The sequence below is a fragment of the Tessaracoccus lubricantis genome (assembly GCF_039544535.1).
In the GTDB taxonomy this organism is placed as follows: domain Bacteria; phylum Actinomycetota; class Actinomycetes; order Propionibacteriales; family Propionibacteriaceae; genus Arachnia; species Arachnia lubricantis.
In genome coordinates, this window is record NZ_BAABLV010000027.1 from 56,470 (window position 1) to 97,301 (window position 40,832).

Annotated in this window: 43 protein-coding genes, 3 tRNA genes and 1 pseudogene (1 of these 47 running past the window's edge); 17 read left to right on the plus strand and 30 right to left on the minus strand. The window is 69.0% G+C overall.

Annotation, left to right across the window (positions count from 1 at the left end):
- From ABEA30_RS08975 to ABEA30_RS09010, 8 genes are all read left to right on the plus strand, one after another.
- Nucleotides 1-776 carry the 3' portion of a tetratricopeptide repeat protein gene (locus tag ABEA30_RS08975; RefSeq protein WP_345582039.1) on the plus strand. It extends 136 nt beyond the left edge of the window, so the window shows 776 of its 912 coding nt (coding positions 137-912); its start codon lies off the left edge, out of view; it ends in the stop codon at nt 774-776.
- A 14-nt stretch (nt 777-790) separates the two neighbouring features.
- Entirely contained in the window at nt 791-2,416 is a 1,626-nt protein-coding gene (gene pgm / locus ABEA30_RS08980; protein ID WP_345582041.1) for a phosphoglucomutase (alpha-D-glucose-1,6-bisphosphate-dependent), read from the plus strand.
- Nucleotides 2,417-2,467: 51 nt separating this feature from the next.
- Nucleotides 2,468-2,917: a methylmalonyl-CoA epimerase gene (gene mce / locus ABEA30_RS08985; RefSeq protein WP_345582043.1), complete on the plus strand. Its 450-nt coding sequence runs from the start codon at nt 2,468-2,470 to the stop codon at nt 2,915-2,917.
- Nucleotides 2,918-3,041: 124 nt separating this feature from the next.
- Entirely contained in the window at nt 3,042-4,145 is a 1,104-nt protein-coding gene (locus ABEA30_RS08990) for a DivIVA domain-containing protein (RefSeq protein WP_345582045.1), read from the plus strand.
- Entirely contained in the window at nt 4,142-5,326 is a 1,185-nt protein-coding gene (locus ABEA30_RS08995) for an AI-2E family transporter (RefSeq protein WP_345582046.1), read from the plus strand. Before ABEA30_RS08990 ends, ABEA30_RS08995 begins: the two co-directional genes overlap by 4 nt.
- A gap of 30 nt (nt 5,327-5,356) precedes the next feature.
- Nucleotides 5,357-6,049 carry an endonuclease NucS gene (gene nucS, locus ABEA30_RS09000; protein WP_345582047.1) on the plus strand — a complete coding sequence of 231 codons (693 nt, stop codon included), beginning with the start codon at nt 5,357-5,359 and terminating at the stop codon, nt 6,047-6,049.
- Nucleotides 6,049-6,321 carry a hypothetical protein gene (locus ABEA30_RS09005; protein WP_345582048.1) on the plus strand — a complete coding sequence of 91 codons (273 nt, stop codon included), beginning with the start codon at nt 6,049-6,051 and terminating at the stop codon, nt 6,319-6,321. Before nucS ends, ABEA30_RS09005 begins: the two co-directional genes overlap by 1 nt.
- Nucleotides 6,318-7,097 (plus strand): alpha/beta fold hydrolase, encoded by a 780-nt coding sequence (locus ABEA30_RS09010; RefSeq protein WP_345582050.1) that lies wholly within the window; start codon nt 6,318-6,320, stop codon nt 7,095-7,097. Before ABEA30_RS09005 ends, ABEA30_RS09010 begins: the two co-directional genes overlap by 4 nt.
- 3 nt (nt 7,098-7,100) lie before the next feature.
- Here ABEA30_RS09010 and ABEA30_RS09015 read toward each other — a convergent pair whose 3' ends face one another.
- Nucleotides 7,101-7,772 carry a peptidylprolyl isomerase gene (locus ABEA30_RS09015; protein ID WP_345582052.1) on the minus strand — a complete coding sequence of 224 codons (672 nt, stop codon included), beginning with the start codon at nt 7,770-7,772 and terminating at the stop codon, nt 7,101-7,103.
- Nucleotides 7,773-7,799: 27 nt separating this feature from the next.
- Between ABEA30_RS09015 and ABEA30_RS09020 the strand changes: the two genes are divergently transcribed.
- Nucleotides 7,800-8,423 carry a cob(I)yrinic acid a,c-diamide adenosyltransferase gene (locus tag ABEA30_RS09020; RefSeq protein WP_345582054.1) on the plus strand — a complete coding sequence of 208 codons (624 nt, stop codon included), beginning with the start codon at nt 7,800-7,802 and terminating at the stop codon, nt 8,421-8,423.
- On the opposite strand, the gene ABEA30_RS09025 is transcribed toward ABEA30_RS09020, so the two are convergent.
- The 20 genes and pseudogenes from ABEA30_RS09025 to ABEA30_RS09120 all read right to left on the minus strand — a co-directional run bounded on the left by ABEA30_RS09025 (nt 8,390) and on the right by ABEA30_RS09120 (nt 26,714).
- Complete coding sequence (locus tag ABEA30_RS09025) at nt 8,390-8,848, minus strand: DUF2550 domain-containing protein (protein WP_345582056.1); 459 nt, start codon at nt 8,846-8,848, stop codon at nt 8,390-8,392. The two genes, ABEA30_RS09020 and ABEA30_RS09025, sit on opposite strands and share 34 nt — an antisense overlap.
- Before the next feature lie 92 nt (nt 8,849-8,940).
- Nucleotides 8,941-9,351 (minus strand): F0F1 ATP synthase subunit epsilon, encoded by a 411-nt coding sequence (locus tag ABEA30_RS09030; protein WP_345582058.1) that lies wholly within the window; start codon nt 9,349-9,351, stop codon nt 8,941-8,943.
- A gap of 4 nt (nt 9,352-9,355) precedes the next feature.
- Nucleotides 9,356-10,807 carry a F0F1 ATP synthase subunit beta gene (gene atpD, locus ABEA30_RS09035; RefSeq protein WP_345582060.1) on the minus strand — a complete coding sequence of 484 codons (1,452 nt, stop codon included), beginning with the start codon at nt 10,805-10,807 and terminating at the stop codon, nt 9,356-9,358.
- Between the two features lie 8 nt (nt 10,808-10,815).
- The gene (locus ABEA30_RS09040; RefSeq protein ID WP_345582062.1) at nt 10,816-11,730 is read right to left on the minus strand and encodes a F0F1 ATP synthase subunit gamma; all 915 of its coding nucleotides are present in this window, start codon (nt 11,728-11,730) and stop codon (nt 10,816-10,818) included.
- Nucleotides 11,731-11,736: 6 nt separating this feature from the next.
- Nucleotides 11,737-13,374 carry a F0F1 ATP synthase subunit alpha gene (atpA, locus tag ABEA30_RS09045; protein WP_345582063.1) on the minus strand — a complete coding sequence of 546 codons (1,638 nt, stop codon included), beginning with the start codon at nt 13,372-13,374 and terminating at the stop codon, nt 11,737-11,739.
- Between the two features lie 26 nt (nt 13,375-13,400).
- The gene (locus ABEA30_RS09050) at nt 13,401-14,198 is read right to left on the minus strand and encodes a F0F1 ATP synthase subunit delta (protein WP_345582065.1); all 798 of its coding nucleotides are present in this window, start codon (nt 14,196-14,198) and stop codon (nt 13,401-13,403) included.
- Nucleotides 14,195-14,725, minus strand: a complete 531-nt coding sequence (locus tag ABEA30_RS09055) for a F0F1 ATP synthase subunit B (protein WP_345582066.1) — start codon at nt 14,723-14,725, stop codon at nt 14,195-14,197. The genes ABEA30_RS09050 and ABEA30_RS09055 overlap by 4 nt, the downstream gene beginning before the upstream one ends.
- 17 nt (nt 14,726-14,742) lie before the next feature.
- On the minus strand, nt 14,743-14,961 hold the full coding sequence (atpE, locus tag ABEA30_RS09060) for an ATP synthase F0 subunit C (RefSeq protein WP_076058514.1): 219 nt from the start codon (nt 14,959-14,961) through the stop codon (nt 14,743-14,745).
- Nucleotides 14,962-15,014: 53 nt separating this feature from the next.
- Nucleotides 15,015-15,815, minus strand: coding sequence for a F0F1 ATP synthase subunit A (gene atpB / locus ABEA30_RS09065; protein WP_345582071.1), 801 nt, complete (start codon nt 15,813-15,815; stop codon nt 15,015-15,017).
- A gap of 297 nt (nt 15,816-16,112) precedes the next feature.
- A complete protein-coding gene (locus ABEA30_RS09070) occupies nt 16,113-16,571 on the minus strand; it encodes a hypothetical protein (protein ID WP_345582075.1) in 459 nt (152 codons plus the stop codon).
- A complete protein-coding gene (locus ABEA30_RS09075; protein ID WP_345582077.1) occupies nt 16,564-17,709 on the minus strand; it encodes an MraY family glycosyltransferase in 1,146 nt (381 codons plus the stop codon). The genes ABEA30_RS09070 and ABEA30_RS09075 overlap by 8 nt, the downstream gene beginning before the upstream one ends.
- A 5-nt stretch (nt 17,710-17,714) precedes the next feature.
- Nucleotides 17,715-18,317: pseudogene (locus ABEA30_RS09080) on the minus strand (L-threonylcarbamoyladenylate synthase); the annotation flags it as partial.
- Between the two features lie 38 nt (nt 18,318-18,355).
- Entirely contained in the window at nt 18,356-19,213 is an 858-nt protein-coding gene (prmC, locus tag ABEA30_RS09085) for a peptide chain release factor N(5)-glutamine methyltransferase (protein WP_345582079.1), read from the minus strand.
- Complete coding sequence (gene prfA / locus ABEA30_RS09090; protein ID WP_345582081.1) at nt 19,210-20,274, minus strand: peptide chain release factor 1; 1,065 nt, start codon at nt 20,272-20,274, stop codon at nt 19,210-19,212. Before prfA ends, prmC begins: the two co-directional genes overlap by 4 nt.
- 90 nt (nt 20,275-20,364) lie before the next feature.
- Entirely contained in the window at nt 20,365-20,565 is a 201-nt protein-coding gene (gene rpmE / locus ABEA30_RS09095; protein ID WP_345582083.1) for a 50S ribosomal protein L31, read from the minus strand.
- 105 nt (nt 20,566-20,670) lie between these two features.
- Complete coding sequence (gene rho, locus ABEA30_RS09100; protein ID WP_386085784.1) at nt 20,671-22,371, minus strand: transcription termination factor Rho; 1,701 nt, start codon at nt 22,369-22,371, stop codon at nt 20,671-20,673.
- 205 nt (nt 22,372-22,576) lie between these two features.
- Nucleotides 22,577-23,461 (minus strand): homoserine kinase, encoded by an 885-nt coding sequence (gene thrB / locus ABEA30_RS09105; protein ID WP_345582086.1) that lies wholly within the window; start codon nt 23,459-23,461, stop codon nt 22,577-22,579.
- 1 nt (nt 23,462) lies between these two features.
- Nucleotides 23,463-24,767 (minus strand): homoserine dehydrogenase, encoded by a 1,305-nt coding sequence (locus ABEA30_RS09110; protein ID WP_345582088.1) that lies wholly within the window; start codon nt 24,765-24,767, stop codon nt 23,463-23,465.
- Nucleotides 24,764-26,167 carry a diaminopimelate decarboxylase gene (gene lysA, locus ABEA30_RS09115; RefSeq protein WP_345582089.1) on the minus strand — a complete coding sequence of 468 codons (1,404 nt, stop codon included), beginning with the start codon at nt 26,165-26,167 and terminating at the stop codon, nt 24,764-24,766. Before lysA ends, ABEA30_RS09110 begins: the two co-directional genes overlap by 4 nt.
- Before the next feature lie 43 nt (nt 26,168-26,210).
- On the minus strand, nt 26,211-26,714 hold the full coding sequence (locus ABEA30_RS09120; protein WP_345582090.1) for a hypothetical protein: 504 nt from the start codon (nt 26,712-26,714) through the stop codon (nt 26,211-26,213).
- 82 nt (nt 26,715-26,796) lie between these two features.
- On the opposite strand from ABEA30_RS09120, the gene ABEA30_RS09125 reads away from it, so the two are divergent.
- The 5 genes from ABEA30_RS09125 (at nt 26,797) to galK (ending at nt 33,453) form a co-directional block, all read left to right on the plus strand.
- A tRNA-Arg gene (locus ABEA30_RS09125) sits at nt 26,797-26,871 on the plus strand.
- Between the two features lie 20 nt (nt 26,872-26,891).
- A complete protein-coding gene (locus tag ABEA30_RS09130) occupies nt 26,892-28,160 on the plus strand; it encodes a glycosyltransferase 87 family protein (protein WP_345582091.1) in 1,269 nt (422 codons plus the stop codon).
- A 107-nt stretch (nt 28,161-28,267) separates the two neighbouring features.
- Nucleotides 28,268-32,110, plus strand: a complete 3,843-nt coding sequence (locus ABEA30_RS09135; RefSeq protein WP_345582092.1) for a multifunctional oxoglutarate decarboxylase/oxoglutarate dehydrogenase thiamine pyrophosphate-binding subunit/dihydrolipoyllysine-residue succinyltransferase subunit — start codon at nt 28,268-28,270, stop codon at nt 32,108-32,110.
- An 18-nt stretch (nt 32,111-32,128) separates the two neighbouring features.
- On the plus strand, nt 32,129-32,311 hold the full coding sequence (locus ABEA30_RS09140) for a DUF6104 family protein (protein ID WP_345582093.1): 183 nt from the start codon (nt 32,129-32,131) through the stop codon (nt 32,309-32,311).
- Complete coding sequence (gene galK / locus ABEA30_RS09145) at nt 32,311-33,453, plus strand: galactokinase (protein WP_345582094.1); 1,143 nt, start codon at nt 32,311-32,313, stop codon at nt 33,451-33,453. The genes ABEA30_RS09140 and galK overlap by 1 nt, the downstream gene beginning before the upstream one ends.
- Here galK and ABEA30_RS09150 read toward each other — a convergent pair.
- Nucleotides 33,450-33,824 carry a hypothetical protein gene (locus ABEA30_RS09150; RefSeq protein ID WP_345582095.1) on the minus strand — a complete coding sequence of 125 codons (375 nt, stop codon included), beginning with the start codon at nt 33,822-33,824 and terminating at the stop codon, nt 33,450-33,452. The genes galK and ABEA30_RS09150 overlap by 4 nt on opposite strands.
- A gap of 169 nt (nt 33,825-33,993) precedes the next feature.
- Here ABEA30_RS09150 and ABEA30_RS09155 point away from each other — a divergent pair, with 169 nt between their 5' ends.
- Nucleotides 33,994-34,245: a WhiB family transcriptional regulator gene (locus tag ABEA30_RS09155; protein ID WP_076058478.1), complete on the plus strand. Its 252-nt coding sequence runs from the start codon at nt 33,994-33,996 to the stop codon at nt 34,243-34,245.
- Nucleotides 34,246-34,272: 27 nt separating this feature from the next.
- On the opposite strand, the gene ABEA30_RS09160 is transcribed toward ABEA30_RS09155, so the two are convergent.
- Nucleotides 34,273-35,685, minus strand: coding sequence for a sensor histidine kinase (locus ABEA30_RS09160; protein WP_345582105.1), 1,413 nt, complete (start codon nt 35,683-35,685; stop codon nt 34,273-34,275).
- Between the two features lie 114 nt (nt 35,686-35,799).
- On the opposite strand from ABEA30_RS09160, the gene ABEA30_RS15945 reads away from it, so the two are divergent.
- A complete protein-coding gene (locus tag ABEA30_RS15945; RefSeq protein WP_369819251.1) occupies nt 35,800-35,874 on the plus strand; it encodes a 50S ribosomal protein bL37 in 75 nt (24 codons plus the stop codon).
- A gap of 55 nt (nt 35,875-35,929) precedes the next feature.
- On the opposite strand, the gene ABEA30_RS09165 is transcribed toward ABEA30_RS15945, so the two are convergent.
- The 5 genes from ABEA30_RS09165 to leuC all read right to left on the minus strand — a co-directional run bounded on the left by ABEA30_RS09165 (nt 35,930) and on the right by leuC (nt 39,609).
- On the minus strand, nt 35,930-36,202 hold the full coding sequence (locus ABEA30_RS09165) for a zf-HC2 domain-containing protein (protein ID WP_345582096.1): 273 nt from the start codon (nt 36,200-36,202) through the stop codon (nt 35,930-35,932).
- Entirely contained in the window at nt 36,202-36,816 is a 615-nt protein-coding gene (locus ABEA30_RS09170; protein WP_345582107.1) for a sigma-70 family RNA polymerase sigma factor, read from the minus strand. The genes ABEA30_RS09165 and ABEA30_RS09170 overlap by 1 nt, the downstream gene beginning before the upstream one ends.
- Nucleotides 36,817-37,037: 221 nt before the next feature.
- Nucleotides 37,038-37,508: a DoxX family protein gene (locus ABEA30_RS09175; protein ID WP_345582097.1), complete on the minus strand. Its 471-nt coding sequence runs from the start codon at nt 37,506-37,508 to the stop codon at nt 37,038-37,040.
- An 85-nt stretch (nt 37,509-37,593) separates the two neighbouring features.
- Nucleotides 37,594-38,199, minus strand: a complete 606-nt coding sequence (gene leuD / locus ABEA30_RS09180; RefSeq protein ID WP_345582099.1) for a 3-isopropylmalate dehydratase small subunit — start codon at nt 38,197-38,199, stop codon at nt 37,594-37,596.
- Between the two features lie 3 nt (nt 38,200-38,202).
- Nucleotides 38,203-39,609, minus strand: a complete 1,407-nt coding sequence (leuC, locus tag ABEA30_RS09185; protein WP_345582101.1) for a 3-isopropylmalate dehydratase large subunit — start codon at nt 39,607-39,609, stop codon at nt 38,203-38,205.
- A gap of 110 nt (nt 39,610-39,719) precedes the next feature.
- Between leuC and ABEA30_RS09190 the strand changes: the two genes are divergently transcribed.
- Nucleotides 39,720-40,445 carry an IclR family transcriptional regulator gene (locus ABEA30_RS09190; protein ID WP_345582103.1) on the plus strand — a complete coding sequence of 242 codons (726 nt, stop codon included), beginning with the start codon at nt 39,720-39,722 and terminating at the stop codon, nt 40,443-40,445.
- A 58-nt stretch (nt 40,446-40,503) separates the two neighbouring features.
- On the opposite strand, the gene ABEA30_RS09195 is transcribed toward ABEA30_RS09190, so the two are convergent.
- Together ABEA30_RS09195 and ABEA30_RS09200 are read right to left on the minus strand one after the other, a co-directional pair.
- A tRNA-Glu gene (locus ABEA30_RS09195) sits at nt 40,504-40,576 on the minus strand.
- Between the two features lie 56 nt (nt 40,577-40,632).
- Nucleotides 40,633-40,704 (minus strand) — tRNA-Gln (locus tag ABEA30_RS09200).
- Nucleotides 40,705-40,832 lie beyond the last annotated feature (128 nt).

Genomic DNA, 40,832 nt, shown 5'->3' on the forward strand with positions numbered 1-40,832 from the left:
AGCACCCGGTCATCGTCGAGTTCTTCTCGCCGCGCGACCCCAATGGCCAGGCGGTCTCGTCCGCCCTCGCGGACCTCGTGAACGCGGCGCAGGGCCGGTTCCTGTTGGCCCGCGTGGACGTCGACGCCGAGCCGCGCCTGGCGCAGGCGCTCGGCGTGCAGGCCGTGCCCACCGTCGTGGCGCTCATCGGCGGCCAGATGGCGCCGCTGTTCCAGGGCACGAAGTCGCGCGGGGAGATCTCCGCCGTGCTCGACCAGATCGCCCAGCTCGCCGTCGCCAACGGCATGACGGGTCGCGCCCAGCCGGTCGGCGGCGCCGCGCCCGGCAATGGCAATGGCACGGATGAGGCGGCGGCCGCGGCTGCCAACCCGCGCTTCGCGAAGGCCGACGCCGCCCTTCAGGCCGGCGACTTCGCCCAGGCGGTCAAGGAGTTCGACGAACTCCTCAAGGAGACCCCGCACGACGCCGAGGTGATCGCCGGCCGCGCCCAGAGCGCGCTCCTGGAGCGGTCCTCCTCGTTCGACGCGCTGGAGATCGTCGAGCGCGCCGGCGCGGACCCCGACGACCTCGCCGCGCAGTTCGACGCGGCAGACCTCGAGGTCATCAACGGTCGCTACGAGGAGGCCTTCGACCGGCTCCTCGGGTTGGCCGCGGAGTCGGACGCGGACCAGCGCGACCAGATCCGCGTGCGGCTCCTGGAGCTGTTCGAGGTCGCGGGGCGCACCGAGCCGGTCGTGCTCAAGGCCCGCCGCCGGCTCGCCTCCGTGCTGTTCTGATTAGGATGACTGCCATGGCACACGAGCGCGCCGGCCAGCCGGCCCAGGAATCCGACCTCATCAACGTCGACGAGCTTCTCGCCGCCTACTACGACCGCACCCCGGACCCGTCGAACCCCGACCAGATGGTCGTCTTCGGCACCTCGGGCCACCGCGGCTCGTCGCTGGACACCGCCTTCAACGAGGCGCACATCGCGGCCACCACGCAGGCCATCGTCGAGTACCGCGCCGCGCAGGGCACCACCGGCCCGCTGTTCATCGGCAAGGACACCCACGCCCTGTCGCTCCCGGCGTGGAAGACCGCGCTCGAGGTGCTGCACGCCAACGGCGTCCAGGTTCTCGCGGAGCGCGAGGACGAGTACACCCCGACCCCCGCGGTGTCGCGCGCGATCATCCGCCACAACGACGCCCGCGGCGCGCAGGCCGACGGCATCGTCGTGACGCCGTCGCACAACCCGCCGCGCGACGGCGGCTTCAAGTACAACCCGCCGACGGGCGGGCCGGCGGACACCGACGCCACCAAGGTCATCGCGGCCCGGGCCAACGAACTGCTCTCTGACATGGGCGCCGTCAAGCGCACGCCGTACGAGCGGATCGCCGGCGACATCCAGCGCTACGACTACCGCACCCCGTACTGCGCAGAGCTCGCACAGGTGCTGAACTTCCCCGCCATCAAGTCGGCCGGGCTCACCCACGGTGCAGACCCCATGGGCGGCGCCTCCGTGCAGTACTGGCAGTACCTGGCCGAGCAGGGGCTGCCGATCGAGGTCGTCAACCCGACGGTGGACCCCACCTGGCGGTTCATGACGCTCGACACCGACGGCAAGATCCGCATGGACTGCTCCTCGCCCAACGCCATGGCGTCCCTGGTGTCGCAGCGCAGCAGGTACTCTGTCGCGACGGGCAACGACGCCGATTCGGACCGCCACGGCATCGTCACGCCCGACGCCGGGCTGATGAACCCCAACGCCTACCTCGCCGTCGCCATCAACTACCTGTTCGCGCACCGCCCCGGCTGGTCGTCGCAGGCCGGGATCGGCAAGACGCTCGTGTCGAGCTCGCTGATCGACAAGGTCGCCGCCAAGCTCGGCCGTCGGCTGGTCGAGGTGCCCGTGGGCTTCAAGTGGTTCGTCCCGGGCCTGACCGACGGCTCGCTCGGCTTCGGCGGCGAGGAGTCGGCCGGCGCCTCCTTCCTTACGCTCGACGGCCGCACCTGGACCACCGACAAGGACGGCATCCTGCTGGCACTGCTCGCCTCGGAGATCATCGCCGTGACCGGCAAGACGCCCAGCGAGCACTACGCCGAGCTCGAGGCGGAGTTCGGCAAGTCCTACTACGCCCGTGTCGACGCCGACGCCAACCGTGAGCAGAAGGCGCGCCTGGGCCAGCTCGGCCGCGCCGACGTCACCGTCGACGAACTGGCCGGTGAGCCCATCCGCACGGTCCTGTCGCACGCCCCCGGCAACGATGCGGCCATCGGCGGCATCAAGGTGACCACGGACCACGCCTGGTTCGCCGCGCGCCCCTCCGGCACCGAGGACAAGTACAAGATCTACGCGGAGTCGCTGAAGTCGGAGGCGCACCTCGCCGAGGTGCAGGTGGCGGCGAAGGCGCTGGTCGACGCGGCGCTGGCCAACTGACAGCGCCACCCCCGCCGTCAGTGGCCAGGGGCCCTGTGGGAAGCTGGGGCCATGGAAAACTCTGATCTGTTCATCTGCATCGATCACGTCGGCCTGGCCGTCCCGGACCTCGACGAGGCCGTCAAGTTCCACACCGAGACCTTCGGTTGGCGCGAGCTGCACCGCGAGGTCAACGAGGAGCAGGGTGTCGCCGAGGCCATGATGGGCACCGGCGCGCAGGGCGAGGAGAACGCCAAGATCCAGCTGCTCGCGCCGCTGAACGAGAACTCGACCATCGCCAAGTTCATCGACCGCAACGGCCCCGGCATGCAGCAGCTGGCCTACCGCGTGGCGGACCTCGACAAGGTCAGCGAGACCCTCAAGGAGCGCGGCATGCGGCTGCTGTTCCCCGAGGCCAAGCGCGGCACCGGCGGCTCCCGCATCAACTTCGTGCACCCCAAGGACGCCCGCGGCGTGCTGCTCGAGCTCGTCGAGCTCCCGAAGGAGCCCGCGGCGCACTGAGCCCGCACCGACGACCGACGAGGGGGCGGGACGGTGGATCCGTCCCGCCCCCCTCGTGTCGGTCCCGGTGGCTGGCCGTGTGGACCGACTACGCTCGTAGACAGTCAGACGGAAGGATGGCACGGTGACCGAACCCCAGGACCTCGAGACCGAGGAGACCGGACTCAACCTGTTCGACGACAGGGCCTCAGCGGTGGGCAGCTTCCCGAACTCGATGCTCGGCTACGACAAGCATTCTGTCGACAGCTACGTGCGGGAGCTGGAGAACAGGGTCGCCGAGCTCAAGATGCAGGTCCGTGAGCACGCCCGCGAGACACGCTACGTGCGCGACACCGTCGGCGACACCGACTTCACCCGCCTCGGCGCCCACGCCGCCGGGCTCCTCAAGGCCGCAGAGGCGCAGGCCGGGGACCTCGTCGACCGTGCCCAGCACGAGGCCGAGCGCATCAAGACCGAGGCGCGCCGCACGGCCGCGGCGCTGCGCGAATCCGCCCAGCAGGAGGCGGACGACGTGCGGCTCACCGGGCTCGCGGGCCTGCGCCAGCTGCGCCAGGAGCAGGCCGAGGCGGGCAAGGCCGTGCTGGAGACCGCACGGCGCGACAGCGACCTGATCCTCGGGGACGCCCGCATCCGCGCCAAGACGTTGGTCGACGGGGCCACCGCGCAGGCCCAGGGCATCGTCGAATCCGCCCGCGCAGACGCCAACCGCATCCTCAAGGAGGCCGAACGGCAGGCCATCGAGCTGAAGCTCGAGACCGAGCGGGCAGCGGAGCGGTCCGCCGCTGACCTGGCGGCCCATGCCAAGGCGGCCGACGACGCCATCGCCGAGCGGCTCGCGCAGGCGGACAAGGACGCCGCGGCCGCCGCAGAACGCGCGGCCGGCGCGCGTGAGGAGGCACAGGCCATCCGCGCAGAGGCCGTCAAGGCCGCCGAGGAGATCCGGCTGACCGCCACGCGGCAGAGTGAGGAGACGCTCACCGTCATGCGGGAACGGGTGCGGCTCGCCGAGGTCGAACTCGAGGAGAAGGTCGCCTGGCGCCGCGAGCAGCTGGAGCGCGAGATCGCCTCTCTCGAAGCCCGGCACGCCAACGCGCTGGCCCAGCTCGGCAACCTCCGCGCGCTCGCCGAGGAATCCGGCGAGCAGTACGCGGAGAACACCACCAGCGTCATCCCGACGGTGGACCCGGACAGCGAGACCACCGTGATCCGGGACAGCAGCCGGCCGTGACCCAACCCGACGACCCCCCGGCCGGTGGCCGGGCGCGCCTGCCCCGCGTCGTGGGCCGCTTCTTCGGCACCACCGCGCGCGGCGCCCGCCGCATGCTCACGCCGCTGCCGGAGACCGTCGTCGAGCCCGTGCCGCCGTCGGCGCCCGGTGACGACCACCGCTACTCGGCGTTCGGGATGGGATTCATGGGCGCGTTGGGCGTCCTGGTGGCGCTGGCCCTGGCGCAGGCGGTCCTCACGGTCCAGAGCGTCCTCATCCTCGTGGTGCTCGCGCTGTTCCTCGCCCTCGGCCTGAACCCCGCCGTCGACTTCCTGACCCGCAGGCGGGTGCCGCGCGGTGTCGCAGTCGCGCTGGTGACGCTTCTCTTGATCGGCGTCGTGGCGCTGGGCATCATCGCGCTCGTGCCGATCTTCACGGAGCAGACCACGGCACTCAGCGAACAGATCCCGCAGATCCTGCAGTCGCTGCTGAACCACCCCATCCTCGCCGACTGGGAGCAGCGCGACGAGGTGCTGGCCAAGGCGCAGGAGTTCATCACCTCCGGCGAGCTGCTGCAGAACCTCTTCGGCGGCCTCATGGGCGCCGGCCGGCTCGTGGCCAACGTCGTGTTCTCGATGATCGTGACGCTGGTGCTCACCGTCTACTTCCTGGCGTCGCTGCCGAGCATCAAGGAGACGATCTACGCCCTCGCCCCGGCCAGCCGCCGGCCGCGCGCCCGCTACCTGGCGGACGAGATCTTCCGTGGGGTGTCGGGCTACATCACCGGGATGTTCGTGATCGTCTCGGTGGCGTCGGTGTGCGCGCTGATCTTCATGACCATCGCCGGCCTGGGCGACTACTCGCTCGCCCTGGCCTTCGTCGTCGCCGTGTTCTGCTTCATCCCGCTGGTGGGCACCAGCCTGGCGATGATCTCCGTGGCCATCGTCGGCTTCACCGTGAGCCCCACCATCGGGATCGCCACGATCATCTACTTCGTCATCTACCAACAGTTCGACGCCTACGTCCTGTACCCCAACGTGATGAAGCGCACGGTCAAGGTGCCGGGCGCGCTCGTGGTGCTGTCGGCCATCATCGGCGGCATGCTGTTCGGGGTCATCGGCGCCGTCATCGCCATCCCCGCCACCGCCGCGGTGCTGCTCCTGTACCGCGAGATCATCCAGCCGGCGCTCGACGCTTCCTGAGTCCCCGCCCGGGGCTGGTAGGTTGGTCGGGTGCGTTTGGTCATTGCGAGGTGCCAGGTCGATTACGTGGGCCGGCTGACGGCCCACCTGCCGCTCGCCACCCGCCTCATCCTCGTCAAGGCGGACGGGTCGGTGTCGGTGCACGCCGATGACCGCGCCTACAAGCCACTCAACTGGATGAGCCCGCCCTGCACGCTGTCGGTGACCGAGCCGGACCCGGAGGCGGTCGAGCGGCTCGGCATCACCCAGGTCTGGCAGGTGAGGTCGAAGGACGGCGACACACTGCACATCTCGATCGCGGACGTGCTGCACGACTCCGCCCACGAACTCGGCGTCGACCCCGGCCTCCAGAAGGACGGCGTCGAGGAGAACCTCCAGGCGCTGCTGGCTGAGCACCCCGGCACGCTCGGGGACGGCCTCAAGCTCATCCAGCGCGAATACCTCACGCCCATCGGGCCGGTCGACCTCCTGCTGCGCGAGGGCACCGGCTACGTCGCCGTCGAGGTGAAGCGGCGCGGGGAGATCGACGGCGTGGAGCAGCTGACCCGCTACCTCGAGCTCATGAACCGCGACCCGCAGCTGACGCCGGTGCGCGGCATCTTCGCCGCGCAGCAGATCAAGCCGCAGGCGCGCACGCTGGCCACCGACCGCGGCATCGAGTGCCGCCTCATCGACTACGACGCCCTCCGTGGGCTCGACAACGCGGACGAGCGGCTGTTCTGATGGCCAAGCGTCCCTCCAAGCACACCCGCGCACCGCGGCCGCTCCTGTCGGGCGGGTCGCAGCGGAGGGTGACGAAACGGGGCGTGAGCTACATCGTGCGCGACGTGCCGGCGCACCGCGCGGAGAAGGAGTACCGCTGCCCGGGCTGCCAGCAGACGGTCGCCCCCGGCACCGCCCACGTGGTGGCATGGCCGGAGAACGGCGCCTACGGTCTCGACACGGGGCTGGACGCCCGACGACATTGGCACACACACTGCTGGGGGCAGGCATGACGGCTGAACTCAACCACCTGGTCATCGGGTCCGGGGAACACACGGTGGTCTTCCTGCACGGGCTGTTCGGCCAGGGCAAGAACTTCGGCACGATCGCCACGGCGCTGTCGGACGTGGCCACCAGCTACCTGGTGGACCTACCCAACCACGGCCGCTCCCCCTGGACCGAGACCTTCTCCCTGGACAACCAGGCCGCCGAGGTCGCGGAGTGGTTGCACCAGAGCTTCGACCACCCCGTGACCCTCATCGGGCACTCGTTGGGCGGCAAGATCGCCATGCGCATCGCGCTGCAGGCGCCGGAGCTCGTCGAGAGGCTGATGGTCGTCGACATCTCACCGGCCCGCAACGTCGAGGCCGCGCAGTTCGTCAACCTCGTCGCCGCCCTCCGCACGCTGGACCTGTCGGAGGTCCAGAGCCGGACCCAGGCTGACGAGGCCCTCCGGGAACTCATCCCCGACACCATGGTGCGGCGTTTCCTGCTGCAGAACCTCCAGCACAAGGGCGACGTGTGGTTCTGGCTGGCCAACCTCGACCTGCTGGCGGACTCGCTGCACGCCGTCGGTGGCTGGCCCGCGATCGACGGGGAGTTCGACGGCCCGGTGCTGTGGGTTGTCGGCGGCCGCTCCCCCTACTGCCTCCCGGAGCACGTGGAGCCCATGCAGGCGCTGTTCCCCCGGGTGCGGCAGGTGACGGTCAAGGACGCCGCCCACTGGGTCCACGCGGATGATCCCGAGACGTTCACCAGCATCACCCGCATGTTCCTCACGCAGGACTGAGCCTCAGCCCAGCGTCACCGCCGTGATGCTGGCCTCGGCGATGGGGCTGGTCTGGTCACCCGCGTCGACGCCCTGCGCGGCGATGCCACCCACCACGTCGACCCCGGCCTGATCCATGGTGCCGAAGACGGTGTAGTTGGGCTCGAGCTGCGAATCCGCGTAGACCAGGAAGAACTGCGACCCGTTGGTGTCCGGCCCCGCGTTGGCCATGGCGACGGTGCCCGTCGGGTAGGCCCCCAGCCCCAGGTCCTTGATGGGCTCCAGCTCGTCGGCGTAGCTGTAGCCGGGGCCGCCCATGCCGGTGGCGGAGGGGTCGCCGCACTGGAGGACGAAGATGCCGTAGTCGGTGAGTCGGTGGCACACGGTGTCGTCGAAGTAGCCCTGTTCCGCCAGTGAGACGAACGAGTTGACGGTGCACGGGGCCTTGGCGCGGTCCATGGTGATCTTCACGTCACCTGCGGTCAGCTCCAGCGTGGCGGTCACCTCGCCCTGCGTCGGAACCCCGGTGGTGGGGGGCGCGTCCGCCGCCTTCGCCGGCTCGCCCGCCGACGGGTAGTCGCAGGTGGTGGTGTTCTCCGCGGTCACGGGTTCCGCGTTGGACTGGTTCGCGTCACCACAGGCGGACAGGGAAACCAGGGTGGCGGCGCCCAACAGGGCAAGGGCTCGAATACGCACGGCATCACTCTGGCATAGATTGGGACCATGGTCACACTCTCGAAGATCTATACCCGCACCGGCGACGCCGGCACCACGCGCCTGTCCGACAACTCCGAGGTCCGCAAGACGGACCTGCGCGTCGAGGCCTACGGGCACACCGACGAGGCGAACTCCGCCATCGGCCTCGCCGTGGCGCTGGGCGGGTTGCCGGAGCGCGTCGTGGAGATGCTGGCGCTGGTCCGCAACGAGATCTTCGACGTCGGTGCCGACCTCTCCAACCCGCTGGACCCGAACCCCAAGTGGCCGCCGTTGCGCATCGAGCAGCCGTCGATCGACCGCCTCGAGGCGTACTGCGACGAACTGCAGGACGACCTCCCCGTCCTGCGCAGCTTCATCCTGCCGGGCGGCAACCCGTCCGGAGCCCAGCTCCACGTGGCCCGCACCATCGCCCGCCGCGCTGAACGGGCCGCCTGGGCCTGCGCCGAGCAGTACGGGCTGGACACCGACGGCGGCGTGAACTCGCTGGCGATCAAGTACCTCAACCGCCTCTCCGACCTGCTGTTCATCATGAGCCGCGTCGCCAACGGCACGGAGCACGAGGTGCTGTGGGTGCCGGGGACGGACCGCAGTGCGCCTCAGCCAGGCGTGTCGGCCGACGCGGGCAGGTAGTTCGAGCCAGGAGGCGCCGACTCGAGCCAGCTCATCAGGGCCAGCACCTCGTCGCGGGCCATGGACAGCGACGACGTCTCCCCCGTCAGGCGGTCCTGCAGCGTGACGATCATCGAGTCCTCGAACAGGGCGATCGCCTCCAGGCCGGCGGGCCGCCGCTGGTGCACGTACGCCGTGCCGACGCGCGGGAACACCCGCTTGGGCCTCAGGTCGAGGGAGAACGACCGGAACCATTCGAGGTGCTCGCCGCGATACCTCGCCATGCCGAGCACCCACCCCGACCCCGGCGTCGTCTCCTTGACCTGGTAGGCGCAATCAAAAAGGCCGCCCTGGCCGGTGAGCCAGCGGCGGCGCAGGTAGAGCAGCGCGAAGGGAAGCAGCACGAGACAGATCACGAGCACTGCCGCGATGATGATCTCCCACATGTGCCGACTGTTCCCTTCTCCCCGGTGGTACTGCCCCAGTATGCGCTCAGGGCAGCCCCCCGGTGGAGGGCCGCCCTGAGCGGTGTGTGTTCCTAGTTGGTGGCTGCCCGTTCGCCAGCGCGAACCTGGGCCTTCAACATCTTGATCCGGTGGATCTCGGCGTCGTCGGCCTGGCCCTGCTGCGCCTTGAGCACCAGCGGGGCCAACTCCTTGCGGGCCTCCTCGAGGCCCACCTCGCGGCCGAGCCCGGCGTACTGGGCCAGCAGCGACACGTGGCCGTGGGCCACCGAGATGAACCCACCGTCGACCATCAACGACTCGCTGGACCCGTCCGCCGTGACGATCTCGACCAGCGACGGCTCGAGGACCGCGAGCAGCGGCTCGTGGCCTGGCAGGATGCCGATGTCACCCTCGACGGTGCGCGCGATGATGTTGACGGCGTCGCCGGACCACACCACACGGTCGGCGGAGACGACTTCGACATGCAGCGGTGCGCGATCCATGGGCTCAGCTTTCCTTCTGGATGCGGTCCCAGTTGGCCATGACGTCATCCATGCCGCCGACGTTGAAGAACGCCTGCTCAGCGATGTGGTCGACGTCACCGTTGCAGATCATCTGGAACGATTCGATGGTGTCGGCCAGCGGCACCGTGGAGCCCGGGATGTTGGTGAACTTCTCGGCCATGTAGGTGTTCTGCGACAGGAACTGCTGGATGCGACGCGCCCGGTTCACGATGATCTTGTCCTCTTCGGACAGCTCGTCGATGCCGAGGATGGCGATGATGTCCTGCAGTTCCTTGTTGCGCTGCAGGATCTGCTTGACGCGCACCGCGGTGTCGTAGTGCTCCTGACCGATGTACTGGGGGTCGAGGATGCGCGACGACGAGGCCAGCGGGTCCACGGCCGGGTACAGGCCACGCGAGGCGATCTCACGGGAGAGCTCGGTGGTGGCGTCCAGGTGCGCGAACGTCGTGGCCGGGGCCGGGTCGGTGTAGTCGTCTGCCGGCACGTAGATGGCCTGCATCGACGTGATCGAGTGACCCTTCGTCGAGGTGATGCGCTCCTGGAGCTGACCCATCTCGTCTGCCAGGTTCGGCTGGTAACCCACGGCCGAGGGCATGCGGCCCAGCAGCGTGGAGACCTCGGAACCGGCCTGCGTGAAGCGGAAGATGTTGTCGATGAACAGCAGCACGTCCTGGTTCTGCACGTCGCGGAAGTACTCCGCCATGGTCAGGGCCGAGAGGGCGACGCGCAGACGCGTGCCCGGCGGCTCGTCCATCTGGCCGAAGACGAGCGCGGTGTCCTTGAGGACGCCCGCCTCCTCCATCTCGTTGATGAGGTCGTTGCCCTCACGGGTGCGCTCACCCACGCCGGCGAACACCGAGGTGCCACCGAAGTTGTGGGCGATGCGGTAGATCATCTCCTGGATGAGGACCGTCTTGCCGACGCCCGCACCACCGAAGAGGCCGATCTTGCCGCCCTTCACGTACGGGGTGAGGAGGTCGAGGACCTTGATGCCCGTCTCGAGCATCTCGGTGCGCGACTCCAGCGCGTCGAACTTGGGGGCCGGGCGGTGGATGGGCCAACGCTCGGTGATCTCGATCGACGACGGGTCGACATTGAGCACGTCACCGGTCACGTTCCAGACGTGGCCCTTGGTGACGTCGCCGACGGGCACCGTGATGGGCGCACCGGTGTCGGTGACCTCGGCACCACGGCGCATGCCGTCGGTGGGCTTCAGGGCGATGGCGCGCACGACGTTGTCGCCGACGTGCAGGGCCGTCTCCATGGTCATGGTGCGCTTCTCGCCCATGACCTCGGTCTCGACGGTCAGCGCGTTGCCGATCTCCGGGATCTGGTCAGCCGCGAACTCGACGTCCACGACGGGGCCGATGACGCGGGCAACGCGGCCGACACCACCGGTGGTGGCCGGCTGCGTGTCGCTCACAGTGGCAGTCATTTGTTACCTCATTCGTTTCCGGCTGATTCGGCCAGCGCAGAGGCGCCGCCGACGATTTCAGTGATTTCCTGTGTGATGCCCGCCTGGCGAGCCTGGTTTTCGGCGCGGGTGAGCTTCTCGATCAGATCCTGCGCGTTGTCGGTGGCCGACTTCATCGCGCTCTGGCGGCTGGCCAGCTCGGAGGCCGCCGACTGGAGCAGCGCGTTGTGCACCCGGTTGGCGACGAACAGCGGCAGGAGCCGGTCCAGCACCGTGCGGGCGTCGGGCTCGAACTCGTAGAACGGGTTCAGGTCGTCCGAGTCCGCCGCCTGGTCGTCAGGGGCGTCCTGGACCACGAGCGGAAGCAGGCGCACGGCGACGGCGGTCTGGGTCATCATCGAGATGAACCGGGTGCCCACGATGTGCAGTTCGTCGACGCCACCCTCCTCGTAGGGGCGCAGGAAGCGCTCGAGGAGCACGTCGGCGATCTCCTTGGCCTCCGCGTAGGAGGGGCGGTCGGAGAAACCGGTCCAGGACTGTTCGATGGTGCGCTGGCGGAACTCGAAGTACGCCACACCCTTGTTGCCGGTGATGTACTGGACGTTCTCCTGGCCCTCCTGGATGATCTTCGCGTGCAGCTGCTCTGCCGCCTTGATGGCGTTGGCCGAGTAGGCGCCGGCGAGACCACGGTCGGAGGTGATCAGCAGCATCGCGGAGCGGCGAGGCTTCTCCACCGCACGCAGCAGCGGGTGATCGAGGTCCGTCACGCTGGCCAGGGCGGAGACCGCCTTGGTCAGCTCCCGGGTGTAGGGGGCCGCGGAGCGCGCCGCCTGCTGCGCCTTGACGACGCGGGAGGCGGCGATGAGCTCCATGGCTCGGGTGATCTTCTTGGTCGTCGATACCGATCGGCGACGCTGGCGAAGCTCACGCAGACTGGATGCCATGGTCGATCAGCCCCGCTTCTGGCGCACGATCGTCGTCTGGGCGATGTCCTCGTCCTCGAGCGGCTTGTGCTCCTCACGGCCGACGAGCAGGGTGCCCTCGGACGTGCGGAAGACCTTCTTGAACTCACCGAGGGCCTGCACGACGGCGGCCTTGCGGTCGTCGCCGAACTGGAAGTCGCCGGCGATGTCGGTCAGCACCGAGGTGTTGTGCCGCAGGTAGTCCAGCAGTTCCTGCTCGAAGCGCAGCACGTCGTCGACGGGGACGTCGTCGAAGTGGCCCTCGATGCCGGCCCACACGGAGATGATCTGGTCCTCGACCGGGTACGGCGCGTACTGGCCCTGACGCAGCAGCTCGGTGAGGCGGGCGCCGCGGTCGAGCTGGCGGCGGGTGGCCGCGTCGAGGTCTGAGGCGAACATCGCGAAGGCCTGCATGTCGCGGTACTGGGCCAGGCTCAGCTTCAGCGAACCGGAGACCTGCTTCATGGCCTTCACCTGCGCGGCGCCGCCGACTCGCGACACCGACACGCCGACGTCGACGGCCGGGCGCTGGTTGGCGTTGAACAGGTCCGACTGAAGGAAGATCTGGCCGTCGGTGATGGAGATCACGTTGGTGGGGATGTAGGCCGACACGTCGTTGGCCTTGGTCTCGATGATCGGCAGGCCGGTCATCGAGCCGCCACCCAGCTCGTCGGAGAGCTTGGCGCAGCGCTCCAGCAGGCGGGAGTGGAGGTAGAAGACGTCACCGGGATACGCCTCGCGGCCCGGGGGGCGACGCAGCAGCAGAGACATGGCGCGGTACGCCTCCGCCTGCTTGGTGAGGTCGTCGAACACGATCAGCACGTGGTTGCCCTGGTACATCCAGTGCTGGCCGATGGCCGAGCCGGCGTAGGGGGCGATGTACTTGAAGCCTGCGGGGTCCGAGGCGGGGGCGTGCACGATGGTCGTGTACTCCATGGCGCCGGCCGCCTCGAGCGTGCCGCGCACCTCCGCGATGGTCGAGCCCTTCTGGCCGATGGCGACGTAGATGCAGCGGACCTGCTTCTTCTTGTCACCCGACTCCCAGTTGGCCTTCTGGTTGATGATCGTGTCGATCGCGATGGCGGTCTTGCCGGTCTTGCGGTCACCGATGATCAGCTGACGCTGGCCACGGCCGATCGGGATCATCGCGTCGATCGACTTCAGACCCGTCTGGAGCGGCTCGCGCACCTCCTGGCGGTCCATGACGCCCGCGGCCTGCAGTTCGAGAGCGCGGCGTCCCTCGATGCCGCTGATCTCGCCGAGACCGTCGATGGGGTTGCCCATGGCGTCGACGACGCGGCCGAGGTAGCCGTCGCCGACGGGGACCGAGAGGACGTCGCCGGTGCCGTGCACGGTCGAGCCCTCGTCGATGCCTTCGGAATCGCCGAGGACGACGACGCCGATCTCACGCTCGTCCAGGTTCAGGGCGATGCCCATGGTGCCGTTCTCGAACCGCAGCAGCTCGCTGGCCATGGCCGAGGGCAGGCCCTCGACACGGGCGATGCCGTCGCCCGATGAGACGACCGTGCCGACCTCGGTGCGGCCGGCGGCCTTGGGCTCGTACGCCTGGACGAAGTCGTCCAGTGCGTTGCGGATCTCGTCCGGACTGATGGTGAGTTCAGCCATGTCGTCCTACTTCTCTTTCTAGGGATTCAGAGGTGGGTGAGCTGCCGGCGGGCATCTTCGAGCCGCGCGGCAACGGTTGATTCGATTACGTCATCGCCGATGACCACGTTCATGCCTCCCAGCACGGCGGGGTCGACCTCGATCTGCAGGTTGACGGGGCCGCCCACCTGCTTCTCCAGGGCGGACTTCAGGCGTGCGACACGCTCGGCGTCCAGGGGGCGTGCGACGGTGACCTGGGCGATCTGTTCGCCCGCGAGCTCCGCGCCCATCTCCACGTACGACTTCGCCGTGAGGGCGAAGGTGCGCTTGCGGGCCTTCACCGCACGCGATGCGAGCATCGCGGTCACGGGGTGGACCTTGCCGGAGACCAGGCGGTTGAGCAGGTCACGCTTCGCTGCCACCGGGTACTGCGCGTTGCGCAGTGCCGCGGCCAGCTCGCGGTTGGCGTCGACGGTGCCCGCGAGCTGGTACAGCTCGCCGGTCACGTCGTCGATGCGGCCCTCGCGGTGCGCGCTCTGCAGCGCCAGGCGGATGCCCTGGCGCTCGAGCCCGGTGACCAGGCGGTTGGCGCTGCTCCACGGGGTCTGCACGACCGCCGTGACCACGGACAGCGCCGCCTGCGAGATCTTCCCGCCGAGCAGGCGCTCGGCGAGCCGTGCACGGTTCGCGTCTGCGGCCGAAGGATCCGACAGGCTACGACGCAGCGTCGGCTGACCGTCGAGCAGATCGACGACGGCGAACAACTCTTCCGCGGTCCGGGCATCGGTGGTGATGCCGTCGACCGTGGTGTCGAGCGCAGCGTAAGCGGCGTCGCGGGCCGTCATCGATCTGATCCTGCAGTCTCGAGCTCAGCGAGGAAGCGATCGATGGTGCGCATGGCACGCTCGTCGTCCGTGAGGGATTCGCCGACGATCTTGCCGGCGAGCGTGGTGGCCATGCCACCGACCTCTCCGCGCAGATCCTGGACCAGCTGGGAACGCTCCGCCTCGAGCTGCGCGCGGCCGGACTCGAGAATCCGCTGGGATTCCTTGCTGGCCTTGTCGCGAGCCTCGGCGAGGATCGTGGCGGACTGGTTCTTGGCGTCCTCGCGGATCCGGGCGGCTTCCTCACGCGCAGCGTTGAGCTGGTCGTTGTACTCAGCGAGCGCAGCAGCGGCCTTGGCCTCTGCGGCTGCGGCACGCTGCATGCCACCTTCGATCTTGTTCGAGCGCTCTTCGTACATCTTCTCGAAGGCCGGTACGACGACCTTCCACATGATGAGGAAGATGATCAGCATCAGGGCGATGCCAGCGAAGACCTCTGACCAGTAGTGGGGTGCAAGGGGTCCGAGGAGGTCTTGCGCCCCTTCCAAGGGGACCACAGGAGGCCTCAGAGGACGAACGCGAGGGCGATGGCGATGATGGCCAGCGCCTCAACCACGGCGAAGCCGATGAAGGCGGTGCTCATCATGGCGCCACGGGCCTCGGGCTGACGGGCGGTGCCGTTGATGACCGACGCGAAGATCCAGGCAACGCCGAGGGCCGGGGCGATCGTAGCGATCGCGTAGCCGATCATGTTCAGGTTGCCGGTGATTTCGAGGAGGGACATTGTTTTCCTTTCGGATGACTACCCAGGCGGTCGACCTGGGGAGATTCGGGTGCTTAGTGCGCCTCGGCGATCGAGGTCGACACGTACTGGGCGGTGAGGACCGTGAAGATGTAGGCCTGCAGGGCGCCGATGAACAGCTCCAGCAGCATGATGATGAGGCTGAAGAGGATCGAGACGCCGCCGGAGATGTTGTAGAACAGGTTGTCCTGCTGGCTCAGCAGCCAACCGCCGCCGACGACGAACACCATGACCACGAGGTGGCCGGCGAACAGGTTGGCGAAGAGACGCAGCGCCAGCGTGATGGGACGCGTGATGAACGTGGCCAGGAACTCCAGCGGGATGACCAGCGGCAGCAGGTAGCCGGGGACGCCCTCGGGCACGAGCGAACGCTTCAGGAAGCCGCCGAAGCCCCACTTCGCGAAGCCGGCCCCGACGTAGATGAGCCAGGACAGGACGGCCAGGCCGTACGCGAAGCCGACGTTCGAGAACGCCGGGTACATGAAGTAGAAGAACTGGCCGAACCAGTTGTTGACCAGCAGGAAGCTGAAGAGGCCGAGCAGGTACGGCAGGAACTTGCGGAAGTCGGCGTGCAGGATGTCCCGCGCGATGCCGTTGCGCACGAACTCGTAGAGGTACTCGGCGAAGAACTGGCCCTTGGTGGGCTGCACCTTCAGCTTCCGGGAGGCGACCACCCACAGGATGATCACGAGGAGGGCACCGATGACCGCCTGGATGAGCGGCTTGTTCACCCAATCGGGCAGGACGCCCGGCATGAGCGAGGGCCAGAGGAAGTCCTCGGTGCCAGGAGGGGTGTAATCGCCGCCGGTCTCCAGCGGAAGAAGGCCCAGAGTCACGTACCACTCCCGTATCGCTTGATGATCAGGTACAAGCTGCTGACGAGCCCCACGATGAGGCCGAGTGGCAACAGCCATGTTGTCTTGAGGAAATGGTCACCGACCCACCCGAGGCCCCCGTAGAAGATCAACCCTGCGAGGATGTAGGCGAGGACGGCCATCCCGTCCTCACGCCCGGAAGGACCAGAACGCTCTGACCCGTCGCCCGGCGTAGGTGAAGTGCCCATAACGTGGATGAGCCTAGCGGAAAGAACAGGTTGTTTCACATCGGCGACTTCCTGTCCCAAAAGTCCGCGGTCAGCCCGACGACGGCGGCTGGTACTCGGTGTCGTAGACGGGAACGCGCTGCCGGGAGGCGACGAACACGACGCCGAACACCCAGGCCAGCACGGTGCCCGCGACGCTGAGCAGCAGCCAGCCCTTGGACACGTGCGGCGCGATGGCCGGCAGGCCCAGCAGCCCCCACAAGCCTGCCGCGATGCCGACGACGCGCACCGCGTAGCTGACCAGCACCAGGCCCAGCCCCTGGAACGGTTCGAGCTCCGAGGCCACCACTTCGAGGGCCTGGCCGATCGAGTAGAAGATCACGACGGCGGCGAACCCGAGCGCGGCGGTGAGGGCGGCGCTGGGGCCGTCGATCGCCAGTGCCAGCCCCAGGACGGTGAGGCCGACGACGTGTCCCGCCACGAGGCCGCCGACCATCATCTCCCTGGCCCGCTTCGTGGCGGCGGTGACGGTGCGGCGCGGCTCAGCCATCGACCGGCTTCCTGTCGACCACCTCGGCCTCACGACCCCCGATGAAACTGGGTGCCGTGCGCACCGGCCACAGCGTCAGCACCAGCACCGTCACCAGGCTGCCCGCCACCAGCCACACGGCGGTGGAACGGTTGGTCAGCGCGATGAGGACGAGGCCCACGGAGACGACGGCGGACCAGCCGTACATCAGCAGTACCGCGCCCCAGTGCGAGTGCCCGCGCGCGAGCAGGCGGTGGTGGAGGTGCTGCTTGTCGGCTTGGAACGGGTGCTGACCGTTCCACGCCCGGCGCACCCACGCCAGCATCAGGTCGAGCAGCGGAAGCGCCAACGCGGCCACCGGCAGGAGGATGGGCAGCAGGGCGGGCAGGACGTCGCTGCCCTGCGCGAGCGCGCTGGGGTCCAGCTGGCCGGTGAACGAGATGGCGCTCATGGCCATCAGCATGCCCAGCAGCATGGCACCGGAGTCGCCCATGAACATCTTGGCGGGGTGCCAGTTGTGGAACAGGAAGCCCACCGCGATGCCGCAGGTGGCCACCGTGATGAGGCTGGCCGTGGTGGCACGGGCCAGTTCCTGCTCGTAGGCCAGCACGTAGGTGTAGCTGAAGAACGCTCCCGATCCGATGGCGACGATGCCCCCGGCCAGGCCGTCGAGCCCGTCGACGAAGTTCACGGCGTTGACGCACACGGCGATGATCAGGACGGTGACCATGATGCTGGTGGTGTCGTCGAGGCCGACGATGCGGTCCGGCAGCGGGATCCAGTAGATGCGCACCCCCTGCATCACGGCGACGCCCGCGGCCAGCACCTGGCCGCCGAGCTTCACCAGCGCCGGCATGTCGTACTTGTCGTCCAGCACGCCCACCACGCAGATGATCAGGCCGGCCCACAGCACCGCGGAGGCGTCGTGCTCGACGGTGGTGTAGCGCCCCAGGAACGGCATCTGCACGGCCAGGAGCAGGGCGATCACGAGGCCGCCGAACATCGCCACCCCGCCGAAGTACGGGATCGGGTGGGTGTGGACGTCACGGTTGCGGACCGTGGCGAGGGCTCCGGTGCGGACGGCGACGTTCCGGGCCAACCCCGACAGGAGGTAGGTGGCGCCGGCTGCGACGAACAGCACCAGGAGGTATTCGCGCACTACTGTCCGATCACGTCCGGGGCGACCTCGCGCACCTGGTCCAGGCTCAGCGCGCCCTCGCGGACGATGCGGCCCTCCGGGAAGGCCGCGAAGTCGATGATCGTGGAGGCGACCCCGCCTGCGGCCGGACCGGCGTCGAGGTAGACGGCCACGCGGTCCCCGAGCTGCTCGACCGCCTCGTCCGCGGTCACCGCGGCGGCCTGTCCGTGGACGTTGGCCGAGCTGACGGCCAGCGGGCCGGTGTGCCGCAGCAGTGCGCGGGCGCCGTCGTGGTCCGGCACGCGCACGGCGACCGTGCCGCCGGTCTCCCCCAGTTGCATGCCGGCGCGCGGCTGGGCCCTGAGGATCAGCGTCAACGCGCCGGGCCAGAAGGCCTTCGCCAGCGCCGCGGCAGCCTCGGGCACCTCGTCGGCGACGGCGCGCAGCATCGAGGGCTCGGCCACGAGGACGGGCGGTGGCATGTCGCGGCCACGTTCCTTGGCGTTGAGCAGGCGCTGCACCGCGTCGGCGTCGAACGCGTCGGCGCCGATCCCGTAGACGGTGTCGGTGGGCAGCACGATGCACTGGCCCTCCCGGACGGCGGCAGCGGCCTCGCGGAGGCCTTCCTCACCGTCGGTGGTCAGGTTGAAGACGCGGGGGGTTTGAGTCACAGGCCAATCCTGCCATCTCCGGGCGGTGCGGCGGCAGTCACGAACCGCGGGCGGCCGGTCAGGTCGGCGTGCGAGGCGACATCGCCGAAGCCCGCCCGTTCGAAGAGCGCCACGACGGCCGGCGCGTGCGAGTCGTCGTGCTCGGTGGCGAGCAGGCCGTCGGGCCGCAGCAGCCGCGCCGCCACCCGCGCCACGACGCGCATGGCGTCCAGCCCGTCGGGGCCGGAGAACAGCGCCATGACCGGGTCCTGCAGCACGTCGCTGGGGAGCACCTGGCGGTGCGCCTCCGGGATGTAGGGCGGGTTGACGATCACCAGGTCGACGGTGCCGTCGAGTTCGGCGAAGGCGTCGGCCATGTCGCCGAGCACGATGTCGACGCCCAGGCCGTCGAGGTTGCGCACCAGGTAGGCGTGGGCCTCGGGCGACAGTTCGACGGCGTGCAGTTCCACTCCCCCGAGCTCGCGTGCCAGTGCCGCCGTGATGGCGCCGGAGCCGGCGCACAGTTCGACGACGCGGCGCCGCTCGGCGGGCCGCTCGGCGAGGCGGCGCAGCGCCCAGCCGACCATCTCCTCGGTCTCCGGGCGGGGGATGAACACGCCCGGGCCCACGTCGAGGGTCTCGTGCCGGAAGTACGCCACCCCGGTGAGGTGCTGCAACGGCGCCCCCTCGGCGCGGAGTTCGACGAGGTGGTCGACGGCGGCCCGCTGCTGCGGCGTCACGCTGGCGAGCAGCAGTTGGGCCGGCTCGACGCCGAGCACGTGCGCCACCAGGATGCGGGCCTCCGGCCCCGGGCTGGGCGACCCGGACCTCGTCAGGCGTTCGGCGACCTCGTGGGCGAGCTCCTGGGCCCTCACCCGCCCACCCCGGCGAGGCGCTCGGCGAGGTCCTGCTCGGCCAGCGCGTCCAGCAGGGGCGTCAAGGCCCCCTGGAGCACGGCGTCGAGGTTGTGCGCCTTGTAGCCGATGCGGTGGTCCGTGATCCGGTTCTCCGGGAAGTTGTAGGTGCGGATCCGCTCCGAACGGTCCACCGTGCGCACCTGGGACTTGCGGGCATCGGAGGCGGCGGCGGCGGCCTGCACCTCCGCGATCTGCGTGAGCCGTGCGCGCAGCATGCGCATGGCGGACTCACGGTTCTGCAGTTGGGAGCGCTCGTTCTGGCAGCTCACCACCACGCCCGAGGGCAGGTGGGTGATGCGCACCGCGGAGTCCGTGGTGTTGACGCCCTGGCCGCCCGGCCCCGAGGACCGGAAGACGTCGATGCGCAGGTCGTCCTCGTTGATCTCGACCTCGTCGGCCTCGACGTCCGGCATCACCAACACGCCAGCCGCCGAGGTGTGGATGCGTCCCTGAGACTCGGTGACCGGCACGCGTTGCACGCGGTGCACGCCGCCCTCGAACTTCAGGCGTCCGTAGGGCCCGAACTCGTGCCCGCCGCCCTTCACGGCGACGGTGACGGACTTGTACCCGCCCAGGTCGGTGTCCTGGGAGTCGAGCACCTCGACCTTCCAGCCCAGGTCCTCCGCGTAGCGCGTGTACATGCGCAGCAGGTCCCCGGCGAACAGCGCAGATTCGTCCCCGCCTTCCCCCGACTTGATCTCGACGAGGGCGTCGGCGTCGTCGTTGGGGTCACGCGGGGCGAGCAGCCTCGTCAGCTTGGCCGTGGCCACCTCGAGCTGCGCGTCGAGGTCTGCCACCTCGTCGGCGAACGAGGGGTCATCGGCCGCCAGCTCGGCCGCCGCCTCGCGGTCCTCGGTCAGTCGTCGGAACGCGTCGATGCCCTCCACGATCGGCCGCAGCGCGGCGTACCGACGGCCCACCTTGCGCGAGCGCGCCATGTCGGAGTGCAGGTCGGGGTCGGCGAGCTGCTTCTCCAGGTCGCGGAATTCGTCGATCAGCGGCTGGGCGTTGTCGAACATGGGTGGCTCCTGGTGCGCGGGGTCCTACGAGGGCAAAAAGAAACGAACGCCGGACCGGGCATGCCCGGGTCTCGGCGTTCGTCTTGTCGGCTACTTCTTGGCGTAACGCTTCTCGAAGCGCGCCACGCGACCACCGGTGTCGAGGATCTTCTGCTTGCCGGTGTAGAACGGGTGGCACTCGGCGCACACGACTGCGTTCAGCGTGGCCTTGGTGCTGCGGGTGGTGTACGTGTTGCCGCAGGTGCAGGTCACCTGGGCCTCGACGTAGTCAGGGTGGATGCCCTGCTTCATGATGGTCTCCTTTTGATGTGGTTTCGACCGGGTCGCCTGGAGGCGGCGGGAACCGGCCCGACTCTCAAGTATGCCACGCGCGGCACAGGGGCCAAAACGCGCGACTCAGTTGTCCTGGGCCGGCGTGGTCTTCAGCACGCTGAGCAGGAAGTCGTGGTTGTTGGCCGTCTTGGTCATGCGCGACTTCAAGGTCTCCAGCGCGGCCTGGTCGTCGAGGCCGGACAGCGCGCGGCGCAGCTTCCAGATGATCTGGAGCTCGTCGCGGCCGAGCAGCAGGTCCTCGCGGCGCGTGCCGGAGGCGTCGACGTCGATGGCCGGGAAGATGCGCTTGTCGGCGAGCTCGCGACGCAGGCGCAACTCCATGTTGCCGGTGCCCTTGAACTCCTCGAAGATGACCTCGTCCATCTTCGAGCCGGTCTCGATCAGCGCGGTGGCGAGGATGGTCAGCGAGCCGCCGTTCTCGATGTTGCGGGCCGCACCGAAGAACTTCTTCGGCGGGTAGAGCGCTGCGGAGTCGACACCACCGGACAGGATGCGGCCCGATGCCGGGGCGGCCAGGTTGTAGGCCCGGCCCAGGCGGGTGATGCCGTCGAGCAGCACGACGACGTCGTGGCCCAGCTCCACGAGGCGCTTGGCGCGCTCGATGGCCAGCTCGGAGATCATCGTGTGGTCCTCGGCGGGGCGGTCGAACGTCGAGGCGATGACCTCGCCGGAGACCGTGCGCTGGAAGTCGGTGACCTCCTCGGGGCGCTCGTCGACGAGGACGACCATCAGGTGGACCTCGGGGTTGTTGGCGGCGATCGCGTTGGCGATGGCCTGCATGATCATCGTCTTGCCTGCCTTCGGCGGCGACACGATGAGGCCACGCTGGCCCTTGCCGATGGGCGAGACCATGTCGATGATGCGGCCGGTGAGGTTGTTCTGCACCGTCTCCAGGCGCAGGCGCGACTGCGGGTACAGCGGCGTCAGCTTCTGGAACTCGGGGCGTCCCTTGGCCTTCTCCGGGTCGTCGCCGTTGATCGAGTCGATGCGCACGAGCGGCTGGTACTTCTCCTTGCGCTCCCCCTCGCGGGCGACGCGGACGGCGCCGCTGATCACGTCGCCGCGGCGCAGGCCGTAGCGGCGCACCGTCGACATCGAGAGGTAGGCGTCCGCCGGGCCCGGGAGGTAACCGGTGGTGCGGACGAAGGCGTAGTTGTCGAGGATGTCGACGATGCCGGAGATGTTGGCCAGCACGTCGTCGTCAGCGACGGTGGGCTCGGCCTCCATGCGTTCCATGCCCTGCCCGCGGCCGCCGCCCTGACGGCGCTGGTTGCGATCACGGTTGCGGCGACGGCGGCTGCGGCGCGAGCCGCCCTGGTCGTCGTCGTAGCTGGCCGGCTCGACGTTGACGGACCGGTTCTGCGCCGGCTGCTCGCGCTGTTCGCGCTGCTGGCCACCCGCGGGCTGACCGCCCATCGCGGCCTCCAGGAGTTCGCCCACCTCTTCGATGGTCTCCTGGTTGGGCTGACGATCGCGATCACGGCCGCGACGGCGGCGGTTGCGGGTGCCGTCGCCCTGCTGCTGGTCGCGCTGTTCGCGCGGCTGCTGGTCGCGCTGTTCACGGGGCTGCTGCGGTGCGGCCTCCTCGGCCTTCGGCTGGGTCTCCGTGGGGAGTTCAGCCTGCGCGGCGCGCTCGGTGCGCTGCCGGGCCGGCTTGCCACCGCCCTGGCCCTGGATCGCGGAGACCAGATCGGCCTTCCGCATGGCGGAGACGCCCTTGATGCCCAGCCCTGCGGCGACCGACTTCAGGTCGACCAGCTTCATGCTGGACAGGTCAACGGATTCGCTCAACGAGATTCCTTCCCAAGAGCCGACGCGCCGAAAATGGATGGGTGGCGCCGCCGACGTCAGAATGATGGGGCCCACTCAGCAACAAGGAGAACTGCGGCAGAATCGCCACGCACAGCGCCTTCATCGGTGAGCCACTGATCAGGTTAGCAATTATCCGGCGCCAACACCAAAGATTGGCTCAGAGGAGTTCCACTCCCCCGGCCGGACGCAGCTTGCGCACGGTGAAACCCGTGACGTCCACGCCGTCGATGCCGGCCAACTGCTCGTCCAGGCCGACCGCGATGACCGTGGGGCCGGCACCCGAGATGGCCGCGGGTACCCCCGCCGCGCGCAGGCGGAGCATGAGATCGTGGCTCGACGGCATCAGCGGTGCGCGGTACTGCTGGTGCAGCCGGTCGGAGGTGGCGTCGAACAGCAGGTCGGGGCGCTTGGTCAGCGCCAACGGCAACGCCGCGGCGGCGATCGCCTGCGCGACCGCGTCGGAGCGCGAGACGGTGTCGGGCAGCACGGCGCGGGCGTCGTCAGTCTTCGACTCGAAGTCGGGCACGAAGGCGACTGCGCGGAAGTCGTCTGCCAGCGGCAACTGCACGAGCGAGACCTTCCCGTCCCTGGCCCAGGCGAGGATCGCGCCACCCCATACCGCGGCCCCCGCGTTGTCCGGGTGCCCCTCCGCCTCGTGCGCCAGCCGGGTGATGGCCGAACGGTCCACCGGTTCGTCGGGCCGGGCGATGCCCCAGGCCAGGGTGAGGCCGGCCACGATCGCGGCGGCCGACGACCCGAGGCCCCGCGAGTGCGGGATGGTGTTGTGCGCCGTGAGCCGCATCCCGGGCGTCGCCGCTCCCCAGGCCTCCAGGCCACGGAGGATGGACCTGACGACGAGGTGGCTGCCGTCGGTCGGCACGTCGCCGGAACCCTCGCCGGTGACGGCGATCTCCAGGCCGGGGTGGTCGAGCAGCTCGAGGCTCAGCTCGTCGTACCAGTCGAACGCCATGCCGACACAGTCGAAGCCGGAGCCGAGGTTCGCCGTCGTGGCCGGGACCCTGACCGTCAGGCGCCGGGTCACCTCAGAAGCCCTCGAGGCGCATCACGCGCACCTCGGAGCCGACGAAGTCGGACTCGCGCAGCTCGGCGACGACGTCGGCCAGCGCCGACTCCGTCGTCGTGTGCGTCATCACGCCCAGACGGGCCGGGAAGCCCTCCTCGTGCACCTCGTCCTCCAGGTAGGACTGCTGCACCACGCGCAGCGACACGTTGTGGTCGCCGAACACCGCGGCGCACTTGGCCAGCACGCCGGGGCGGTCCTCGACCTCGAAGCTCACGTAGAACTGTGCGCGCGACTCGCCGATGGGCGCCACCTGGCGCCGGGTGTAGCCGGAGCTCATGTGCGCCGCGGTGCCACGACGGCGGTTGCGGCCCACGGTGACGACGTCGCCCATGACGGCGCTCGCCGTCGGGCTGCCGCCGGCGCCGGCGCCGAGGAACATCAGCTCGCCGGCCTCGCGGGAGTTGACGAAGATGGCGTTGTAGGCGCCGCGGACGGCGGCCAGCGGGTGCTTCTTGGCCACCATCGCGGGGTGCACCTTGACGGTGATGCGGTCGTCGTCGGCCAGCTTGGCGACGGCCAGCAGCTTCACGGTGCAGTCCATCGACTCGGCGGCGGCGATGTCGGCCTCCGTCACGCCCGTGATGCCCTCGGTGAAGACGTCCTGGCCCTTGACCTCCGTGTGGAACGCCAGGCCCGCGAGGATCGCGGCCTTGGCTGCGGCATCGTGCCCACCGACGTCCGCGGTGGGGTCGGCCTCGGCATAGCCCAGCTGTTGGGCCTCCGCCAGTGCGGAGTCGAAGCTGACGCCGTCGGTGACCATCTTGTCCAGGATGAAGTTGGTGGTGCCGTTGACGATGCCCATCACCTCGGTGATGTCGTCGCCCACGAGCGACTCGCGCAGCGGCCGGATGATGGGGATCGCGCCGGCGACGGCGGCCTCGTAGTGGAGGTCGACGCCCTTCTCCTCGGCCAGGCGCGACAACTCGCCGAGGTCTTCGGCCAGGAGCGCCTTGTTGGCGGAGATGACGGAGGCGCCGTTGCTGATCGCGGTGCGCACCAGGCTGCGGGCGGGGTCGATGCCACCGATGAGTTCGATGACGATGTCGAGGTCGTCGCGCGCGACCAGCGACTCGAGGTCGGTGGTCAGCAGGGCGGGGTCGATGCCCGGGCGCTCGACGTCCATCCGGCGAACGCCGATGCCCACGAGCTCCAGGCGGCGGCCGATGCGCGCCTCCAGGGTGTCGCCCTCGTCGAGGATGATGCGTGCCACCTGGCTACCGACGACGCCGGCCCCCAACAGCACAACCTTCAGCGGCTTGCTCACTTACCCACGTCCAATCTCATGAGGTCGTCGAGCGTCTCGCGGCGCAGCATCACGTCGGTGACGCCGTCCTTGGCGCTGACGACCGGGGGCTTCGGGATCTGATTGTAGTTATTGGCCATGCTGCGGGCGTAGGCGCCCGAACCCGGCACGGCGATGAGGTCGCCGATGCGCACGTCGGACGGGAGGAAGACGTCGCGGATGAGGATGTCGCCACCCTCGCAGTGCTTGCCGACGACGCGGCACAGGACCGGATCGGCGCCCGACGTGCGGTTGGCGAGGGCCCCGGAGTACTCGGCCGCGTACAGGGCCGGACGGATGTTGTCGCTCATGCCACCGTCGACGCTGATGTAGGTGCGGGAGCGACCGCCCTCCAGCTCGACGACCTTGACGGTGCCGACCTCGTAGACCGCCACCCCCGACGGGCCGCAGATGGCGCGGCCCGGCTCGATGCTCAGGTGCGGGCGGCCGATGCCGAACGCGCGGCACTCGTGGTCGATCATCTCCTCGAACGACGCCGCGAGCTCCGCCGTGGTCGACGGCGTGTCGGCGGCCGTGTAGGCGATGCCGAAGCCGCCGCCCAGGTCGAGTTCGGGCAGTTCGACGCCCGTGGCGGTGCGGAACTGCGACGCGAGCTTCATCGTGCGGCGGATGGCCACCTCGAAGCCGTGCGTCTCGAAGATCTGCGAACCGATGTGGCTGTGGATGCCGCGGAGTTGGAGGTACTGCGACGAGTGGCAGCGCACCAGCGCCGTCAGGGCCTGGCCGCCCATGATGCTGAGGCCGAACTTCTGGTCCTCGTGCGCGGTGGCGATGTACTCGTGCGTGTGGGCCTCGACGCCGGTGGTGACGCGCACCAGCACGTTGGCCGTGTGGCCGCCGTCCGCGCAGGCCCGCTCGAGGCGGTTGATCTCGTCGAAGGAGTCGACGATGATGCGCCCCACGCCCTGCTCGAGCGCGAACGCGATCTCCGCGTCGGACTTGTTGTTGCCGTGCAGGCCGAGCCGCTCCGCCGGCATGCCGCCGGCCAGCGCGATGCGCATCTCCCCCATCGTCGTGACGTCGAGGTTGAGCCCCTCCTCGGCCGCCCAGCGGGCCACGCGGCGCGTCAGCAGCGCCTTGCCCGCGTAGTAGATCGCCCAGCCGGGGAACGCGGTGATGAAGTCGCGCGCCCGCGAGCGGAAGTCGTCCTCGTCGATCAGGTAGACGGGCGTGCCGTGCTCCTCGGCCGTGTCGGTCAGCGCCACCCCGGCCACGACGATGCGGCCCAGGTCGTCACGGTGGGTACCGCGCGGCCAGAGCTTCAGGTCGAGCTCGTTGAGGTCGTCGGGCACGGTGAGCCACTGCGGCCCGCCCTGCACGGCGTCCGCGTGGATCGAGCCGGCGATGTGCATGTGCGTCATGGTGCCAAGCCTGCCAGAGCGCGGTCGGCAATCGCCATTTCGATCAGTTGGTGGCGGCGACCATGATCTCCTTGGCCCCGCGCAGCGACACCTCGGCGGGATCGCCAGCGGTGGGCACGCCGTCGACGGTCACGGTGAGCGACCCGCACGCGGCGCCCAGGCAGCCGTCGACGAAGCGGACGCCCCAGAGGGCGAAGAAGTCGCCCAACGTCGACTCGCGATTGCCCTCGCCCTCGAGCCAGACCTCGCCGCCGACGTCGTGCGTGTGGACGGGCGCCTGGACCGCGCGGGGGCGGTCGATGCCGATGAAGGCCGGCACCTCGACGGGGCTGCCGTCGACGGTGACCTCCAGCTGAAGGATCCACGGGTCCGCGTCGTCGCCGAGCCCGAGTTCGCGCAGTCCGGCCGCGCGGATGTGGGAGATCGCGTCGCGCGGGGCGTCCCACGGCGGCGGGGTGGCTCGCTGCACCGCCGGCGCCGGTTCCGGGCGCGAAACGCACCCGACGAGCAACACGAGCGTGACCAGGAGCACCGACAACCTACGCACGCGGCCACCTTAACGTCAGTCGGACGTGGTTTTGGGGGCCGCCACGAGGTGCTACCCTTTCACGGTCGCCTGCGGGTGACGGGCCCCCGTAGCTCAGGGGATAGAGCACCGCCCTCCGGAGGCGGGAGCCGAGGTTCGAATCCTCGCGGGGGCGCCAGCCGTTCAAAGGGGAGCAGAGTGACCGCAGACGTACGTGCAGCACGAAGCCTCCCCCTCCGGGACCTCCTGGTGCCGGTCCTCCTCGTCCTGACGTTCGCCGCCACCCGCTGGCTGATCTTCTTGTCGTTGAAGCTCGAACAGGTCGCCTTCATCGCCAACGACATCACGTACTACGCGTTCTACCTCAACAAGCTGGAGCTGGGCGAGCAGGGCATCATGCTCGAATACCCCGTCCCGGCGGTGTGGCTGCTGCAGCTGGTGTACATGCTCGGCGGTGGTTGGGAGACGTGGGCCCCGGTCTACGTCGGGTGCTTCCTCGCCCTCGACGCCCTGGTCGCGATCCTGCTGTACCGCCGCGGCCATGCCGCCGGTGCGCTCTTCTGGATCCTCTTCACCGGTGCCCAGGGTGCCGTCCTCTGGTACCGCTTCGACCTCATCCCGGCCGCGCTGGTGGCCATCGCCTGCCTCTACGCCCAGCGGTTCCCCAAGGTCGCGGGCGGCGCCATCGGCCTCGGCGCGGCGGTGAAGCTGTGGCCCGCGCTGCTGATCGGGCCGCTGCTGGCGCCCAACCCCCTGCGCAAGGGGGGCGGCCGTTCGCGCCTGATCGGCTTCGTCGTCGTGGGCTTCGGCCTGGCCGCGGCGTCGCTCATCACCAGTGGCTGGGCGCGCTCGGCGTCGCCGCTGACCTGGCAGGGCGACCGCGGCCTGCAGATCGAGTCGGTACCGGCCACCCCACTGATGTTCCTGCGCACGTTCACCCACAACGAGAGCTGGCTCATCGAGTTGTCGAAGTTCAACGCCCTGGAGGTCGTGACGGGCCCCGGCATCCAGGCGATGCTGACGCTGTCGTCGGTGCTCACCGTCGCCTCGGTCCTGCTGACGGCGTGGTTGAGCTACCGGCTGATCCGCGCCTACGACCGGGACGACCACCGCCTCTACGAGGGCATGCTGCTCGCCGTGCTGACCGTCGTGCTGGCCACCGTCGTCGCCAACAAGACATTGTCGCCCCAGTACATCGTGTGGCTGGGCGGCCCGGTGGCAGCGCTGCTCGCCACCCGGCGGAGCGCCTGGTTGGGGCGACACGTCACGGTGTTCGCGGTGGCCCTGGTCATCATCGGCGGCCTGACCCAGTTCACCTACCCATGGGGGGCCTACGGCATCATGGCGATCCCGCAGGGGTCCGGCCCCGAGACCTCGGTGCTCGTGCTGCGCAACCTCATGCTGGTGGCACTGACCGGGTACGCACTGGCCGTGACGCTGAAGGCGACGCGCAGGCGATCGTCCTGAGAATGTGGGCGGGACCACTGCCCAACATTGGGTAAGCTTCGTGAAGCAGCCGCAGACGTCTGCGGCCTCCGTCCGAACAGAGGGGAAAGTGGCTTCTGCCACGGAACATGTCAGCACCTGACTCAAACGACCTTTTCGGTGCCAACTCCTGGCTCATCGACGAGATGCGGGAGGCGTACGACGCAGACCCGCAGTCAGTGGACGCCACCTGGCGTGAGTTCTTCGCAGCCGAGGGAGCGCCGCCGCAGCCCGCCGCCGTGGAATCCGCCGCTCCCCCGACGCAGCCGACACCCGAGAAGCCCCAGGCCGCGCCGCAGGCCGAGACCAAGCCTGCGCCGAAGCCCGCCTCCGCCAGCCCTGCTGCGGCCAAGCCGGACGCCAAGGCCGAGCGGCCCAAGTCGCCCGAGGCGAAGCAGCGCGAGGCGGCCTCCGGCGTGACCGACACGCCTCCTGCGCGTCCGGCCGCCACCACGAAGACCGAAGCCCGGCCCACCGTCGAGAAGGTCACCACCGGCCGCAACGCTCCGCACAACCCGGGCTCCGGTGCCGGCCTCAGCGCCAACACCCCCAGCCCCAGCGTGCGCCCCGAGCCGACGGCGGCCCAGCCCAAGTACACGGTGCTCCGCGGCGCACCCATGCGCACCGCCAAGAACATGGACACGTCGCTGACGGTGCCCACGGCCACGTCGGTGCGCTCGGTGCCGATGAAGCTGGTCATCGACCAGCGCACCCTCATCAACAACTTCCTGCGGCAGTCCAAGGGCGGCAAGGTCTCGTTCACCCACATCATCGGCTTCGCGATGGTGCAGGCGCTCAAGGCCATGCCGGACATGAACAACGCCTACGACGTCGTCGACGGCAAGCCCAACCTGATCGAGAACCCGTCGATCAACCTCGGTATCGCCATCGACGTGCAGAAGGGCGACACCCGCCAACTCCTGGTGCCCAACATCAAGGGGTGCGAGAACTTCAACTTCTTCCAGTTCTGGTCGGCCTATGAGCAGGTGGTGCAGAAGACCCGCGCCGGAGACCTGCAAGTCTCCGACTTCGCGGGCACGACGGCGTCGCTGACCAACCCGGGCGGCATCGGCACCAACCACTCGGTGCCGCGCCTCATGACGGGCCAGGGCATGATCCTGGGCGTCGGCAACATCGACTACCCCGCCGAGTTCCAGGGCATGAGCGATTCGAAGATGACCGAACTCGCGGTGTCCAAGATCACCACGCTGACCTCCACCTACGACCACCGCGTCATCCAGGGCGCCACCTCCGGTGAGTTCCTGAAGAGGATGCACGGGCTGCTGCTGGGCGAGGACGGCTTCTACGACCAGATCTTCGAAGCGCTGCGGATCCCCTACGAGCCGCTGCGCTGGGCCGGCGACATCTCCGCCCACCGTGACAACCAGGTCTCCAAGACTGCCCGCGTGCTCGAACTCATCAACGCCTACCGCGCGTTCGGGCATCTGGTGGCCGACACCGACCCCCTCGAGTACCGCCAGCGTTCCCACGAGGACCTGCGCCTCGAGACGCACGGGCTGTCGATCTGGGACCTCGACCGCGAGTTCGCCGTCGGCACCTTCGGCGGCAGCGAACGCACCTACCTGCCGCTGCGCGACATCATTTCCACACTGCAGGACTCGTACTGCCGCACGGTGGGCGTCGAGTACATGCACATCTCGGACCCGCGCCAGCGGCGCTGGTTCCAGCAGCGCATCGAGAAGCCGCACCAGGCGCTCACGCACGACGAGCACATGCACGCGCTGGACAAGCTCAACGAGGCGGAGATCTTCGAGACCTTCCTGCAGACGAAGTTCGTCGGCCAGAAGCGCTTCTCGCTGGAGGGCGGCGAGTCGCTGATCATCCTGCTCGACGAGATCGCGCAGCAGGCGGCCAACGACGCCGTCGACGAGGTCTGCATCGGCATGCCGCACCGCGGCCGCCTCAACGTGCTGGCCAACATCGTCGGCAAGAGCTACGGCCAGATCTTCCGCGAGTTCGACGGCCAGGTGGACCGCTCCGGCACCGGTGACGTCAAGTACCACCTGGGCGCCGAGGGCACCTTCGTCGCCTCGAACGGCGCCACCGTCAAGACCTCGGTCGCCGCGAACCCCTCGCACCTCGAGGCCGTCAACCCCGTGCTCCAGGGCATCGCCCGCGCCAAGCAGGACATGTTGGGGCAGAGCGACTACCCGGTGCTGCCGTTGACGCTGCACGGCGATGCGTCGTTCTCCGGCCAGGGCGTGGTGTTCGAGACCATGCAGATGTCGCAGCTGCGCGGTTACAAGACCGGTGGCACCATCCACGTCGTGGTCAACAACCAGGTGGGCTTCACCACCGCCCCGACGGAGTCGCGGTCCTCGACGTACTCGACGGACGTGGCCAAGTCCATCTCCGCCCCGGTGCTGCACGTCAACGGGGATGACCCCGACTCCTGCATCCGCGCCGCGCGCATCGCGTTCGAGTACCGCCAGACGTTCCACAAGGACGTCGTCATCGACCTGGTCTGCTACCGCCGCCGTGGCCACAACGAGGGCGACGACCCGAGCTTCACGCAGCCGAACATGTACGACCTCATCGAGCAGAAGCGCTCCACGCGCCGGCTGTACACCGAGTCGCTGATCGGCCGTGGCGACATCTCCATGACGGACGCCGAGGACGTCATGAACCGCTTCCGGGCCCGCCTGGAGAACGTGTTCCGTGAGGTCCGCGAGTCCAAGGGCGCCCCCGACGAGTACCGCAAGGTGCCGTACTACCCCACCAAGCCCGAGGAGCGCCTCACCGAGATCACCACGGAGATGCTGCAGACCATCGCCAACGTGCACACGCAGTTCCCCGACGGGTTCTCCGTGCACCCGAAGGTGCTGCCGCAGCTGGAGCGGCGCGCCGAGGCGATCATGCACGGCCCGATCGACTGGGCCACGGCCGAGATCATCGCGTTCGGGTCGCTGCTCATGGAGGGCCGCCCCGTCCGCCTCGCCGGCCAGGACTCCCGCCGCGGCACGTTCTCGCAGCGCTTCGCCGCCATCGTGGACCGGATCACCAACGAGGCCTGGGTGCCGCTGAAGCACCTCACCGAGGACCAGGCCACCTTCGAGGTCTGGGACTCGCTGCTCAGCGAATATGCGGCCCTCGGCTTCGAGTACGGCTACTCGGTGGCCCGGCCCGACGCGCTCGTGCTGTGGGAGGCGCAGTTCGGCGACTTCGTCAACGGTGCCCAGACCATCTCGGACGAGTTCGTGGCCTCCGGCAACGCCAAGTGGGGCCAGAAGTCCGGCGTGTGCCTGCTCCTCCCCCACGGCTACGAGGGCCAGGGGCCAGACCACTCGTCGGCCCGCATCGAGCGGTGGCTGCAGCTGTGCGCCGAGGGCGCGCTGGCGGTGTGCCAGCCGTCGACCCCTGCCAACCACTTCCACCTGCTGCGCCAGCACGCCTACGTGAACTGGCATCGCCCAGTGGTGATCGCCACCCCGAAGTCGATGCTGCGCAACAAGCTCGCCACGTCGACCCCCGAGGAGTTCACCTCCGGACGCTGGCACCCCGCCCTCGACGACCCCACCATCGCGGACCCGTCGAAGGTCGAGCGGATCCTCCTGTGCTCCGGCAAGGTGCGCTGGGACCTCGTGGCCCGCAGGGAGAAGATGGGCCACGACGGCAAGGTGGCGATCATCGCACTCGAACGCCTGTACCCGTTGCCCGCTGAGGAGCTGGCCACCATCCTGCGCCAGTACGCACACGTCACCGACGTGCGGTTCGTGCAGGACGAGCCGGAGAACCAAGGCGCCTGGCCGTTCATGTCGGTGCACCTGCCCGGCGCGATCAAGGAGGTCTTCCCCGAGTTCGACCTCACGATGACGCCCGTGACGCGGCCGTGGTCGTCGGCGCCCTCGGTCGGGTCGATGGCCGTCCACAAGCAGCAGGAGGAGGACCTGCTGGGCGCGGCACTGGGCTGAGGCCCTAAGCTTTCGGTCATGTATTTCACCGACCGCGGGCTGGAGGAGCTGGTTGACCGGCGTGGCCACGAGGAGATCACCTTCGAGTGGCTCGCCGATCAACTGCGCACCTTCGTCGACCTCAACCCCGAATTCGAAACCCCTGTGGAGCGCCTCGCCTCGTGGCTCGCTCGTCTCGACGACGACGAGGAGGAGGACTGATGCCCGACCTCGACGCGCTCACGCAGCGTTACCGTGAGGCCGTGGGGGGCGAGCCGGAAGGGTTGTGGTACGCCCCGGGCCGCGTGAACCTGATCGGTGAGCACACCGACTACAACGACGGCTTCGTGCTGCCGTTCGCGCTGGACAAGAAGGCCATCATCGCGGGCGGCCGCCGCGACGACGACCAGTTGGTGATCGTGTCGCTCGAACTCGACGACGAGGTGCGCCTCACCGTCGAGGAACTTGCACCGGGCAGTGAGGGCTGGTCGGCCTACCTGGCCGGCGTCGTGTGGGCCCTGCGCGAGGCGGGCCACGACGTGCGCGGCGCCAACCTGGTGATGACGTCGGACGTGCCCCTGGGCGCGGGGCTCTCCAGCTCCGCCGCCATCGAGTGCGCCACCGTCGCGGTCCTGTGCGACCTGTACGGGCTCGACATCGACCCGGTGGACCGTGCGAAGCTCGCCCGCGTGGCGGAGAACGCCTACGTCGGTGCGCCCACGGGCCTGCTGGACCAGGCCGCCAGCACGCTGTGCGAGGCGGACCACGGCCTGTTCCTCGACTGCCGCACCCTCGAGACCGAGCAGGTCCCGCTCCCCATGGCGGAGCAGGGCTACGAGATGCTCGTGCTCGACACCAAGACGCCCCACAGCCACGTCGACGGCGAGTACGGCACCCGCAGGGCCAGCTGCGAGCAGGCCGCGGCCATCCTCGGCATTCCTGCGCTGCGTGACGTCACCGACCTCGACGAGGCCATCGAGAAGCTCGACGACCCCACGATGGTCAAGCGCGTGCGGCACGTCGTCACTGAGAACGAGCGGGTGCTCAAGGCCCTCGAGGTGGCACGCAGCGGCGACCTGGCCGCGCTGGCGCCACTGTTGGACGAGTCCCACGCCTCGATGCGCGACGACTACGAGATCACCGTCGACACGGTGGACCTCGCCGTCGAGACTGCCAAGAAGGCGGGGGCGCTCGGCGCACGGATGACGGGCGGCGGCTTCGGCGGCTGCATCATCGCGCTGACGCACCAGGGCGACGCCGACAGGATCGGGCTGGCCATCGCCGACGCCTTCGCGGGCGCCGGCTTCGGCAGGCCGGAGTGGTTCACCGCGACGCCCGCCCAGGGCGCGGGCCGGCTGGTCTAGGCCTTCTCCATCTCGCCCCGCCCGACCGCCACCACGGAGGTCACGACGGTGGCGAGGACGAACGGGGCCACGACGAGGGTACCGATGAACTGCGCACGGTCATCGGTACCCATCAGGCTGTAGACGACCATCGCATGCAACAGGGACGAGGCGACGATCAGGCCCAGCGCCCAGCGCTGACCCCGGGCGACCAACCACGCAATGGCGATGAGCGCCGCGCCGTAGATCGTGAGCATCAGCGCCACGCCCACGCCGAACCGTTCGGGGTTGGCCACGAGCGCGCCGACGGCGACGCCCAGGATCCCCAGACCCGTCAGCGCGGTCAGGATCACGGGGACGGCCAGCAGGGGTCGACGCAGTACAGCACTCACGACCTCAGCGTGCCTGAGTTGCCAGGATTTGGGCAACTTGCCCACGCGTTGGCGCGGTATACAACACACGGCGGCAACTATTGCTTATCGTTGCAGGCAAGGGTAACCTGCATGAGCTTGCGGAGATTCTCCGGAGCACAGAACCCCACCCGACAGAAGGAGTACAACTATGGATTGGCGCCACAGGGCCGCCTGCCTCACTGAGGATCCGGAGTTGTTCTTTCCCGTCGGCAACACCGGGCCGGCGTTGGCACAAATCGAAGAAGCCAAGAAGATCTGCGCCCGTTGTGTCGTCAAGGACCAGTGCCTCTCGTGGGCGCTCGAGGCCGGTCAGGACCACGGTGTCTGGGGTGGTCTGAGCGAGGACGAGCGCCGCGCGATCAAGCGCCGAGCGGCCCGCTCCCGCCTGCGCAACAACTGAGCGTCGGAGCGGCGTGGCACGCCGCCCCTAGGGCACGGGCAGCATGATGTGCGCCACCGTGCCGGGGCCGTCCTCCCGGTTCTTCAGCGTGAAGGTACCGTCGAGGTCGTGGATGAGCGTCGAGATGATCGACAGCCCCAATGACTTCTGGGCTCCCATGCGGAACCCTTCCGGCAGCCCGTGCCCGCCGTCGGCGATGTCGATCCGTAGCATGGCCCGGTCGCGCTGCGGCACGACCTCCACCACCCCCGAGGCGCTGTCCAGGCCATGTTCGACGGCGTTCTGGCACAGCTCGGTGATCACCATCGACAACGAGGTGGCCATCTCGGCCGGAATGACGCCGAACGTGCCGCGCCGCACCGCTCGCACGGTGCCTGCGGAGGCCGCAAGGTCGCCCACCATGTCGAGGATCTTGTCGCACACCTCGTCGAACGCCACCTCCTCCACCAGTGAGTAGCTCAGCGTCTCATGGACCATGGCGATCGAGGAGACGCGGCGCATGGCGTCGCGCAGGGCCTCCTTACCCTCCTCCGACTTCAGCCGGCGCGACTGCATGCGCAGCAGTGCCGCCACGGTCTGGAGGTTGTTCTTGACGCGGTGGTGGATCTCGCGGATGGTGGCGTCCTTCGTGACGAGCATCCGGTCTCGGCGGCGGAGGTCCGTGGTGTCGCGGCAGAGGACGAGCATGCCGGCGGTGGTGAACTCCAGCCACAGCGGCAGCACGACGAACCGCATCGACGCGCCCCGCGCCTCGACGTCGAACTCCAGGGTGAGCCTGCCGTCGATGTCGGCACTGACGGTCTGTCCCACCGCCTCGACGCCCTCGCGGAGCTGGCGGGTGAGTTCCCGGAACCGCTCCCCCTCGATGTCGCCGATCGCGCCCAGTCGACGGTAGCCGGTGATGGCGTTGGGGCTCGCGTAGGAAATCACTCCGTCCGGCTGCACCCGCAGGACGCCGTCGGCCACGCGCGGCATCAGCGCCTTGTCCGACGGCGGCACCAGCGGGAACTCGCCGCGCATGAGCATCTGCGTGAGGATCTCGGCGGCCTCGAGGTAGTTCTCCTCCAGGGCGCCGGTGGCGCGCATGCCCATCTGGTTGGTGTGGCGTTCGATGACCGCCACCGGGCGGTCGTGCCGCAGGACGGGGATGGCCCAGACGTCGACGGGGATGCCGGCCGAGATGGCGTTGTCGCTGGTCTCGGCGATCTCGTGCGTCATGAAGGCGACGGTGACCTGATGGTCGGGTTCGTACTCGATGAGTTCGCCCACGATGTCCTCCTCGAGGGCTGTGGGGCCCGTCACGGGCCTCACCTGGGCCGTGCAGGCAAAGATGTCGCCCTCCTCGGTGAGGGGCTTCCAGAGGACGAGGTCGGAGAAACTCAGGTCTGCCAGCATCTGCCAGCCGGACACGAACGCATCCAGCCACTCGTCGTCGCTCATCAGGTCAACATCACGGCTCACGGGTCCACTCTGCCACGGACACCCTTTTCCATGCAGCCCGGTCCTTCTGGCACAATGGGGCGTCCCCTGAACGTGATACAAGGAGGCCCAACTATGGGTAAGCGTGGCCGCAAGCGCAAGGCTCGTCGTAAGAACGGCGCCAACCACGGTAAGCGTCCCAACGCCTGACCGAAACCAAAAGCCCCCGCCTGGTGCGGGGGCTTGTCGTTTTCCTGGGCTTTCCTCAGCCCGTCCGGGAGATGCGCATGGTCTGGATGCGGGCCGTCAACGTCGACGGTGCCGACTGTTGCGGCTGGCTGCGCTGGATCATCTCGGTGATGGTGGATTCGATCTCGAAGTTCTCCATACATCGCTCACAGGCATGCAGGTGGTGGCGGATCATGTCCGCGTCGGCCTCGACCAGTTCGTTGTGCAGGAACGCGTGCACCCGCGCGAGCGCCTGGACGCACTCGTCCATCTCGTCATGCGCGTGGGAGAACATGTCGCTTTCACTCATCACCGGCCTCCCGCCTTCCGACCGATACCCCGCTCACGGGCGTAATCGGCGAGCAGCTCGCGCAGTTGGGCGCGGCCGCGGTTCAATCTGCTCATCACGGTGCCCAGCGGGGTGTCCATGATCTGGGCGATCTCCTTGTAGGAGAAGCCCTCGACGTCTGCCAGGAGCACTGCCATGCGGAAGTTCTCCGGCAGCGCCGCGATCGCGTCGGCGACGGCGGCGTCAGGCGTCTGGTCGAGGGCCTCCATCTCGGCGCTGCGCAGCCCGGTCGAGTCGTGCGAGGCCGCCCGGGCGAGCTGCCAGTCCGTCACGTCCTCGTCGCCGCTGGTCTGCGGCGAGCGCTGCGCCTTGCGGTAGGCGTTGATGTAGGTGTTGGTGAGGATCCGGTACAGCCAGGCCTTCAGGTTGGTGCCGGGGGTGAACGTGTGGCGCGAGGCGAAGGCCCGGGCGTAGGTGTCCTGCACGACGTCCTCGGCATCGGCCGGGTTGCGCGTCATGCGCAGGGCCGCACCGTACAGACGGTCGAGATGGCTCAGCGCTTCCTCCTCGAACGCCGCGGCGGCCGCGTCGTCGAGTTCGGCGTCCTGTGACGCATCGAGAAGTTCCTTGTCCATCACGACAGACAATAGCGCGAGAAGCACGAAGGCCCGCACTGGGCCCACCACTGGCGCAGCAGCGCTGCGCATCCGGGTCGGCATGGTGTCCATGTGAGCTTCAACGCCGCGCGGGACTCCGCTATTCCCGGACTGGCCTTCCGGTGCCGCAGCCCACCATCCGCCCCCGAGAACGACGAAACCCCGGCCCACGTGGGGCCGGGGCGCGCGACGCTGAGGGGTCAGCGACCGACGGTCGCCAACTCGCGGTCGCCGACGGCGACCCCAGAGGTGCGGTCGAGGATCAGCGCGTCGACGGAGTAGCGCCCTGCACCGGCAACGCCAACGGCCAGGGCAGCCGCGGCGATGACGCCGACGAGCTCCCAACCGTTGGAGGCGACGAAGACGCCACCGGACAGGTGGACGATGACGGCGGCGCCGAGCATCTCGAGCGCCACCACGAAACCGGCGATGGCCGAGAACGCGCCGGCCAGCAGCAGGATGCCGCCGACGAGTTCGACGAAGGCCGCAATGGTCGCCGACAGCTGCGGCGCGGGCACGCCCATCTCGGCGAAGGCGGCGCCGATACCGGCCAAGGTCCACTCGCTGAACTTCTGGATGCCGTGGGCGATGAGGACCGCGCCGACGATGACGCGTGCGACGAGCAGGGCGACGTTGCGCGCCGCAGTGGGTAGCGTGATGAGGCTCTTCATGGGAGGAGCCTCCAGGGTTCCCGAACGACGCAAGGGGCCTGCCTCACGGCAGGCCCCTTGCGGGCGTGGGCGCGGAAGCCCCGGCTCAGCCGGCGGTGCGCGCCGGCAGCGTCTTCGGCTTGAACGCCGGGCGGGTCGCCTCGTACTGCGAGATCGTCTCGTCGTGCTGCAGCGTCAGCGAGATGTCGTCGAGGCCGTTGAGCAGACGGTGCTTGGTGTACTCGTCGATCTGGAACTGCACCACCAGGTCACCCCTGGTGATGGTCTGGGTCTCCAGGTCGACCGAGGTCTCGACGTTCGGGTCGGCCTCGATGGCGTCCCACAGGCGGTCGCGGTCCTCCTCCGACACCAGCGCGATCAGCAGGCCGGCCTTGCCGGAGTTCGAGCGGAAGATGTCACCGAAGCGGGTGCCGATGACGACCTTGAAGCCGTAGTTCTGCAGCGCCCAGACGGCGTGCTCGCGCGACGAGCCGGTGCCGAAGTCGGGCCCCGGGATGAGGATGGTGCCGTGGGTGAACGGCTCCTTGTTCAGGACGAACTCCGGGTCGTTGCGCCAGGCGGCGAACAGGCCGTCCTCGAATCCGGTGCGCGTGATGCGCTTGAGGTAGACCGCAGGGATGATCTGGTCGGTGTCGACGTTCGAGCGCTGGAGCGCAACGGCGATGCCGGTGTGGCTCTTGAACGGTTCCATGGGTCAGGCTCCAATCAGGTCTGCGGGGGCGGCCAGGTGGCCGGTGATGGCGGTCGCGGCAGCGACGGCGGGCGACACCAGGTGGGTGCGGCCCCCCTTGCCCTGGCGGCCCTCGAAGTTGCGGTTCGACGTGGACGCCGAGCGCTCACCCGGAGCCAGCTGGTCCGGGTTCATGCCCAGGCACATCGAGCAGCCTGCTGCGCGCCACTCGGCGCCGAAGTCCAGGAAGACCTTGTCCAGGCCCTCGGTCTCGGCCTCGATGCGGACGCGGGCCGAGCCGGGCACGACCAGCATGCGCACGCCGTCGGCGATCTTCCTGCCCTGCAGCACGGAGGCTGCGAGGCGCAGGTCCTCGATGCGGCCGTTGGTGCAGGAGCCGAGGAAGACGGTGTCGACCTTGATGTCACGCATGGGCGTACCCGGGACGAGGTCCATGTACTCCAGCGCGCGGCGGGCAGTGGCCTGTTCCACCTCGTCGGCGAAATCCTCGGGCGCGGGCACCGAGGCGCCCAGCGGCACGCCGTGGCCCGGGTTGGTGCCCCAGGTGACGAAGGGGGTCAGCTGGGTGGCATCGATGTCGACCTCGACGTCGAACGTGGCGTCGTCGTCGCTCTTCAGGGTCTTCCAGTACTCGACGGCGGCGTCCCAGTCCTCGCCCTCCGGCGCGTGCGGGCGCCCCTTGAGGTAGGCGAAGGTGGTCTCATCCGGCGCGATCATGCCGGCCTTGGCGCCCCACTCGATGGACATGTTGCAGATCGTCATGCGACCCTCCATCGACAGGTTCTCGATGGTGGTGCCGCGGTACTCGACGATGTGGCCCTGGCCGCCGCCGGTGCCGACCTTGGCGATCAGCGCCAGCACGACGTCCTTGGCCGTCACACCGTCGGGCAGTTCGCCGTTGATGTTGACGGCCATGGTCTTGGGCTTGGCCTGGTTCAGCGTCTGGGTGGCCAGGACGTGCTCCACCTCGGAGGTGCCGATGCCGAAGGCCAGCGCGCCGAAGGCGCCGTGCGTCGAGGTGTGGGAGTCGCCGCAGACGATCGTCATGCCCGGCTGCGTCACGCCCAACTGGGGACCGATGATGTGGACGACGCCCTGGTCCTTGTCACCCAGGGAGTGGATGCGGATGCCGAACGCCTCGGCGTTCTGGCGGAGGGTGTCGACCTGCTTGCGCGAGACCGGGTCAGCGATCGGCGCCAGAATGTTGAGCGTCGGGGTGTTGTGGTCCTCCGTCGCGAGCGTGAGGTCGGGGCGACGGACGGGACGGCCGGCCAGGCGCAGGCCCTCGAAGGCCTGGGGGCTGGTCACCTCATGGACGAGATGCAGGTCAATGTAGAGCAGGTCCGGCTCTCCGTCGGCGGCGCGGACGACGTGCGCGTCCCATACCTTTTCGCTCAGGGTCTTACCCATGGCTCCTCGCTTCGAAAGATGAAATCGTTCGTGTGAACTCGGCAAGTATGAACCCTCCGAGCCAACTCGCCCGTTTGCTTGTCCAGCATGTGGATTGATAATCTCACCATATGGACGATACTTCTGGCGTTGGAGTACTCGACAAGGCGAGCCTGGTTCTGGCCGCCCTCGAGCGCAATCCCCTCACCCTCGCAGGCCTTGTCACGGCCACCGGGCTGGCCCGCCCCACCGCACACCGCCTCGCCGTCGCGCTGGAGCACCACCGCTTCGTGGGCCGAGACCTGCAGGGCCGCTTCGTGCTGGGCCCCCGGCTGATCGAGCTGGCCGAGTCGGCGGGCGAGGACCCCCTGCTGGCCACCGCCGGCCCCATCCTCCAGCGGCTGCGCGACATCACGGGTGAATCGGTCCAGCTCTTCCGCCGCCAGGGCGACTACCGCGTCTGCGTGGCCGCCGTCGAGCGGCCGTCGGGCCTCCGCGACACCGTCCCGGTGGGCGCGCAGCTCTCGATGTCGGCTGGTTCTGCGGCGCAGGTGCTCCTGGCCTGGGAGGAGCAGGAGAAGCTCGAGAAGCTGCTCGAGGCCGCGTCGTTCACCACGGCCACGCTCCAGACCGTGCGCCGCCGCGGTTGGGCGCAGTCGGTGGCCGAGCGCGAGGCCGGCGTGGCCTCCGTGTCGGCACCGGTGCTGGCCCCGTCCGGCAAGCTCATCGCCGCCGTGTCCGTGTCGGGCCCCATCGAGCGCCTCACCCGCTCCCCCGGCCGGCTGCACGCGCCCGCCGTGCTGGCCGCAGCCGAACGCCTGAGTGAGGTGCTGCGCCGCTCCGGCGCCCCGGAATGATCCGCTCCGGCGCGAAAACAAGAAATCCCCCGGTCTTTCGACCGGGGGATTTGCCTTGTAGCCCCGACGGGATTCGAACCCGCGCTACCGCCTTGAGAGGGCGGCGTGCTAGGCCGCTACACAACGGGGCCCCTAGCGCGTGGGAGAGCTTAACACTCTCGCCTGCTGGATGGCTAATCGCCTTCCGCAGGGGTACCAGGACTCGAACCTAGACTGACGGAACCAGAATCCGGCGGGCTGCCAATTACCCCATACCCCTAGCATGCCCGGCTTCCCGAGCACGAGAAGAAACACTACACCACGTCGCGCGAACACCACAAATCGGCGAGTTGACTCACGCTAGATGCCCGCGTAGGCCGATTCGTTGACTCATCTCAAGATGCCCGC

What these genes read in the sequence shown, in the direction of transcription:
- ABEA30_RS09040 (WP_345582062.1), bottom strand. Translation starts at nt 11,730, where the DNA reads ATGGCATCCAGTCTGCGTGAGCTTCGCCAGCGTCGCCGATCGGTATCG.
- ABEA30_RS09020 (WP_345582054.1), top strand. Translation starts at nt 7,800, where the DNA reads ATGGTCACACTCTCGAAGATCTATACCCGCACCGGCGACGCCGGCACC.
- galK (WP_345582094.1), top strand. Translation starts at nt 32,311, where the DNA reads ATGCCCGACCTCGACGCGCTCACGCAGCGTTACCGTGAGGCCGTGGGG.
- ABEA30_RS09005 (WP_345582048.1), top strand. Translation starts at nt 6,049, where the DNA reads ATGGCCAAGCGTCCCTCCAAGCACACCCGCGCACCGCGGCCGCTCCTG.
- prfA (WP_345582081.1), bottom strand. Translation starts at nt 20,274, where the DNA reads ATGTTCGACAACGCCCAGCCGCTGATCGACGAATTCCGCGACCTGGAG.
- ABEA30_RS09140 (WP_345582093.1), top strand. Translation starts at nt 32,129, where the DNA reads ATGTATTTCACCGACCGCGGGCTGGAGGAGCTGGTTGACCGGCGTGGC.
- ABEA30_RS09190 (WP_345582103.1), top strand. Translation starts at nt 39,720, where the DNA reads ATGGACGATACTTCTGGCGTTGGAGTACTCGACAAGGCGAGCCTGGTT.
- atpD (WP_345582060.1), bottom strand. Translation starts at nt 10,807, where the DNA reads ATGACTGCCACTGTGAGCGACACGCAGCCGGCCACCACCGGTGGTGTC.
- ABEA30_RS09165 (WP_345582096.1), bottom strand. Translation starts at nt 36,202, where the DNA reads ATGAGTGAAAGCGACATGTTCTCCCACGCGCATGACGAGATGGACGAG.
- leuD (WP_345582099.1), bottom strand. Translation starts at nt 38,199, where the DNA reads ATGGAACCGTTCAAGAGCCACACCGGCATCGCCGTTGCGCTCCAGCGC.
- ABEA30_RS09025 (WP_345582056.1), bottom strand. Translation starts at nt 8,848, where the DNA reads ATGTGGGAGATCATCATCGCGGCAGTGCTCGTGATCTGTCTCGTGCTG.
- pgm (WP_345582041.1), top strand. Translation starts at nt 791, where the DNA reads ATGGCACACGAGCGCGCCGGCCAGCCGGCCCAGGAATCCGACCTCATC.
- ABEA30_RS09050 (WP_345582065.1), bottom strand. Translation starts at nt 14,198, where the DNA reads ATGACGGCCCGCGACGCCGCTTACGCTGCGCTCGACACCACGGTCGAC.
- atpE (WP_076058514.1), bottom strand. Translation starts at nt 14,961, where the DNA reads ATGTCCCTCCTCGAAATCACCGGCAACCTGAACATGATCGGCTACGCG.
- ABEA30_RS09070 (WP_345582075.1), bottom strand. Translation starts at nt 16,571, where the DNA reads ATGGCTGAGCCGCGCCGCACCGTCACCGCCGCCACGAAGCGGGCCAGG.
- rpmE (WP_345582083.1), bottom strand. Translation starts at nt 20,565, where the DNA reads ATGAAGCAGGGCATCCACCCTGACTACGTCGAGGCCCAGGTGACCTGC.
- ABEA30_RS09175 (WP_345582097.1), bottom strand. Translation starts at nt 37,508, where the DNA reads ATGAAGAGCCTCATCACGCTACCCACTGCGGCGCGCAACGTCGCCCTG.
- rho (WP_386085784.1), bottom strand. Translation starts at nt 22,371, where the DNA reads ATGAAGCTGGTCGACCTGAAGTCGGTCGCCGCAGGGCTGGGCATCAAG.
- leuC (WP_345582101.1), bottom strand. Translation starts at nt 39,609, where the DNA reads ATGGGTAAGACCCTGAGCGAAAAGGTATGGGACGCGCACGTCGTCCGC.
- ABEA30_RS09030 (WP_345582058.1), bottom strand. Translation starts at nt 9,351, where the DNA reads ATGGATCGCGCACCGCTGCATGTCGAAGTCGTCTCCGCCGACCGTGTG.
- ABEA30_RS09160 (WP_345582105.1), bottom strand. Translation starts at nt 35,685, where the DNA reads ATGAGCGACGACGAGTGGCTGGATGCGTTCGTGTCCGGCTGGCAGATG.
- ABEA30_RS09135 (WP_345582092.1), top strand. Translation starts at nt 28,268, where the DNA reads ATGTCAGCACCTGACTCAAACGACCTTTTCGGTGCCAACTCCTGGCTC.
- ABEA30_RS09155 (WP_076058478.1), top strand. Translation starts at nt 33,994, where the DNA reads ATGGATTGGCGCCACAGGGCCGCCTGCCTCACTGAGGATCCGGAGTTG.
- mce (WP_345582043.1), top strand. Translation starts at nt 2,468, where the DNA reads ATGGAAAACTCTGATCTGTTCATCTGCATCGATCACGTCGGCCTGGCC.
- atpA (WP_345582063.1), bottom strand. Translation starts at nt 13,374, where the DNA reads ATGGCTGAACTCACCATCAGTCCGGACGAGATCCGCAACGCACTGGAC.
- ABEA30_RS09010 (WP_345582050.1), top strand. Translation starts at nt 6,318, where the DNA reads ATGACGGCTGAACTCAACCACCTGGTCATCGGGTCCGGGGAACACACG.
- ABEA30_RS09170 (WP_345582107.1), bottom strand. Translation starts at nt 36,816, where the DNA reads ATGGACAAGGAACTTCTCGATGCGTCACAGGACGCCGAACTCGACGAC.
- lysA (WP_345582089.1), bottom strand. Translation starts at nt 26,167, where the DNA reads ATGACGCACATGCACATCGCCGGCTCGATCCACGCGGACGCCGTGCAG.